The sequence below is a fragment of the Actinoplanes sp. NPDC020271 genome (assembly GCF_044388125.1).
Taxonomy (GTDB): Bacteria; Actinomycetota; Actinomycetes; order Mycobacteriales; family Micromonosporaceae; genus Actinoplanes.
This window is the reverse complement of record NZ_JBIRWQ010000005.1, coordinates 471,033-522,443: the sequence shown is the minus strand read 5'-3', so window position 1 is coordinate 522,443 and position 51,411 is coordinate 471,033. Positions and strand designations below refer to the sequence as shown.

The following is a 51,411-nucleotide window of genomic DNA, read 5'->3' as shown; positions in this document are numbered from 1 at the left end:
GTTGCCCGAGCCAGTCGTCAATCTTCACGTAGAGTGCTGTGAGAAGGGTGTTGATGTCTGTCGTCACAAACAGATCATCGACACCCTTCTCCTAGCCACATGGGCTGTGGGAGTTGCTAGTTGTCGCGTGTATAGGGCCGCGAAACCAACTGAGCATCAGTTAGGACTTACTCGTCTAGGTGACCTCGCCGCCTCGGACGCAATCACCGCCCCGGACGCACTCGCCGCACGGGAGGCACTCGCCGCACGGGAGGCACGCGCCGCACGGGAGGCACTCGCCGCACGGGAGGCACTCGCCGCCCGAGACGTGCTCGCCGCGCAGGAGGCACCCGCCGCGCGGGAGGTGCTGGCCGCGCGGGAGGCGCTGGCCGCGCGGGAGGCGCTGGCCGCGCGGGAGGCGCTGGCCGCGCGGGAGGCGCTGGCCGCGCGGGAGGCGCTGGCCGCGCGGGATGGGCTTACCCCGCGGGAGTCGGAGGTGCTGGTGCTCGTTGCCGACGGGGACTCGAACTCCGAGATCGCACGGCGGCTCGGAATCGCGGTGCACACGGTCGAACGGCACCTCGGCAACCTGTACCGCAAGATCGGGGCGCGCGGCCGGGCCGACGCGGTCGCCTACGCGATCCGCCGGATGACGGAGAACCGCCAGCCGGGATGACGGATTCCCTGGATGTGGCCGCGGCTGCGGCGGCGCAGCATGGTGGGCATGACGACTGCGGCACCTGACGACATCTCCTGGCGCTTCGCCCGCGCCACCGCGCCGGCCATCCGTGTGCTGGCCGGGCGGCGCTTCTCCCCGTGGGCGGTGGTCAAGCACCGCGGCCGGGTCAGCGGGCGCGATCTGACCGTGCCGGTGGCGGTCGTGGCCACACCCGACGGATTCGTGATCAACCTACCCTGGGGCGCACGGACGAACTGGGTACGCAACGTGCTCGCCGCAGACGGCTGCACGGTTCGCTGGAAGGCCGTCGACCACCGAATGGGCGAACCCAGGATCATCGACGAGGCGGCGGCGCGACCGTTCTACTCCCGCGTGACCTGGACGGTCGCGCGGCGACTGTTCCCCGCCGACGCCTGGCTCCTACTCCGTCACGTCTGAGCCCGGCCGACCGTTCCGCCGTCACGCTCCGCCCAGCCGCTTCGGGATGCGATCTTACGAGCAGCGTCGTACGCCCGCTCGCCGGCGACGCTGACCCCCGCGACGTGCACTCCGGTCACCGCGACGTGCGCCCGCTCTCCCGCGACGCCGACCCCGCGCGTGCGCCCGCTCTCCCGCGACGCCGACCCCGCGCGTGCGCCCGCTCTCCCGCGACGCCGACCCCGCGCGCGTGCACCCCGGCCACCGCGACGTGCGCCCCGGCCAACGCAGACGCTCGCATGATCTCCTGGCCGATGTTGTCGCCCCGATGACGCGAGCGCGCATGCCGTCGAGTGGCGCTGGCGAACCCGGCCACATCAAGATCTGCCACCGCCGTCCCACGATCCGTTGCCACTCTCGCCATCGGCGACTCCGCCGGCTGAGTCAACCGGCAAACGACACGTCGGTTTCGGGCAGTGTGCGAGGTCCCCACTCGCGAAGGCCTTGTTCTGTTCAGGAGTTCACGGCGACCAACCCCGTCTGGTAGGCAACGATGACCATCTGGGCCCGATCCCGGGCGGGAAGTTTCGCCAGGATCCGCCCGATGTGGGTCTTCACGGTGGCCGGGCTCAGCGCCAGGTGGTCGGCGATCTCGTCGTTCGACAGGCCGAGACCGACGAGTCTGAGCACTTCCCGCTCGCGCTCGGTCACGGAGTCGAGCGAGCCGGGGATGGGATTCTGCGGTTTCGGCTGCCGGGCGAACTCCGCGACGAGTTTGCGAGTCACCTTCGGCGACAGCAGCGCCTCGCCGGCCGCGACGACCCGGATTGCCTTGAGCAGCTCAGCGGCGGGACTGTCCTTCAGCAGGAAACCGCTCGCACCGGCCCGCAACGCGCCGTAGACATACTCGTCGTGGTCGAACGTCGTCAGGATCAACACGCGCACCTCGGCGAGGTCCGGATTGCGGCAGATCAGGCGGGTGGCCTCGATCCCGTCCAGCTCCGGCATCCGCACGTCCATGAGCACCACGTCGGGCTTCAGTTCGCCGGCCAGACGAACCGCCTCGACCCCGGTCGCCGCCTCCCCCACCGCGGTCAACTCCGGGCTTGAGTCGATCAGCAGCTTGAAGCTGTCCCGCACCAGTGCGACATCCTCGACGATCAGGACCCGGATCACCGGTCACCTCCCGCACCAGTACCGCCGACGGGCAGCGACGCCGTCACGGAGAACCCTCCACCGTCACGTGGCCCGGCGGTGAACGTCCCCCCGTGCAGCGACACCCGTTCCCGCATCCCGATCAACCCCTGCCCGCGCCCGCCGGCCGTCACCGGTCGTTGCCCGTCATCGCTGACCTCGACCCGCACGTCATCGGCGCCGACCACCACCGTGACGTGGCACCGGGCCGGAGCCGCGTGCTTGACCACGTTGGTCACCGCCTCTTGAACGATCCGATACACCGCCAGCTGTACCGACTCCGGAACGCCGTCCGTCGCCACGTCCTCCGGACGTTGCAGCGTGAGTGTCACCGGGGCATCGCCTGTGGACGCCGTCTCCACCAATTTCGGCAGGTCGCTCAAACCTGGCGTCGGCGCCAACGGCGTCTCCTCCCGCAGCATGTCCAGCACCTTACGAACCTCGTACATCGCGGCTCGCCCGGTTTTCTCGATGACCTGCAACGCGTTGCGCGCCTCGACTGGGTTCGACTCCGCGACGTGGTTGCCTATCGACGCCTTCACCACGATGAGCGTCATCGTGTGCGCGATGATGTCGTGCAGCTCCCGTGCGAGCCGGAGCCGTTCCTCCATCGCCGCCTCCCGCCGCACCTGCTCGTTGCGCAGCGCATTCTGTGTCCGCCGCTCGCCGACCGCGAACCCGAGGATCGCGGGCGGAGCAATCGTCAGAACACCGAAGAGCAGCGTCATGAGAGACGAGGGCGCGTCCGGCTGTGGATCACTGTGCTGGCCGAACAGCATCGGGCCGCTCAGACCGGCGGTGACCAGGAAGCAGCAGATCGCATCGATCACGAACGCGCTCGTGTCCCGAACCGCACCACCGAAGGTATAGAAGGCCAGGACGAGCGCGCAGGCCGGCCCGGGCGCCGCGAAGGAAGGAATGATTTCCAGCCCGAACGCCAGGGACGAAGCCACCGACACGGTGATCACCACCGGGACGGGCCGGCGCCGGCGGACCGCGACCGGGAGCCCGATCATCAGGGCGGTCACCGTAGACACCCAGGCCGGCTCGGACGGATGGCCTCCGGCCGGTGTCTCGATGGCGCCCGCGTAGCAGAGCAGCACGACAAGCCCGGCCGCCACCGCGTCGAGTCCATGAAGGACGACGGAGCGGCGTCTGGTGGGCCGGATCGCGGTCATGCGCAAGACGGTATCCGGTGCGGCGTCGCCGCGCGTCGGACCTCGAGCTGTCATACCCAGGGATGACGAAGAGCTGTTCGGAGGTACGGCGTACGACCCCGGGATGACGGAAAAAGTGTCCATCGTGCTCCGATGCGCAGGCCTGTCCCGGCACGGGATCGTTGCCGCCATGACGACGCCAACCGTTGTTCTCGCAGAGGTCCGAGCCACCTACGGCACCGGCGATCGACAGCTGGTCGCGCTCGACGACGTGTCAGTCGCCTTCGAGCGCGGCACCTTCACCGCGGTGATGGGCCCGTCCGGCTCCGGAAAGTCGACACTGCTTCATTGCGCGGCCGGGCTCGACCGGCCGGCCGGCGGTTCGATCGTCGTCGACGGTGTCGTGCTCGACGATCTCACCGAGGACCAGTTGACGCGGTTGCGCCGCGACCGGATCGGATTCGTGTTCCAAGCCTTCAACCTGGTTTCCGCGCTGACCGCGGAGCAGAATGTGGCGTTGCCATCCCGGCTCGCCGGCCGTCACGCACCGCGGGCGGACATCGTCGGCGCGCTCACCGCGGTCGGGCTGGCCGACCGGCTGCGGCACCGGCCGAGCGAGCTCTCGGGCGGCGAACAGCAGCGGGTGGCCGTGGCCAGGGCCGTGGTGAGCCGTCCCGCTGTGGTCTTCGCCGACGAGCCGACGGGCGCGCTGGACAGCGTGACCTCTCGGAACATCCTCGACCTGTTGCGAAGGTTGGTCGACGAGCATCGACAGACAGTCGTGATGGTGACCCACGATCCGGTCGCCGCCGCCCGAGCCGATCGGGTCGTGTTCCTCGCCGACGGGCGGGTTGCCGGCGATCTGCGGGGTCCGCTGGTGCCGGAGCAGATCGCGGCGCGCACCGCGCAACTGGTGGAGGGGTCGTGCTGAGGCTGCGCCGGCTGGCCGGCGCGCTGGTGTCCGTGACGATCGGGATAGCACTGGTCACGCTGGCCCTGCTGTTGCTGGTCGCGGGCCGGCCGGCGATCCCGGAGCGGCTGGCGCATGCCGCAGTGATCGTTCAGGCCCCGATGGCCCAGAGCCCCGCTGATCCGTTCCCGCCGGCCGTTCCATGGCCGGGCAACACAGCCGTCGAGATGAGCGAGCGGCTCGCCGGCTTGCCCGGTGTCGACGCTGTGATCGCCGACCGTTCCTTCTACTCTCAGGTGGTCGTCGACGGGAGGCCGTCCGAGACCACTCTGGAAGGCCATGGTTGGTCGTCGGCGCGTCTCGGCGATGCTCGGCTCGTGGCCGGTGAACAGCCCCGACGATCGGGCGAGGTGGTGCTCGACCAGGCGCTGGGCCTCCTGCCCGGAAGCAAGCTCACCTTGCTGACGGCGGCCGGCCCCATGCCGTACACCCTGGTGGGTTTGATCGATGCACCGCAGGTGCTGACGTCCGATGAGGAGGCCGCCCGGCTGGCACCCGGGGTGACCGCGATCGGCCTGCTCTTGGCCCCGGGCGCGGACCCCGGGTCGGTCGCGAAGGCCGCGCGTGACAGCGTCGGTGCCGGCGGGACCGTGCTGACCGGTGACGAGCGCGGCGCGCTGGAGCCACGGGAGGATGCACGGACCCGTTGGATCGGCATGCAGGTGCTCACCGGGGTGGCGGCGCTCGCCGGGTTCGTCACGGTGTTCGTGGTCGCGTCGACGTTCGCTTTCACCGTGACACAGCGGCGGCGCGAGCTGGGCCTGCTCCGGGCCGTCGGGGCGACGCCCCGGCAGGTGCGGCGGATGATGTACGGCGAGGCGCTGCTGGTCGGTGGTGTCGGGGCGGTTCTCGGCGCGGTGCTGGGCGCCGCGGCGGCCCCGGTGATGAGCCGGGTCCTCATCGACGCGGGATTCGAGCCGACGACGTATGACGTGCGGTACACGATGGTGCCGCTGCTCGGCGCCCTGCTGCTCGGGCCGCTGGTCGCGCTGGCCGGCGCGTGGAGCGCGGCACGCCGGGCCGCCCGGGTCCGGCCGTTGGAGGCGCTGCGCGAGGCCGCTGTCGAGCAGCGTTCGATGGGTCGCCTGCGCTGGATCATCGGCGCGTTGCTCGTGGCCGTCGGCGTCGCGCTGGCGATCGGCACGGCGACGTCGGACGATGCGCAGGACGGTGCGACGTATGCGCTTCTCGCGGCGATGGCGCTGGTCACCGGGATGGTCGCGCTCGCTCCCGCAGCGATTCCGCTACTCGTGGGGCTCTGGCGACTGCCCGCCCGGCGCGGCGGTGGAGCGATCGGGCTTCTGGTCCGGGAGAGCGCTTCGACCGCCGCTCGGCGAACCGCGTCCACGGCCGCTCCGGTGCTGTTGACCGTCGCGTTCGCGGTGATCATCGCGGGCATGGTGCGCACGTCAACGGCGGCGTATGCGGCCGGTCGGGCGGCGGACGTCGCGGCCGGCCGGGTGCTGGTTCCGGATCACACGCCCGGGTTGTCGGATGCCGCGGTCGCTGCCGCGGACGGAGCCGCGGTCCTGCCGGTCACGGTGTTCGGGCCGGACATGCGGGCCTTGAGTGGGCTCGGCATCGATCCGGTCGCGTTCGCACAGGCCGACCGGGGTGCGCGGGTGGTCGCGGGTGCACTCGACGGACTCCGTGACGCGGACACCGTGGTGGTCACGGAGTCGGCGCACCTGGTCGTCGGCTCGTTGACTCCGACAGTGTTCGCGGACGGGCAGCGGGCCGAGCTCCGGGTGGTCGCTGTGGTCGAGAACGGGTCGATTCGCGGTGACCTCCTGCTGCCCCGTGAGACCGCGCGCCGGCACGATCCGTCCGCGTTGACCTCGGCGGTGTATCTCGATCACGATGCTCCGGCCGGTGTCGGCGCACGGGTCATCGACACGACCACCTGGGCGGCCGAGGCCGACAGCGCCGAGGATCGACTGGTCTGGCTGTTCACCCTGATGCTGATCGCGGTGTCGGCGGGGTACGGCGCGATCGCGGTGGCCAACACGCTTCTGATGGCGGCCGGTGGGCGTGCCGCCGACCTGCGTGTGGTGCGGTTGGCCGGGGCTACCCGGCGACAGGTCCTGAGTTACGTCGCCGCTGAGTCTGCGCTGGTCGTGCTGATCGGTGCGGTGCTCGGCGGGCTGGTCGCCTTCGGTGCGCTGCTGGCCATCCGAGCAGGCCTCAGCCAGCAGATGGGCACTGCTGTTCCACTGGTGATGCCGTGGCCGGTCATCACCGGGGTGGTCGGACTGTGTCTGCTGCTCGCACTGGTCACCGGGGTGCTGCCCACGCGGCGGATGCTGCACGCACCCGCGCTTCGGCTGCGGGAGGCGGACATGTGACCGGGATCGAAGGCTCGACCCCACCCGGTGACGGGCACGGGTACAGGCGATGAGTGGCGGCAACGGCAACGGCAAGCAGATGACAAATCGGGGCCAAGTGTGAGAGGTAGCCTCTGCCCATGAGTGAAGCGGTGGAAGATGCGGCGGCGCTGGTCGAGGTGCGGGCGGGGATCCACGCCTGGGTTCAGCCGGACGGTTCGTGGTGGCTGAACAACGCGGGTGCGATCACCACCGCGTCGGGACAGCTCGTGGTGGATACGTGCGCTACCGCTACGCGGGCTCGTAGATTCCTGGATGCGCTGGGGGCAGCGACCGGGCAAGCACCGAAGCTCGCGGTGAACACGCATCAGCACGGGGACCACACGTACGGGAATAGCCTTCTTCCGGCCGAAACGGTGATCATCGGGCAGGAGAAGATGCGAGAGGGCCTGCGCGTCGACCCGATCATCGACGGGTGCCCGCCGTTCTGGAGCCCGGTGCCGGACTGGGGTGACGTCGAGCGCCGGCTGCCCGACGTGACCGTCGCCGAGGCGCTCACCGTGCACCTCGGCGAGCGGCGGGTCGAACTGCGGCACCCCGGCGGGCCGGCGCACACCACCGGTGACCTGGTCGCCTGGGTGCCGGACGAGCGGGTGCTGTTCACCGGTGACCTGGTCTTCGCCGGGCTCACGCCGCTGGTCTTCATGGGGTCGGTGGCCGGGGCGCTGGCCGCGGTGGACTGGCTGGCCGGGTTCCAGCCGGAGGTGGTGGTTCCGGGGCACGGGCCGATCCTGAACGGTGACGAGATCGCGCGGGTGCTCGACGAGCACCGGCGGTACTACCGGCTGGTGCTGCAGGCCGGCGCTGACGGGATCGAGCATGGGCTGTCGCCGTTGAACGCTGCGCGCGCGGTGGACCTGGGCGAGTTCGCCGGTTGGGCGGATGCCGAGCGGCTCGTGCTGAACCTTCACCGGTACTACGCCGATCACGACGGAAAGGAGTTGGACTTGATCGCTGCTTTCACCGACGCGGTCGCCTACAACGGTGGTCCACTCCCCACCCGGGTCTGACCCGGGCTCAGCGGTAGTGGGCCTGCCCGGCTGCAACGGCTGCCCTCAAACGCGCCCGCGAGGGAGACGGGCCGATCGACGGTCGGCGAGGCCTGGGACGACGCTTGTTGCTGTCGCACCCGAGCACGGCTCGGGCTCGGCAGCGGCAGCGGCAGCGGCAGCGGCAGCGAACCTACCGGCTCGGGGGGCTCGGTCAGTCGATGAAGTGGACCGGGTTCACCAGGTCGGCGTAGGCGAGGAGGGCGGCCATCGCTACCAGGACCAGGGCGGCGGCGGAGGTCAGCGGGATCGTCTTGGCTACGTCCACCGGGCGAGTCCAGGAGCGGCCGAACAGGCGGCCGAGGCGGCGCTTCGCGCCTTCCAGTAACGCGGCGGCGATGTGGCCACCGTCCAGAGGGAGTAGCGGGACGAGGTTGAAGACGCCCATGGCGATGTTGAACGAGCCGAGCAACTCCAACAGGAACAGCAGGCGGTCGGTGACCGGCAGGTCGGACGCGGCGACGTCGCCGCCGAGGCGGGTGGCGCCGACCACGCCGATCGGGCCGTCGACCTGGCGTGGGGCGTCACTGAACGCGGCCTGCCAGATGCCGGCCATTCGTTCCGGCAGGCGGACGACGCCGTAGGCGACCTCCCGGCTGGTGGTGACGACCACGCCGGCGACCTCGACCGGGTTCAGGTGTTCACGGGCGTAGGCGGGCTCGATGCCGAGGAAACCACTTTGCCCGTTCCGGCCCAGGGTCAACGCGACGTTCACGGTCACGCCGTCACGGACGATGGTGAGCGTCACCGGTCGGCCGGCGTCGGCGCGGATCATGGCGGTGAGGTCGTTCCACGAACTGACGGGTTCATTGCCGTACGCAATGATCTTGTCTCCGGGCCGGAGACCGGCCGTGACCGCCGGGCTGAGCTCGACCACCCGCTGGACGACCGGCTGGGCGGTGCTGATGCCGATACCGGTGAGCGCGATCGACAGGAAGACGAAGCCGAGCAGGATGTTCATCGCCGGGCCGCCGGTCATGATGATCACGCGTTGCCACCAGGGGCGCTGGTAGAACAAGCGACCGTGATCCTCCGGTCCGACCTCCTCCCAGGCGGCCTCGCGCGCGCCGGCGATCTGCGCACGCGCGCTGTCGACCAGGGAACGGAGCGGGCCGGTGGACCAGCGCCGGACCCGGCCGGGTGGGGTGCCGGGCTCGGGCGGCAGCATGCCGGTCATTCGGATGTAGCCGCCGAACGGCAGCCACTTGACGCCGAATTCGGTCTCGCCGCGCCGGGTCGACCAGGCGGTCGGTCCGATACCGACCATCCACTGGGTCACCTTCACGTTGAATCGGCGCGCCGGCAGATAGTGCCCGACCTCGTGCAGCGCGATCGAGAGCAGCAGGCCGAAGAGGAAGACCACGGCGCCCAGGAACCACGTCATGCGGAGACCATACGCGCATGGGGTGGTGGTTACGGGGTAGTCGGCGCGCATGAGCACCGAAGAGTTCGTCGATGCCACCACGACGGGGCGAGGCATCGCGCTGCCGGGGATCGTGCTGGGGGTGGGGCTCGGCGGGTTCGTCGACGGCATCCTGCTGCACCAGCTGCTGCAGTGGCATCACATGCTGACCAGCACCGACACTGATCGGATCGGCATCCGCTACTACTCGCCGGACACCGTCGACGGGCTGCGGATGAACACGCTGTGGGACGGGCTCTTCCACACGGTCACCTGGCTGGCGGTGCTGGTCGGGCTCGGGCTGCTGTATTCGAGGGTGACCGCGGACCGGCGACGGATGTGGGGGTCGCGGACGCTGTGGGGGTGGATGCTGGTCGGCTGGGGGCTGTTCAACCTGGTCGAAGGGCTTGTGGACCATCAGGTTCTGGGCATCCATCATGTCCGCAGCGGTCCGCATCAACTGTGGTGGGACCTGGGGTTTCTTGCACTCGGAGCGGTGCTCGTGGGCTGCGGTTGGCTTCTGCGGCGCGATCCGGTGGAGCTGCGGTGATTCGCGAACTGGCGGAAACGCGCGATGGGCGGGGCCCCGGTGATCCATGAGCATGTGGGGTTGCCGGACGGCGGGCTGGTGCTGTTCGGGGCGATTGTGCTGGCGATCGGCTACGACGTTCTGGCGGCGCGGGTCGGCGGCTGGCCGTGGTGGCGGACGATGCTGTTCCTCGGCGGGTGCACGCTGCTGGTCGCGGCTTTTCTGCCCGGCGGGGGCGGCTTCCGGGAGCACATGGCCCGGCACCTGGTGATCGGCATGGTCGCGCCGCTCGGGCTGGTGCTCGGCGCCCCGGTCACGCTGCTGCTGCGGGGCCTGCCGCGGGGTGGGGCCCGGAGGCTGGGGCGGCTGGTGCACGGGTTGCGGCCGGTCGCGCATCCGGTGGTTGCGCTCGGGCTGAACCTGGGTGGGATGGCGCTGCTGTATTTCACCCCGTTCTACGGGTGGGCGGCCGGGCATCCGGGGGTGCATCTCGCCGTGCAGGTGCATTTTCTGCTGGCCGGTTACCTGTTCACGTGGGTGGTGGCGGGCCCTGATCCGGCGCCGCGGCGGATCTCCGTTCCGGCGCGGCTGGTGGTGCTCGGGGTCGCGGTGGCGTTTCACGCGACCGTCTCGCAATTGATGTACGCGGGAGTCGGCGTCGACCTGCCCGTGCCGGTGACGGATCGGCAGGCGGGGGCGACGTTGATGTACTACGGCGGTGACATCGGGGAGCTGCTGGTGGCGGTTGCGCTGGTCAGCGGGTGGCGACCCCGGCGTGCTGCGCGGAAACGGGAACCGCGGATCGCGACTCACGGCGGCTGGGCGCAAGTGAGCACACGGCGAGCGATTGCCGCGGCCCAGGACGGGCGGCCCGAAGTGACCGTTGGCGTCACGGCGAGCGGCCCGAGGTGAGGGCGGGTCGCGGGGAGCGGGCCGGAGTGGACGTTGCGGTCATGGGGGCCAGGTCAGGACCAGCGCGGTCTGGAGGGCGGCGACCGCGGCCAGCACCAGCCACTCGCGGCGTACCAGGTGGGTGCGGATCGCGGTGAGGGCCACCGCCGTGAAGAACAGGTTGATCACCAGGGTGGAGCGGCTCGCCCCGACCGCGACGAGCAGGGCGACCACGGCGACCGGCAGCAGGTAGGCGGGTAACGCGCTGCGGCGGTGCCGGGCCACGGCCGCGGCACTCGCGGCGTACAGCAGGCAGTGGCTCAGCCCCGAGATCGCCGCGACGGCTCCGCGGACCGGATCAAAATCGGGCAATGGCGTGGTCGGCGACGGGAAACCGCCGCCGAATCGCCACCGCACGTAGAGCCAGCCGAGGTAGACGGCGACGCTCGGGAACGCGAGTACGGCCAGGATCGCGGTGGTGGCCCGGACCTGCCGCGCCCAGGTTCCGGCGAGGAACGGCACGGCCGCGGCGAGCGCCGCCATGTAGACGAGCGTCGCCAGATCGCAGACCGCGGCGCAGGCAAGGGTGATGCCGGCGACGAATCCGCCCAGCGTCTGGCCTTCGACGACGAATCGTAGGTAGCCGTCGAGGGCGACGACGACGAGCGCCATCCCGATCATCGACGGTAGATCGGTGGTGCCGACCGCGCAGATCGCGAGGCCGGGCGCGGCGACGATGAACGCCGCGACGAGCCGGGGAACGCCGTTGCGGTGCAGGCGCGCGGCGAGCACATGGCACCAGACGCCGCTCGCAAGCACGACCAGCACCGAGACGACCAGCGGGTCGACCCTGTCCAGAAGCGGACTGACGACGCCGTTGCGGCGGGCCTGGAAGATCAGCAGCAGGGGTAGCGGGAGGATCAGCAGCGTCCGCGGCCAGCGCCATCTATCCCTGCTGACCTGCGGTGACAGGCTCGGGGAGGGCAGCACGGCCGGGGGCGACGCTGAGGCCATGGGTGGTCTTCTCCCAATAGTGCGGCTTTGTGATCAACTGCCAGAGCGCCTTGTAGGCGGCGATCGCGTGCAACAGCCAGTAGACCGGATTCAGCAGCGACCAGAGCATCAAACCGTATCGTCGGCGGCGGAATGCGCCCATCATCGCGAGATAGACCATCGCGGTGTTGCCGACGAGCAGATTGAACACGCCGAACGCCATCACCCAGTCCGGAAAGAACTGCCCGATCGGCAATGCCGGGGCGATCAGCGAGATGAGGAAAATGACGTACAACGGTGGGGTCAGGAGAAAAGAAGCCGGCGTTCCGCCGATCAGCAGTACGAACGAGAGGCTCTGTTTGATCCCGGCACCGCGCACGATCGTGCCGGGCTGGCGCAGGTGCACGAGCAGCGTCTGCATATACCCTTTGATCCAGCGTGACCGTTGCCGGATCCAGTTGCCGACCGCCCGGTTCGCCTCCTCGTAGGTCGTGCTGTTGATCACGCCGACCCGATAGCCCAGCACCGAGGCGCGAATGCCCAGATCAGCGTCCTCGGTCACGTTGAACGGATCCCAGCCGCCGAGTGTCCGCAGCGCCTGCACGCGGAAGTGGTTGGAGGTGCCGCCGAGCGGGATCGGCAGGTTCAGATCGTCCAGCCCGGGCAGCATGTAATCGAACCAGAACGAGTATTCGAGGGTGAACATGCGGGTCAGCGCATTGTCCTCGACGTTCCAGTAATTGAGCGCGGCCTGGATGCACACCGTTTCCGGGCTGGAACGGCGGAACGCGACGACCGCTTTCTTCAACTGGTCCGGCTCGGGGCGGTCCTCGGCGTCGTAGATCACCACGTATTCGCCGCGAGCGAAGAAGAGTCCGACGTTGCACGCTTTCGGTTTCGTCTTCGGCAATCGATCGGGGACGATAACGAAACGTACCGTCGGAGGGGGCTTCGCGGCCCGGGCGGCGGCGATCGTCTCGACGTCGTCCTCCTCCATCAGCAGCAGGATCTCCAGCCGATCGCGCGGATAATCGAGGTCACCGAGGTTGTGCAGCAGGTCGCCGATCACGTTCGCCTCGCGGTAGACCGGGACGAGCACGGTGTAGACGGGCAGGTCGTGGTCCCCGAGCGCGGCCACCTCCTCCGCGGTGATCGCCTCCTCCTTGTCGTACTTCGCGCCGCGCAGGCAGACGACGAACTTGAACATCACACTGATCAGGAAGAACACACCGATGACCATGGACGCGCCGGTCAGCGTGGCCCGGGGGAAGAAAATCAGAGAACCGAGAAGAGCCGCCAGCAGTACGCCCAGCGACCAGGCCTGGTGCGCGTAGAGCACCTGGCGAGCGGACTGCGCCGCCGACCTTCGCCACAGGCCCATGGTCGCGTCGTCGACGAGCCTTTCCCGGTACGACCGGTGCACCGCCTGATCGATGTCCCAGTCCGTGGTGACGACCTGGGTGACCGTCCCGCCGACCGCGGCCTGGATCAGCTGGGCCCGGTCGTCCGAGGGTCGTTCCGCGGTCGCGACCAGTACCGACCCGTCGTCCTCGCGCCGCACCGGCACCCAGCCGGCTCGCACCAGGTCGGTCGGGTCGTGGGCGTCGAGCAGTTCCGGGTCGAGGTCGACGTGCGTGAGGTCGAGGAACGGCAGGCCCCACTGCTCGGCGAGCAGTTCGTAGAGGTCGAGGCGGCGGACCGCGCCGCTGGTGATCAGGATGGCGCCGAGCCGCGAACCGGTCGCTTCCTGCTCGCGCAGTGCGTTGTTCATCTGTTTCGGGGTGACCAGGCCACGAGCGACAAGCATGTCGCCGAGCGTGGCGGCCGGACCCTTCACGAAGACCCGATCGGCCGCCGGGCGCTGTCGCTTAGCCGAAACGCAAGACTCGCTCGGCTCGCGCGCTGACGCTCAGCCGAAACGGAAGACCTGCTCGGCCCGGATGCTGACGCTCACCCGAAACAGAAGAGCCGATCGGCCGCTGGGCGCTGACGCTCAGGCGAAACATACGATCGTGCGGTGGCGAAGCGAACCTACAACTCCCCGGTGCGGGCACGGTCGGCCCGGGAGACGCACGACGCCGTGCTGCAGGCCGCGCGCGAGTTGTTCGCCGAGCAGGGTTACGCCCGGACGACGATCGCGGCGGTCGCGGCGCGCGCCGGGGTGGCCGTCAACACTGTCTACACCAGCGTGGGTGGCAAGCCGGCGTTGATCGAGGAACTGACCCGCAGCAGCACCTCGGACGACCTGATCGAGCGTGCGGTCGCGGACATGCTGGCGATGACGGACGGACGGGCGATCCTGGGTCGGCTGGCCGAGACGACCGGGTCGACGATGCAGCGGCACGAGCAGTTGATCCGCGTCCTGCTCGACAACGCGGCCTCTGACCCGGCGGTGGCCGACGCGGCCGAGTTGTCGGTGCGCCGTTACCGCCACCGGCTGGAGCTGATCGCCGCGCATCTGGTCGAGCTCGAGGCTGTGCGGGAGGGTTCCGAGCGTACGGCGGAGATTCTCTGGTTCTTCTTCGGCACCTCTGCTTGGACGGTGTTGACGGAGGTCGGCTGGCCCCACGAGGAGGCCGCGGCCTGGCTGGCCACGCAGGCAGCGGCTGCCCTGCTCTGATCAGTTACGGACGGCTCGGACGTGGCTCGCATACTGTCTTGCGCCGAAGAGGCGCCACATCACGCGCGCCGGTGGGGGCATCACGCCGAGGAACCATGTCTGCTCACGGGGTGACGCGTCCTCGAGGACGGCCCCGGCGAGCAGCAGCTTTGCCTTGAGGCTGCTCGGGCCGTGGGCCATCGCGTGGTGTTGCGGGGCCAGCCACTCGGCGACGGTCAGGTGCTGATGGATCAGGGGCAGCACCTCGCTCTCCTCCAGCGCCAGGTGCTCGGTCAGGGCCTTCTCCAGAGTGTTCAGCTGCTGGACGAGGTCGGCTCGCTCGTCGGCGCGGGCGGTCGCGGCCCAGGCCGGCAGGGTCGACTCGAGGTCGGCGACCGAGGCCGCGATCACCATGTGCTGCGCCTCCATGGCGTCGATCAACTCGGTCTCCAGCGGCACCCGGGCGCGCAGCGCGGGCCAGAGCAGCTCGTCTTCGGCCTCGTGGTGCTCGCGCAGCATGCCGAGGATCAGGTCGAGGTGACCACCGACGAGCCCGGCTCGGGTCACGTCACCGACCGGGACCGCGGCGACCAGGGCCGGGAACAGCGCGAACTCGCGGGTCAATGCCCGGTGGACGACCTTCATCTGCTCGGTCTCGGGCTTGTCGACCGGCGCGGCCGGGTTGATCAGGTTGTGTTTCATCGCAGCTGGCCTCCTTTCAATGGATAGACCCTACTACCAATTCTTGAGGATTCCCAAGCCGCGGATCCGTGTGATGTTTCACCGCCTTGACGCTGGGTGATTCCTGGCCAATGCTGGATAAGTCCGATTCCCCCGGTATGCCTGGTGCGCGCAGCTCATCCCCCTCGCTGGCACCGCTAAGGAGTCCCCCAGATGACCTACGCCCTCGACGACGCCACCCTCAGCGAGCTCTGCGCCAAGGCGCTGGCCGGCCACGCGTCCGAGAACCGTTTCGTCGCCCTCGCCCTCTCCGCGCACGACCCGCTGGCCGACGTGGCCCGCACCGTCGAGCGCATGGTGTTCGAGGAGTCGTTCGGGCTGGACGAAGCGGCGATGGTCGCGGAATACACGACGTACGAGGAACAGAGCTACTTCTTCCTGATCCTCGACCGGGAGACCGGACTGCCGGCGGGCGCCGCACGCGCGATCGAGGGTGGCGGCAAGACCCTCGACGACGCGCCCGACCTGATCGGCGTCTCGCTGTCGGAGATCGTGGACACGCACGGCATGCACGACGGCGGCAAGATCTGGGACTACGCGACACTCGCGGTGCTCCCCCGCTACCGCGCCGACCGCAACGGCCTGACCGTCAGCGGCATGCTCTACCGGGCGTTCATCAACGCCGGCCACCGGTGGAACGTCCGCCACGTCGTCTGCATGCTCGACGCGGCCGCGTTCCGCAACCTCGTCGACATGCTCGGCGTGCGCTTCATCCCGATGGCCGGGTCGGAGCCCTTCGAGTACCTGGGGTCGGCGGCGAACCGGGCGCTGTACATTCCGTTCGAGGAGATCGCCCGGTCGATGGGCGACATGGCCGAATCGCTGCTGCAGCCCGAGGTGCCGGACGCCAACGGGCGTCGGCGGCCGGGGGCGCGGCGGCTCACCCAGCGGCTGGCCTCGCAGGTGTCGTCCGGGGACGACCTGGACCCGCACATCGACATGCCGGGCTTCGAGCGGCGGCGCCACCCGCGCGCTTGAGCGCTGGAAGAACTCCAGGCAGCCCGCGCGCGCCTGAGCACCTCGATTCTGGGCGGCGGCCGTTCGCGCGCCTGACCTTCTGACCTTCCGCTTCGGGAACGGCGTCCTCCTTCGAGGGCGCCGTTCCCGTTTTCCAGGGCTCGTCGTCGTCGTTCGGTACCGGCTTCGTGCCAGGACGTCCGTGTGGTGGTACCTCGGGAGCCGAGGCGCTCGTAGAGTGCGCCGAAAGTTGGCTCTATCAGGGAGGACACGTGCGGAGACGCCGTGGGTTCGTCATCGCTCTGCTCGCCTTGGTGATCCTTGCCGTCGGGGCGGGGCTGGCGCTGTCACGTCTGCGGGACGCCGAGGCCGGTCGTCCGGCCGGGGGCGGGGAGGTGTCGTCCAGAGTTTCCGCCGGGCCCGTGGAGTTCGAGAGTGTGTCGACGGCGCCTGCGGTGAAGGTGACCACGACCAGTCCTACTCACCGGACTACGAGCGCGGCTCCCGGTGGGCCGGCCATCTCCTTCTTCCGAGTGTCGGTGAAGCCGTCCTGCCCGTCCGGAACTGATCAGGTGCAGAACCCGGGGCAGGACGTGACTCTGGAGTGGAAGGTCACCGGGGCGGAGAAGGCGACGATCTCCTTGGACGGGCCGGGCATCTACGACACCTATGGCGCCGAGGACTCCGTGACGCTGAATTTTCCGTGCAGTGGAGATCCGGGTTCCTATCAGTCTCACAAGTATCTGCTGACGGCGATCGGCCCGGAGGGCACGAAGACCCGGACGCTCACCGTGAAGGCCGAGGTCAACGAGATCACGACGACCTGAGAACGGGTTCTCTGCTCTGACCGCGACCACCCACGGAGGCCGCCCTTGCGGACTGAGCGTTCTGGGCGCTCTGCGCCCTGCTCAGTCCGCAAGGGTCCCCGCGGGAGCGACGATCCGGACCACAGCGGAGATGGGCAAGGAAGGATTTGATTCTCGGGGTCTATTTGCGGGTGATGTCGCTCTGGGTGACCTTGCAGTTGGCGTTGTTCCAGCCCTCGCCGAGGTAGGTCGGCTCGCTGCCCTTGGCCACGCCCTTGTACTGTCCGCAGACCACCGCGCTGGAGCTGTTGGTGAGCGTGACGCGAGTGATCGTGGCGGTGTCACCCCAGTTGGTGTTGATGCCGGCGACCATGTCGATGTCGTTCAGCAGCACGTTGTCGATCTTCACGTTGCGCTGGTACGACGACGAGCAGTTGCCGCAGGCGCGGTAGAGTTTGCCGGAGCCGCTCAGGTAGAAGCCCGAGATGCTGACCGTGCCGTTGCCGTTGTGCTGGAACGTCTTGTCGCTGCCGGCTTTCGCGCCGCCGCCGATGACGTAACTGGTGCCGCCGCCGGTGCCCTTGAACGTGGCGGCGTCCTCACCGATGTCGTTCCACCAGACGTTCTTGATCGTGCAGGTGCCCTCGCAGTGCACGCCGTCGCCGGCCGGCGAGCCGATGATGACGTTCTGCAGAGTGCCGCCGTTGGCGATGCTGAACATCGGATCCTGGGATTCGCTCTGCGAGCCGTCGCCGATGCAACAGTACGTCTTCATGCCGCCGTCGAAGGTGCCGGAGACGGTGATCGTGCCGGAGACCGACACGTTGCCGGCCGAACTCGGCCACACGCCCGTCGGGGTTCCGGTGCCGCTGGTCGGGCTGGTGCTGGGCGTCGCTGTCGGGCTGGTGGTCGGGGTCGAACCGCCACCGTTGTACGTCTCGAACTCGGCGATCCGGGGTGCGGCCGACGCGGCGAGGATCTCGAAGGTCAGTTTCTTCAACGCGGTCGAGGCGAACGAGATGGTGCTCGGAGTACCGCTGCCGCTGGTCAGGACGGCGCCGCTGTCGGCGTTGAGCATCCGCCAGGAGCTGATCGCGCCGCCGCCGGAGGCCAGCTTGAGGACGGCCGAGGAGACCGTCGTGGCGCTGCTCCACTTGACCGAGACGTAGCCGGTGGCGCCGGCCGGCGACCAGTAGGTGCCGGGGTCGCCGTCCTTGACGTTGCCGTAACTGGTGCCGCTGGCCTTGCTGGAGCCGTCAGCCCCGGCGCTGAGGCTCAGGTTGTCGGCGGCCATGGCCTGCGGCGACGGCAGCGCCACCATGATCGCGGCACTCGCGATCATGGTGGCCGCGCCGGCCGTCCAGCGTAGGGCGACTGAGCGTTTCATCGATCTTCTCGCCTTCTTCGTGGGGATGGGCAAGCGCTTCCTGAGGGGGAAAGCGCTTTCCTGCGGACGATAGACGTCAATCGATGATCAGATCAAGGGACCGGCGAGATGAGCCGGCTGACCGCCGACGGGTCACTGTGGGTGAGCGACCCGGAGCCGGACAAGACCGACGAGCGGCTCGGTCGCGGTGAGGACCTCGACGATCTGATGACGGTCGCCCGGGTGCCCCGGAGCCTGCCAAGCCGAATCCGGGGACGGCACTGCGGGTGCCGGCGGTGACCGTGCACTTCGTCGACGCAGCGGGCCGGTCGGCCTCGGCCGGCGCCGTGCGGCCCTCGCCCCCGGCGGACGCGGTGCGCCGTCGGTTTGAGCTGCGCGCGGTGTCCGCCATCGGCCGGGTGCATCCGAGGATCGCCGACGTGCCGGCGGTGGCGGAACCGCGGGATCCGGCCGCGTTCGGGTGGGCGATCTCCGAGCAGTGGCAGGCTGCGGACACGTGCGCTCACTCCTGGCCCGACCCGCTCGCGGTCCGGACCGGGCGCACACTTCCGGCTGGCCTCGCCGTGCCCGTGACGTGCGATCACTTGTGGGCCGGCTCATCGGAGATCGGCGGCGAGGCTGAGACGTAGGTGCGCGTCGACCCAGGCGGTGACGGCTGCGCCGCCCGGGTCGGTGCCGAACCGGGCGGCGAGCGTGTCGACGGCCTCGGCCGCGCGGCTCATCCCGAGTGCTCGCAGACGAGCAGCGGTCTCCTTCAGGCGAGTCGTCATGGTGGCGGGCGCGTGCTGCAACCCCCGGTGCGCGAGCTCGGCCAGCAGCGACAGCGCGTCGTCGAGGGCGAGTCCGAGGGCGTCCGTCGGTGCCTGGGCCGAACCGTCCGGCGGGGTGGCCCGGCCGGCTGGGCTGAGATCGGGCACCACGACGGTGTCCCCGACCGCGAAGCCGATCGGATCGATGCTGACGCCACCGCCGCGACGACGGACGACACCGCTGACGTAACGGACCGGTCCGTGCAAGGCCTCGGCCATGGCGTCCAGGCGACCGGGCGCGCACGAGGCATGCACGGCCGAGATCACGGCGGTGGTCCCGGCGGCGTCCGCGATCACCGCGTCGAGACGCTGCGCGCCCGGTGCGTAGGTGACCGACAGGACCTCGGTCACCGGGACCACCCGGACGGTCTCCGCTTCTACGCGGGCCCGGATCGGACGTGGCGGCAACGCATCCAACTCGGCGGCGAGCCGGGCCAGGTCAGCGGCGATCAGGGTCCGTGGCAGGTCCTGCCACGATCCGCGGGCGGTCATCGCCTCGGTACGGCTGAGCCGGCGAGTGCCGAGGCGGACCGTGCGGCTGGCGCTGCGGGCGGCGGACTCGGTGACGACTGCGCCGCCGGCCAGGACACCGATGCTGGTCCCGGCCACGCGGCGGGCGGCGAGTTGCGGGCCGGTGTCCGGCGTCTCATACGTCCGGCGCAGCACCAGCACGGTCGCGCTGTCCGCGTGGGCGAGGAACACGTCGACCACCCGCTCGTCGCCGACCGCCGACACGCGGGCGCCGATGCCGTCGAGGCGGGCGCGGCGCAGCGGGGTCTCGGCGGCTTCGTCGGTGCCGAGCACCCGGGAACGCAGCGCGGATCCGCCGCCGGTCACCGCGCGACGGCGAGCCACCAGTTCGGCTATGTGATCGGCGAGGGCTTCCGGCCGATAGCGGGCGCTGCGCGTCCGGTACGCCTCCAGCTGCGCGACCAGGTCGTCCACGGCGAGCAGCGGCCACCGCATGCGGGCCGCTTCCAGTTCACGCCGGGCCACGGCGATGTCGGCGGTCAGTCCTGTGCCGAGGTGGATCGCGCCCTCGCGCAGCACCGTCTCGGCCAGGGTCAGCGCGCTGCCGAGGCCCGCTCCCCCGGTCGGTGAAGGGCCGCCGCCGGCCTGCACCTGCACGTCGAGTTCGCCGGCGGCCCAGTCGAGAGCGGCCTGCTCATCGGCGCCGGCAACGTGCTCGTCAGCGGCCCGCTCGCCGGCCGCCCGCTCGTCCGCGGCACGGAACGCCCAGACCGCCAGCGCCAACACCTCGTCGCGGACACCGGCCACGGCGTCGGTCCGGGCGAAGCCCAAGTCGTGCGGGACGAGGAACCGTACGGTCGCGGTCGGCAGCTCGACACTGGGCACCGGATCGCCGGGCCGCCCGCGGCGCACCCGGGCGACATATCCGGCGGCGAGGGCCCGCCGGGCGGCGGTCATCGCGCGCTCACCGATCCGCTCGGTCAGCTGCTCGTCGGTGAACTCCCCCGGCGACCAGGACGTCGGCGTCGCAGCACTGGCGGAGACCGGTAACCGCGGCGCCGAATCGACCGCGACGGCGGGCTGCGACGCCGACAAGCCGGCCGAGACCGCAGGCTCTGACGCGGACGAGCCGGCCAGGACAGGAGACTGCGATGCCGGGGAGGTGGCCGAGTCCGGTGACGGCGGGACCGACGAGTCGGCTGGAAGCCGCACACCTGGCCCGGCGGGCGGCACCGGCTCGGCGTCGGCTACCGGTGCCGCCACCGTCTGGTAGGCCAGCACCAAACCGACCAGGTGACGGCACACCCCCATCGCGCCGCAGCTGCACGAGCCTTTGTCGAGGCCGCCGACCGGCAATGTGGTCGTCACCCCGTCCGGAAAGGTGGCCCGGACCGTCCCGTCGCCGTCCCCGGTGAGCGCCGGTGCCGCGCGTTCCAACTCCCGCACCGCGCGTTTGACCAGGCCACGGTTGGTCAGCTCGGCCAGGGTGTCTGCCGTCAACGCCCGCAGATCAGCCCTCATCGCCCCACCTGCTCGGCCACGAACGCCGCCAGTTCCCCCGGGGTCATGGCGCCGACGGCCGCGCCCACGTCGGCGAGGCGCTGGGCGGTGTCACGGTCGTACGCGGGAACGGCTTGTGAATCCAAAGCCGCCAAGGCGAGCACTTTCGTGCCCTGGCCGACCAGCTCACGGACCGACCGGATCAGTCCCGCGGGTGAACCGCCCTCGTAGAAGTCGCTGATCAGCGCCACGATCGTGCGCCGCGGCTGTTCGATCAGCCCGGCGCCGTAGCGGACCGCCCGCCCGATGTCCGTGCCGCCGCCGAGCTGGACTTTCATCAGCAGCTCGACCGGGTCGTCGACGTCGCTGGTCAAGTCGACGACGTCGGTGTCGAACGCGACGAGGTGGGTTCGCACGCCGGGCAGCCCCCACAGGCAGGCGGCGGTGACCGCGGAGTGGATCACCGAGTCGACCATCGAGCCGGACTGGTCGACGAGGAGGATCACCTGCCACTGTTCGACGTGCCGGCGGGTGCGGGAGAAGAAGTGCGGCGTCTCGATGTAGAGGCGGCGTTCACCGGGCCGGTAGTGGCCGAGGTTGGCCCGCAGCGTGCGGGTCATGTCGAAGTCGCGGCCCTGTTTCCACCGGCTGGGCCGGCGTGCGCGGGTGCCGGTGAACGCGGCCCGCACCTCGGTGGCCATTTTCGCCATGAGGTCGCGGACGACCGCTTCGACGATGCGCCGGGCCAGGCGCAGCACATCCGGGTTCATCAGGTGCTTGGTCTGCAGGACGGCCCGCAGCAGCGCGGGGTTGGGTTCGATCGTCTCGAGGACCGCGGCGTCGGTGACGATGTCGGTGATCTCGTAGCGTTCGACGGCGTCGCGCTGGAGCCGTTCGATGGTCTCTTCCGGGAACAGGCGGTTGATGTCGTCGAGCCAGTCGACCGTGTTCAGCACGGACGCTCCGGAGCCGCCGCGCCGCACGTCGCGCCGGTCGTTCTCCTCGTCGCGGCCGTAGAGCCAGTCGAGCGCGGCGTCCCGGGCCGCCCCTTCGGCGCTCAGCGAGCAGACGGCGGCGGCCGGCTCACCGAGCACGAGCCGCCAGCGTTCCAGATCCGAATCGGTCACGTGAGGAGCCCTTCGCGGCGCAGGAGAGTGTCGACGCGCTCGTCGAGGTGCATGCCGGACGCCACCGCGGCCGGGTCGGGGACGCCGCGCAGCAGGGACCGGCCGTTGCCGGCGAGCCCCCGGCGGGCGAGCAGCCGCTCGGCGATGGTCTCGCGTTCGCGCGGTGGGAAGAACTCGAACGCCTGCCGCAGCGCGGGCAGCGCCACCAGGAAGTCGTCGATCGACATGGTCGAGAGCAGCTCGTCGAGCAGGCCGATGATCTCCTCGGTGTGCAGTACCTCCTCGCGGGCGAGCGCGAACAGCCCGGCGAGCCAGTCCCCGGCGGTGCGCGGCACGAACGCTCCACGGACCACCCGCGCGGGATCCGGCACGGCGTCGGCGGCCAAGGCCCAGCGCAGACCGAACGCGGCGCCGCGCACGTCGGGCGGGGCGGCGGTGTCGGCGGCGATCCGCGCGGCGACCTCCAGCGCGCCGGGAACGTCCAGGCCGAGGGCCGCACCGCTGTGGCGCAGGGCGTCGCGGCAGGCGGCGATCGCGGTGATCCGGCCCAGATCAGCGGGTGCCGCGTCGCCGCGCATACCTTCGGCGAGCCAGAGGATCCGGCGTACGCCCCCGAGGATGACCCGCCCCAGCATCGCGCTGCGCGCCGTGCCGAAGATCCGGTCGTGTCGCCACATGGTCACCACCACGGCCAGCATGCGGCCCAGCGCCCCGAGTTCCGGTGCGGTCCCGACGGTGGCGTCGATGTCGGCGAGCGCCTGGTCGGAGACGTCCCGGACGTCCGCGAGCGCGGCGTCGAACAGCACGCCGGCCAGAGTGTCGACGTCGCGGCCGGTGGCCCGTTCGGCGAGGACCGCGGCGCACGCGTCGGCGAGGGTCGCCCCGTACGCCCCCGCCTCGATCACGGCCGTGACCCGGCCCTGGTCCGGTCGCAGGGTCCACCGCTCGCCCAGCACCGGGTCGAGGCCGGTGCTGGGGCCGGACGTGCGGGTGAACCCGGGCACGCCCAGCACGCGGACGCGGTGCAGGACCCGGCTGCGGGCCCGGTCGCCGTCGAGCGTCAGGTCCAGGGTGAGCTCGGCCGGCCCGGTGAGACCGGCGCGTTCGAGTTCGGCGTCGAGGTCGTGCACGAGCGGCGGCGCGGGCGTACCGGGGTGCAGCCGGCCGACGCGGGTGCCGCTGAGCGCGGCGACCATCTCGACCACCACCGGGTGGGTGCCGGCTCGCAGTGTGCCCCGCGAGGACCACGGCAGGGGTACGTCGAGAGCCTCGCTGACCAGCGCCGACGCCAGTCCGTCGAGCACGTCGGCGCGGGCCGGGACGGCGTGGCCGCGTACCGTGGCAAGCCCTTGCGCCGTGGCCCGGGCCGCGATGAGATCGGCGGTGGACACCGGCTGCCGGCGTTTCCGCAGGCGCCCGGCGACCGCCTCGACGAGGTGCTGGGCCGCGTGCTGCGGGCCGGATTCCCACAGCTGCTGGTAGTACGCGGGTGACGGCATCCCCGACTGGTAGCCGTCGAACGCGTCGAGGCGGCGGAACGAGTACGGCACGAGGAAGCTGCCGCCGAGCGCGCCGTCCGGAAGCTGCGGCACCTCCGGCCACTGCGTGTCGCCGCCGGCGGCCAGCGCCGCGACCAGCGCCGGGCGGTGGAACCCGCCGGTCACCACGACGACCGGCCGATCCCCGGCGGCGGCCCGGGCGGCGAGCACCCACCGGGCCATGTACGCCTCGCGCGCTGTGTCCGACTCGCCGGACGCGGACTCACCGCGTACCAGATCGAAGTAGGTCTCGAGTCTTTCGGCGAGGCCCTCGTCGGGCGCGATCTCCACCAGGTGGTCCCAGAGCACGTCGACGTTGTCGACCTCGAAGGTGCGGCACAGCCGCTCCATCACCTCGGCGTAGCGCAACTCGGCGTCGGCGTAACGGTTGCTGCGCCCGGCGAACGCCGGATGCCAGGCCGGCAGGTCGATGAACCGCAGCTCGGCGCCCACATCCCGGCCGCGGGTGAGCGCCACCCACTCGGGCGAGTAGTCGCAGAACGGCGCCCATGACCCGTGGCGGCGCTCCTCGTCGCGGTAACTGGTGAACACCGCGATCGGCAGCTCGTGCCCGAGCAGCAGCTCACCGATCCGGTCGTTGAGGTCAGCCGGGCCTTCGACCAGTACGTACGCCGGGCGCAGCGCGTCGATCGTGGACGCGACGAGCCGCGCGCAGGCGGGACTGTGATGGCGAACCCCGAGGAACGTGACCGCCATGGCTCAGCCCGGCAGCAGGTGACGGGCCTGGTGCAGCGCCGTCCACTGGTCGCCGGTGCGCCAGGTGACCTGCTGGGACAGGTACCGCCGGAGCTTGGCCAGGTCGTCGGCGTTGTCCTTGGCGGCGGTGCCGGCGAGGCAGGCGACCACGTCCTCGGCGTTGCCCGGCTCGCCGCGCAGGAACCAGCCGCGCAGCCCGACGGCGTGCGCGACCGAGACCGCCTCGGCCGTGCTCATCACCGACGACAGTCGATCCATCGAGTCGCCGCGGGCGGTCTCTCCGTCACGCAACTCGCGGAACGTCGTGACCAGGACCTCCAACACGTCACGGCGTGGCTCGGCGGTGACCCCGGAGCGGCGCAGCAGCTTGGCCGCCTCGTCGGCGACCAGTGCCAGTTCCGTGCCGAAGTCGGCGATCGGGAAGACGGTCTCGAAGTTGAAGCGCCGCTTCAGCGCCGAGCTCATGTCGTTCACACCCCGGTCGCGGGTGTTCGCGGTGGCGATGATGTTGAAGCCGTCCCGGGCGAAGACCATCGCGTCCGGCCCGGTCAGCTCGGGGATCGCCAGGACCCGGTCGGAAAGCGGCGAGAGCAGGCAGTCCTGCACCTCGAGCGGGCAGCGGGTGATCTCCTCGAAGCGCACGGTGCGCCCCTCGGCCATGCCGCGCAGCAGCGGGGCCGGCACCAGCGACCGGGTGGACGGGCCGTCGGCGACCAGCAGCGCATAGTTCCACGAGTAGCGGATCTGGTCCTCGGTGGTGGCCGCGCCGCCCTGGATGGTCAGCGTCGACACTCCGCTGACGGCGGCCGCGAGCAGCTCGGAGAGCAGCGATTTCGCGGTGCCGGGCTCGCCGACCAGCATCAGCCCGCGGTTGGTGGCCAGGGTGATCAGCGCGCGGTCGATCAGCGACGGGTCACCGACGAACTTGCGGCTGACGGCGAGCTTGTCGTCGCCGACGACGAACCGGCGCGCGGCCTGCACGCTCAGCGCCCACCCCGGCGGTCGCGCGGCGGTGTCGGCGGCCCGCAGCCGGGCCAGTTCGTCGGCGTAGCGGACCTCGGCCGGTGGCCGCTGCACCTCGTCCGCGGGCGCGGTGACCTCGACTTCTTCGAACGTGCTCATGCGGTGATCTCCGTCAGGTCGCGGATGACTTCGGAAACGATGATCGCGTCGAGCTCGCCGAGCGCCGGCCCGTTCTGGCTTCGGTGGCCCCAGCGGCCGCCGGCACCGTTCCACAGGAAGACCTGCTCGAGCTTCTGCTCGGGGAAGATGTCCATCGCCCCGACCGCGATGCCCGGCTCCAGGTCGACGACGACCTGGAGCTTGTCGTCGACGGCCAGCTCGATGCAGCCCTGGACACCGGCGTCCTGCGGGGCCTCCCGCTGCCAGCCGCGCCGCTCCAGACCGATGACCTTGCCGGTCGGCACGGTGATGCCCTCGAACCGGGTGAGCCGGTTGGTCGCCGCCTCCTCGTCCGTCAGCGTGAACGTCTGCCGGCTGAGCTGCGGGAACGGCTGCAGGATCTCGTAGTCGGCGAACACCTGCACCCAGTCGGGCAGGGTGTCGCCGAGTTGCAGCGGATGCACCACGCCCACGGTGGCGTCGCCGGCCAGGGTGGCCTCGTCGTCGTCGACGGTGGCGAAACTACGGTCCTCGGCGACGCGCAGCGCACCGACCAGCGCCCCCGACTCGTCGTAGAGGCCCCAGACCAGGCGCCGGACGATGTGCCACAGCAGCGGGTGGCCGACGAACAGCCGGCGGAACTCCGTGCCGGTCCAGCGACGACCGGTGACCATCGCCCGTTCCAGACGGCGGATCTGGTCCGCGGCGATCGTGCGGACGTCCTTCTTCAGCGCGGTGAACGCCCGGTACGCCTCCGGCGCCAGCTCGCCGTCGTCGCGCACCCCCGGTTTCGGCAGGGCCTTGAGCCGTTGACCGGTGTCGTCGGCGACGAACGGCCGCAGCTGCTCGTCGAACCCGACGGTGAACTGGCGCGGCCCGTAATCCAGCCGCAAGCTGCCGTCGTCGTCCAGCCCGAGGCCGGGGACCAGCCGGTCGGCGAGCTGATCGGCGCTCAGCCCCAGCCCGGCGGCGACCTCGTCCATCTTCTGCTGCGCGGCCGCCTTCAGCCCCTTGAACTTGGCCCGCTGGGCGATGCCGTGCAGGTGCATCAGCGCGATGTCGGTGCCGATGGCCGCGAGCACGGTCAGCCCGGTGACCGCCTTGGCGTGGCCGCCCTCGCCCGGCCAGGCCAGCACGAGCGGGCTGAGCAGCCGCACGGTCTCGTCGTCGCCGACCAGCCCGAGCGTGTCGAGGACCCAGTTCTCCTTGCTCGGGGAGCCGGCCATCTGCCATCGCCGGAACATCGCCCAGCCGAACTCGGCCAGGCTGACCGGGTCACACGCGGCCTTGACGATCTCCACCCCCGCATACGGCGCGTCGAGCCGGGAGATCGCCAGCACCGTGATCAGGTTGGTGACCGCCTCGACCGGCAGCACCCCGGAACCGTCGCGCAGCTTCACCGGCGGCAGCAGGCCCGGCACCGCCCAGCCCGGCACGGCCGGCATCTTCGCGGGCAGCAGCATCAGCGGGTCGCTGTCCAGCAGCGTGCCGATCGCGGCCGCGGCCGGCGCGCCGAACTCCGCGGCGGCGGCCCGGACGGTCTCCGAGTGGCCGTTGTGGTGCAGCGCGAGCAGCGCGTTCTCGGCCTGCCGGCGCGGCACCCCGGGCTTGCCCAGCGCGGCCGGGACCAGCGCCCGCGCCGCCGCACCGGGGTGCCGCACCAGCCAGGCCAGGGCGGTCGAGCGCACGCTCTTGAGCCGGCCGAACCACTCGGCCATCAGCACGGCCACCTCGGCCGAGGAGAACGGCGCCAGGATCCCGGCGGTCTCGGCCGGGCTGCGCCGGGTCACGGTCAGCGCCAGCGGCAGCGCGTCGAGCCCGAACCGCGCGATGATCACGCGCATCCAGTCGCCGGCCAGCCAGGTGTCGCCCGGTTTCCACCGGGACAGCCGAGGCCGGGCGTAGTCGATCGGGGCCTCGGCGAAGAACGTCGGCCCGGCCAGCCAGCCGGGGTGGCTGCTCTGCACCTGCTCCCACGTGGTCTCCCACGATTCGGGGACCGTGCCGTGGGTCGACCGGGAGAAGCTGACGGCGGCCCACTTCTCGCGTTCCCCGTCGGCCCAGTCGATCGTCGCCGGTTCCCGGCACGCCAGATCAGCGAGCACCACTGGTTTCGCCGACTTCACCCGGCGGTGCCAAGGAGGATCGACAAGCAGCGGCGGTACGGCATCAAGCGGCGCCACCTGCAGCGCGGAAGCGTCCCCGACGACCGCCTCGACCCGTTTCGCCGCCTCCACCGACAGCTGTGGCAGCACCGCGTCGACGAGTTCCGGATGGGCCAGGACGTGCGCCCGCAGCAGGTCGGCGACCGTGCGCTTACCCGCGGACTCGGCCAGCAGCCGCAGCGCTCGGACCGGGAACCGCTGGGCCGCGCCGAGCAGGGCGGGCGCGACATACTTCTGCTCGACCCGGTCGATCAGCCCCTGCATGACGTCGTCGCCGGGCAGTTGCTCCAGCACGGAGAGCAGCCGCCGCCGGGCCTCCGCGTCGGCCATGTCCTGGCCCAGCAAGTGGAACAGCGCGGGCGCCGCCCCGGTGCCGATGCCGTCGACGATCGTGGTCAGCGCCGGCATCGACCGCATCACGGACCAGCCGTACGTGACCTTGAGCAGCGCGGCCAGCTCCTCCTCGGTGGCGGCCGCGGCGGTCAGGAAACTGGCCAGGTACTCGTCGCCGCCGGCGATCGCCTCGGCGATGTCCTGCGCGACCCACTCGCGCTGGGTGGGGGCGAGCACGGAGGTGGCCGCGCGGGCGTAGAGATGCCCGGCCCGGTACGGCGTCAGCGCCGCGACCACCTCGGCATAGTCCTCCTCGGAGAGGGCGGCGAGCGCCTGCCGGACCCGCAGCGCGACCTCCGTCGCCGCACTCGCGTAGTAACCCTGGGAGCGCACCTCGCCCGCGCGCATGTGCCGCACCCCGAACGTATCGGTGTACTGATGGCTGTACAGCGCGTGCGCCGGCCGGTTGTCGTCCGTGACCTTGAGACTCAACAGCTCGGTGGCCGCCTCGGCGGCGAACCGCGGGCCACGCTCGGCGACCCACACGTCGGCGAAGTTGGTCAACCTGTCCTGGATCTGCCAGTTCCCCAACTGGACCGCGGCGACGACGGCCGCGGCACCCAGCGGAGTGCCCTCCGGCCGGCCCTCCCGCCACGCGACGGCCTGAGCGGCGACCGCCACATCGGTGGTCGGCGCCTGCAGAACCCGGTCGACCTTGTCGGTCATCTCCTCGTCGACGACCGCGCGGGCGCCGGGCCTCGGCGTGAACGTCACCGTGCCGCTGCTGCCCTGACGGGCGTAGCGGTGCCGGAACCACGCCGACGGGAACACGAACGTATCCTCGTCCGGCGCCGCCGCGGGCTCGGCCGGCTCGGCGGGCGCCGGCGCGGCCGTGTGGGCGGGCGTGGGGGCGGGCGTGGGGGCGGGCGTGCCCTCGACGTACCCCTTCTTGGTCTTCTCGGCGATCAGCTTGGTCTCGTGGGCCGAGGCGGACGCGTCGTCACCGAAGGTCTTGACCTTGGTCTGGCCGGTGGTGCCGACCCGGCCGAACCGCACGGTGACCTCCGAGCCGTCCCGCCCGATCTCCCAGAACTTCGCCGAACCACCCTCGACGAACTCGAACCTGCGCATGCGCCAACCCTTTGTCCGGCAACACTGACTCCCCCGTTGCGACAAGGCCGTCGGCATCGGTGGCGCAGACGTTAGCCTCCCGGTACGACAAAACCGCATCGCCCGCCGGCCAGGCGATCACCGCCGGCGCGGGACGGGCCGGACGTACCTCTGGTCACGTGGGCGGGCCAGACGTCCGGGGAACCAGGCCGGTACCGGTCCGTCTCGCCCGCCGGGTCGCAACGGTCTGCCGCGCGGGCGCTGCCGCCAACGATGACGTGCCGGCGATGCGCCGCCAGGCCGACCGGGGTGGACAGTCGCCGAGCCCGGGCGCGCCGCGGGAGGCGAGCACCGGCCTCTCACCAGGGGACGGGGCCGTCGTCCTCGAAGAACTGGCCGCTGGGGCCACCGTCGGGAAGCGTCGCCAGCCGAATCGCCGTAGCCGCCCCTTGTTCCGCGGTCCGATACCCGCGATACCCGTTGAGGTCGGTCGCGCAGTACCCCGGGCAGGCCAGGTTGATCAGGATGTTCGTGTCGGCCAGCTCTTTCGCGTACTGCACGGTCACCGCGTTCAGGAACGTCTTCGACGGCGAGTACCCCGCCGCGATCGGCCCTGTCTCGCCCCCGGGCGTGGACTGCCGGGTCAGCGATCCCACACTGCTCGACATGTTCACGATCCGCGGCGACGACGACCGGCGCAGCAGCGGGAGCAGCGCGTTCGTCACCCGGATGACGCCGATGACGTTCGTCTCGACGACGGTGCGGATGATCGCCGGGTCGACGACCGTCGGTTCCTGCGGCTGGTCCCCGGTGATGCCGGCGTTGTTGACCAGTACGTCCAGCCGTCCGTAGCGTTCCTCGACGAGGGCCGCGGCGGCGGTGACGCTCGCGTCGTCGGTCACGTCCAGCGGCACGCCGAACGCGTCGACTCCGGCCGCCCGCAGTTTCGCGACCGCTTCGTCGCGGCGGGCGTCGTCGCGGGCGCCGACGCCGACGGTGAGTCCGCGCGCGCCGAGTCCGGCCGCGATCTCGTACCCGATGCCTTTGTTGGCGCCGGTGACCAGCGCAATTGTCCGTTCGCTCATGACATTGATCCTGTGCCCCGGGCCGCGGATCGGGCCAACACCGATCGGGTAAGCCGCCATACCCGGCGGGTATAGCCTGGCGGGCATGGAGACGCGGGAGTTGCGCTACTTCGTGGCGGTCGCCGAGGAGCAGACCTTCGTGCGGGCCGCGCACCGGCTGGGGATCGCTCAGCCGCCGCTGTCCCGGGCGATCAGCCGGTTGGAGCGGCGGCTCGGCGTGACGCTGCTGGAGCGGTCGAGCCGCGGGACGGCGCTGACCGGGGCCGGTGCGGTGCTGCTGCGGGAGGCGCGGGCGGCGCTGGACGCGGTCGAGGCGGCCGAGCGGCGGACGAAGCGGGCCGCGCAGGGGCAGGCCGGGCTGGTGCTGGTCACGAAGGCCGGCGCGTCGACGGAGGTGCTGGCGAAGTTGCTCGATGCCTACGAGGCGGAGCCCGACGCCGTACCGCTGGAAGTGGTCCTTTGCGGGATCGCCGAGCAGGAGCGGATGCTGCGCGACGGGCGGGCCGACGTGGCCCTGCTGCATCTGCCGTTCGACTCGACGGCCGGGTTCGACGTCGAGGAGCTGGGGACGGAACGCCAGGTGGCACTGCTGCCGGCCGGTCATCCGCTGACCATGCGCGCGCACGTGCGGCTCGACGAGGTGAGCGACCTGCCCGGTCTTCCGCTGCCGCGCTGGCCCCGGCGCGACGGCACCTACCCGGACGGGCCCGGCCCACAGGTGCGCGACAACATGCAGTTGCTGCAGCTGGTCGCCCTCGGCCGGGTGTGTCTGGTCGTCCCCGAGTCGGTCCGTCTGCACCTGCCGGAGGGCGTCACCGCGGTGCCGGTCGTCGACGCGCCCCCGGTCACGACGGTGATCGCCTGGCCCCCGCACAGCCGCTCACGCCCGCTCGCCGCCCTGGTCCGCACGGCCACGCGCCTCTGAGCAGACCTTGACACCGGCGAGCCGGCGAGGATGAGCGTGCGAGTCAGCCGCCAGACCGGAGCTACCGGCCGAATCGTCACGAATCTCTCATCGGCTAGGAGGACGGCTCCTTCAGCAGCCGGCGCACCTCACGTTCGTCACCCCGTTCCGGGGCTTCACCGTCCTCGTACTTCTCGATCAGGCGCGGATCGACATACGACGCGCGCGCCACCGCCGGGGTGTTGCCGAGCTGTTCGGCGACCTCCCGCATGGCGTGCGCGACGACCTTACGCCTCTTCGTCGCGGTCGGTTGCGGCCCGGCCTGGGCCAGCTCCGCGGCGGCCGTCACGGTGCCGTGCCACGTGCGGAAGTCCTTCGCGGTCATCGGGGCGCCGCTGATCTCGCGCAGGTAGTCGTTGACGGCGTCGGCACGGACCTCCTGCCAGCATTTCCCGGCCGGATTCCAGTGGGCGAAGAGCCGGTCGTGCCCACGGCGGCGGCGCTTCAATGCCCGGAGCACCTCGGCGACTTCACCGTCCTCGACCGTGCGCTCGTGCAGCACGCCCGATTTTCCGGGGAATTTCAGCATGAGGTGACCGCTGCGGGAGATGACGTGCTCGGGCCGCAGCGTCGACAACCCGTAGGACGGATCCTCGTCCCGGCTCGCGTAGGCATCCCCGCCGACCCGGAACATTCCCAGGTCCAGCAGCCGGACTATCGCCGCCAGCACCCGTTCCCGGGTCAGCCCGCGCCCGGTGGTCAGATCCTCGCACAACCGGTCACGCATCTTCGGGAGGCGACCGGCGATCTCCCGTACCCGATCGAATTTCGCCTCGTCACGGGCGGTGCGCCACTCGTCGTGATAGCGGTACTGCTTCCGCCCGGCCGCGTCAAAACCGGTCACCTGAATGTGCCCGCGCGGGTCCGGGCAGATCCACACGTCCTTCCACGCCGGCGGAATGACCAGCCCTTTGATCCGCTCGACGACCTCCGGATCCTTGACCGCCTCGCCGTCCGGCCCGAAGAACCGGAACCCGCTCCCCGACCGCCGCCGCGTGAACCCGGGCCTGGTCAGCACACTGCGCCGCAACCGCTTGGCCATCAGCCCTCCCCGAAGTCAAACCAGGATCAAGACCTTCATGTCCTATCTCCGCCGTGGTCCGGGCCGTCGCTCCCGCGGGGACCCTTCCGGGCCTCGCAGGGCCGCGGGCGGCCCAGAACGCGAGACCCGGAAGGGCGACGTCCGTGGGTGGTCCCGCCCAGAGCATCGAACCCGTCCACAGCCCTGGCCCCGTCGCATCCGCCGGTTGCCGGGCTGAGGCCGGCCGTGGAGTCGCGCCGGCCGGAGCCCGCTGGGTAGGCGGTTGGTCGCCGTTCCGGCCGCACCCCTGTTCCCGGCTGGTTCTCACCGTGATTGCCCGGCCCTCATGACCACGGTGAGAACCAACCTGGAGGGTGACCGGTCAGCTGATCGAGGCGGGGAAACGCTCCCAGACGCGGTGGTTGGCCATCAGCTGCTGGACCGTGGCGAGCACGCCCGTGGCCGAGGCGTCGGTGACCACGCCGGGCGTGTCGGCGAGACCGATGCGCTGCAGCAGTTCGGCGCCGGGGCCCCAGCCGCCGATCGCCTTGGCGTGCCGCCAGCACTCGTCGATCAGCAGGTTCACCCGGGGGTCGACAGCGGCCGCACGCGGCGCCCCGGCCTTCTCGTCGCGAGCCGGCACCGCGTCGGGAGCCGGCACCGGTGCCGCGGCCAGCAGCAGCGCGTCGAACTCGATCGAACGCGCGGTCGCGAACGTCCGCTGCACGGTCAGCGCGCCGACCTTGCCACCGTGCGGCGCGATGATCAGCGGAACCAGCCCGGCCCCGGCGATCGCCTCGCGCACCTCGGCCACCCCGTCGGCGTCGACGTCGTCGACGACGATCCCGATGATCCGCCCGTCGGCCGGCCACTGCTGCCCGACCTGGGACAGCGCCGGGCTCGGCGTGACCTCGGGCAGGTCGACGGTCGGCGCCGGCGCGGGCAGTCCCAGACCGGTCGCGACCTCGGCGCAGAGCACCGGGTCGATGTTGGCCAGGCACTGCAGCTGCCGTTCCTTGATCGCCTGCTCGAAGCACTTCCCGAGCTCGAACGTGTACGCCCGGATGATGTGCTCACGTTCCACCGGCGTCATGCTCTGCCAGAAAAGACGTACCTGGGAATAGTGGTCCTTGAACGAGACCGGCAGGTCGCGCACCTTCGGCGCCTCGGTCACCACGACCGGCACGTCGACGAACGCGTTCTCCGTCGTCGGGAACGGGTTCCCGGCGTCGAGCGAGTTCGGCTTGTACGGCGCGACGCCGCCGTGAACCGCGTGCTGGTGGAAGCCGTCGCGCAGCATGTCGTTGACCGGCGCGTGCGGACGGTTGATCGGGATCTGGTGGAAGTTCGGCCCGGCGAGCCGGGTCAGCTGCGTGTCCAGGTAGGAGAAGAGCCGGCCCTGCAGCAGCGGGTCGTTGGTCACGTCGATGCCGGGCACGAGGTTCCCCAGGTGGAACGCGACCTGTTCGACCTCGGCGTGGAAGTTGGTCGGCGTCCGGTTCAGCACCAGCTTGCCGACCGGCTGCACCGGCGCGAGCTCCTCCGGCACGATCTTCGTCGGGTCGAGCAGGTCGATCCCGGCGAACGTCTCCTCCGGGGTGTCGGGGAAGACCTGAAGACCCAATTCCCATTCCGGGTACGCCCCGGCCTCGATCGAGTCGTAGAGATCGCGCCGGTGGAAGTCGGGGTCGACACCGCTCGCGATCTGCGCCTCCTCCCACACCAGGGAGTGCACGCCCAGCTTCGGCTTCCAGTGGAACTTCACCAGCACGGTCTCACCGGCGTCGTTGACCAGGCGGAACGTGTGGACGCCGAAGCCCTCCATCATCCGGTACGAGCGGGCGATACCGCGGTCCGACATGTTCCACATCGTGTGGTGCTGCGCCTCGGTGTGCAGCGAGACGAAGTCCCAGAACGTGTCGTGGGCGCTCTGCGCCTGCGGGATCTCCCGGTCCGGGTGCCACTTGGCGGCGTGCACGATGTCCGGGAACTTGATCGCATCCTGGATGAAGAAGACCGGCATGTTGTTGCCGACCAGGTCGAACGTGCCCTCGTCGGTGTAGAACTTGGTCGCGAAGCCACGCGTGTCCCGCACCGTGTCGGCCGAGCCGCGCGAGCCGAGCACCGTCGAGAAGCGCACGAAGACGTCGGTCTCCTTGCCCTTGTGCTTGAGGAACCCGGCCTGGGTCAGGTTCGACGCGGTGCCGTAACTCGTGAAGACGCCGTGCGCACCGGCACCGCGGGCGTGGACCACGCGCTCCGGGATCCGCTCGTGGTCGAAGTGCGTGATCTTCTCGCGGAAGTGGTGGTCCTGCAGCAGGATCGGTCCGCGCGGGCCGGCCTTCAGCGAGTGATCGGTGTCGCGCAGCCGAGCTCCCTGCGCGGTGGTCAGGTACGGGCCCTGCTGAGCGAACGCCGTCGGCGGCGCACCGGTCTCCGCGCCCGTGGGCGTACGGGTGTCCGGCTGACCCTGCTCCTGGCTCGGCGGCAGCGGGCCGACCGGCGTGGTCGGCTCCTCCACGGTCGGGGTGCCGCTGCCGGGCTTACCCGGGACCTCGGGCTTCGGTTCACCGGTCACAGCCGAGACGGCATCCTTGATGACCTCGGCCGGGCTACGTGATTCCATCCGGACAAACTCCTCAATACGGTGTATTCGACCGGCTGACGGATACCCTCGCCCAGCACTGGCAAACTCATCAATCGCTCGTCGATCACCGGATGGCCGGCTGCCGCCATGAGCAACGTCCTGATCGTCGGCGGCACCGCCGGCCTCGGCCACGCCCTCGCTGTGGCCTGCCACCACCGCGGCGACCAGATGCTGACCTCGGGGCGGTCCGCCGCACGGGCTCGCGACGTCGGCTTCCCCGACGGGCTCCACGGCATCCTGACCGGCACTCCGGCCGCGTACGGCATCACCCTGCCCCTCGACGGTGCGCGCCGCCGAACTGACATAGAGTGCTCACGATTTCATCGTCGTCGAACCCTCGGGAGCACTCCGATGGCTCTGCTCAGCCTCGACCTCCGGCGGCCGGCGGGCGCGTTCCTCTACAACGCGACCACGCCGCGCATCACCATCGACGGTCACGAGGTAGCCGTGCACGGGTGGGGCGTGCAGCACTTCGACCTGATCCCGGGCGGTCCGCACAACATCAAGATCCATGTGCCGTACGTGCTCCCGCGCCGCGTCGGCCGGGCGGCGCTCGACTTCATGGTGCCGGAGCAAGGAGTGGCGCTGGAGTACATGGCGCCGGCATTCACCTTCGCCAAAGGCAACCTGGGCGCCCCGGGCGCCCAGAAGTCCTCCGGCTTCCGCGCGACGTGGGCGATCAACATTGCCGTGTTCGTGCTGGTGGTGGGCGCCTATGTGTACGCCCGGAGCCACGGGTGAAGCAGTTGGGGCGCGGCTTCAAGGCTTGAGCCCGCCGCGGTCTTGCGGCTGGGATCACGCGGCAGCGACGACGCGGGCCCGGATCGGCGCAACGTTCGCCGGCGGCGCAGGGCCCGGCGCGCAAGACCCGGCGGCGCGGGGTTCGGCGGTACGCGGGTTCGGTGATGCGCGGAGTGGCCGCCGCGCGGATGGTGTGGCTTGCGTTTCGGAAGGTAGGGCTAGCACCACCATCGATCGGGCAGCTTGCCCCATCGAGCGGCCCGCCCCCGGTCAATAGCGTCAAGGTATGACGACGACGCAGATCGATACCGGACTTGTCCCCGCGCCGGCCATGCGATTCGTGCCGCAACTGGGGGTGAACACCCGCTACGTGCTGAGTGGTTTTCCGCTGGCCCTGGCCTCGACCGTGGTCTGTGTGACGGCTTTTGCCACCGGTCTGGGGCTGTCCGTGGTCTGGCTGGGCGTACCGCTGCTGATTTTTGCTCTGGGAACGTCCCGGGGGTTCGCGGAGTCGGAGCGGGCGCGGATCGCGAAGGTGCTCGGGGAGCCGGTAGCGCAGCCGCACTACCGCACGACCGACTCCCCGAATGTCCTGACGCGCCTGGTGACCGTCCTCGGCGATCCGCGGTGCTGGCGGGATCTGGCGCACGCCGGGCTGCGCTGGATCCCGAACAGCATCTCGTTCTCGCTGACCACCACGTGGTGGGCGGGCATGATCGGCGGGGTCACCTGGGGTTTGTGGGGCTGGGCGCTGCCGAGCGACGACCGCGAGGTGCCGGAGCTGCTCGGGTTCGGTGACGCCTACTCCACGATCGTGATCTTCTACCTGGTGGTGGCCGTGTTCTTCGCCGCCACGCTGCCGACGGTCGCGCACGCCTCGGCGCGACTGGAGGCCCGGTTCGCCCGGAAGCTGCTCGGCTGAGGAGCGTGACCGCGCCTCAGACGAACGGCTTGAGCACGACCTTGATGCAGCCATCCTCCTTCTTCTTGAACATCTCGTAGGCACCGGGCGCCTCCTCCAGGGGTACCCGGTGCGTGACCAGGTCGTCCACCCCGAGCGGATCGTCGTCCCCGGTGAGCAGCGGCAGAATGTCGTCGACCCAGTGCTTCACGTGCGCCTGGCCCATCCGCAGCGTCACACCCTTGTCGAACAGGTCCATCATCGGCATCGGGTCGGCGTTGCCGCCGTACACGCCGATGATCGAGACCGTTCCGGCCCGGCGCACCGCTTCGAAGGCGGTCCGCAGCGCGGCCATCCGGTCGATGCCGGCGGTTTCGGTGACCTTGCGGCCGATCGCGTCCGGCAGCAGACCGGCCGTCTTGATCGCCGCGGACTGGAACGGCGAGCCGTGTGCCTCCATGCCGACCGCTTCGACGACCCGGTCGACGCCCCGCCCGTGGGTCTTGTCCAGGACTTCTTCGGCGTTGGCGACGACTTCGATGCCGTGCCGCCGGGCCATCGCCGCCCGCTCGGGCACGTCGTCGATGGCGAACACGCGGGTGGCGCCGAGGTGGCGGGCGATGCGGGCGCACATCTGCCCGATCGGCCCGAGCCCGGTGACCAGCACCGTCTCGCCCGGCGCGACGTCGGCCCACTTCACCGCCTGCCACGACGTGGTGAGCACGTCGGACAGGAACAGGTACCGCTCGTCGGGCCGGCCGTCGTCGGGCACCTTGATCGGCCCGAAGTGCGCCTGCGGGACCCGCAGGTACTCCGCCTGACCGCCCGGCACCTGACCGTAGAGCTTGGTGTAACCGAACAGCGACGCCCCTTTGCCCTGATCCTTGTTCTGCGTCGTCTCGCACTGGGCGTAGTAGCCGCGCGAGCACATCCAGCAGTGCCCGCAGGAGATGTTGAACGGGATCACCACCCGGTCACCCGGTTTGATGTGGGTGACCTCCGAACCCACCTCCTCGACGATGCCCATCGGCTCGTGGCCGAGCACGTCACCCTTGTCGAGGTACATGCCGAGAACGTCGTAGAGGTGCAGGTCGGATCCGCAGATGGCGGTGGACGTCATCCGTACGATCGCGTCTGTCGGGTCTTGAATTTTCGGGTCCGGAACCGTTTCTACGGACACCTTGCCGGTGCCTTGCCATGTCAGCGCTCGCATGACCTTTGCGTGCCCGTGAAATTCGTGATTAACCATCTCTTTCGCGGGCACCCGCAACACATGACGAATCCGAGTGCGAACCCCTTCGCCGTGGTCACCGGCGCATCCAGCGGCATCGGTTACGAGCTGGCCCGGCAACTCGCTGAGAACGGCTTCGACCTGCTGATCGTCGCCGAGGACGAGGGCATCGACGAGGCCGCGACCGGGTTGCGCCGCGACGGGCAGAATCAGATTTCCGCAGTACGGGCGGACCTCGCCCGCCGCGACGAGGTGGAACGTGTGTGGGCCGAGATCGCCGCGACCGGCCGTGACATCGACGCCCTGGCGCTGAACGCGGGCCGCGGCATCGGCGGTGACTTCGTCGGCGGCACCGACCTGGCCGACGAGCTGAACGTCATCGACGTGAACGTCAGCTCGACGGTCCACCTGGCCAAGCTGGCCCTGCCGGCCATGGTCGCGAACGGGCGCGGCCGGGTCCTGATCACGTCGTCGATCGCGTCGATGATGCCCGGCACCTACCAGGCCGTCTACAACGCGTCGAAGTCGTTCACGCAGTCATTCGCCGAGGCCCTGCGCGCCGAGCTCAAGGACACCGGCGTGACCGTGACCGCGCTGATGCCCGGCCCGACCGACACGAACTTCTTCCACCGGGCCGAGATGGACGACACCCCGGTCGGCGCCGGCAAGAAGGACGACCCGGCGCTCGTCGCCGAGCAGGGCATCCGCGCGCTGCTCGACGGTAAGGAGAAGGTCAACGCCGGCTCGGCCAAGACCAAGGTCCAGGCCGTGGCCAGCAAGGTCATGCCGGACAAGGTCAAGGCCGAGATGCACCGCAGGATGGCCGAGCCCGGCGCCGCCAAGGACTGACCGGCCGAGGGCTAGTCGGCCAGCTCCATGTGCAGGCGGATGCTGGTGCCGCCGGGGCGGGTGTAGATGCGGACGAGGTCGCACAACTGGTTCGCCAGCAGCAGGCCTCGCCCGCCCTCGCTGGTCGCCGACGGCGGGATCCGCCCGGCCAGGGGGTCGGCGACGAACCCCCGGTCGTCGACCTGGCAGACCAGCACCGGCGGCTCGGCCCAGATCGCGACGACCCCGCCGGCCGGGCTGTGCACGATCGTGTTCTCGGCGAGTTCGTTGACGGCGACGATCAGGTCCTCGGCGCTGATCTCGGACAGCCCGGCCCGGCCGGCGAACCGGCTGGTGAAACCGCGGACGGCGGCCAGGTCGGCGACGGTGGTGAAGGCGATCGTGGCCGCGGTGTCGGGCACCGGGGGCAGCGGCACGTCGAACCGGGCGGCCGGGGTGTAGAGCTCGTTCGCCCGGGACTCCCCGTCCATGATCACCACCGGGTGCGTACGGTACGTGTCCCGCACCCACGCCGCCGGAAGAGCGGCACTGTCGTACGGGCAGAGCACCGCCCCGGTGACCACCGAGCTGACCAGTGCGTCGTGCTGCATGCAGGCGGTCTGCTCGATCGGGCTCCGCCCGGACCACAGCGCTTCCTGGATCACCGCGATCCGCCGGCCGGGGTGCGCGGCGGCGAACGGGAGCAGCGTGCCGGGGATGATCCGCCCGGGGTTGCGCCCGGCGACCGTCATGTCGACGTAGCGAACGGCGTCACCGAGGTCAGACAGCGCGTCCTGCAGCGCGGCGAGGTTCTTGTCGGGCACCGCGGCCAGCACCGGCTCGCCGGCCGCGACCGCCGCCCGCGCGAAGGCGGTGACGCCTCGCAGATAGTCCTCGACGTCCCGGTAGAGCATCGCTGGATGGTCCGTCACGCGCGGGACTCCACCGTGAGAACAGCGCCGGTCTCCACCGTGAGACCGGGAAGGTCATCCGCCCCGTGGAACGCCAGCAACCGGCGCAACCCGGGCGAGCAGCCGACCAAGCGGGTGCGGCGCCCGGCCACGGCCGCCGGGTGCAGCAGGGTCCGTGCGGCCGAGGCATCCGCGAAACGCAGACGGGACACGTCGATCACCAGAGTCTCGTCGCATGGCAGATCATCGGCCAGATTCTCCACCACCGCGCGCAGCGCCGCGCGACTGGTCGCATCGGTCTCGCCCTGCACCCGCAGCCCGGCCGGATCCTCGGTGCGGATCATCCGTAACCGCGGCGTGGGGTGCGCGCAGGCGAACCCGCGCAGCTGCGCGGCCGTGAACAGCCGCCGGTCGTAGAAGCAGACGGCCATCGAGTAACCACCGGCGAAGACCCGGTTGACCTGCGCCTCATACCACGGCAGGCGCTCGGCGCCGGGCACCGGCCGCGCCGCCCAGGACATGTCCCCGGCGACGCGCAGCCCGTCGTGCCCGGACGCCCGCGCGTCGGCGCACGCCTGCTCCCAGCCGGCGATCGTCGCCTCCGGATCGAAGCGACCGGAGGCCAGGTAGGACCGCTCGGGCGGGGTGACCTGCAGCTGACCCGCGGCGAGCGCGGCGGCCCACTCCGGGTCGAGCAGCTCGGCCGGGTCGCCGTAGTAGAGGATGCGGTGGTTGTCGCGCAGACCGTCACGGACGTAACCGGCGAGGGCCGCGGCTTTCTCCTCGTCACTGCCGACGATCACGCACAGGTGATCGCCGAGCTGCAGATCCGGGGTCGTGCGGGTCATCACGTCCCCCTCCCGATCGCCGCTGTCGAGGTGAAGACTAGCCCCGCCCGGTCAGGACAGCGACAGGTGCCAGGCAGCGCAGCAGTGATCGGGCCGCGGCGACGACCAGCCGCCGGTCGTGGGTGAGCGCGAAGTCGAACCGGCGGTCGCCGTCCGGACCGTCGTCGCCCAGGTCGCGGGCGACGAGAGCGGCCGCCCGGTGCGGGCCGACCACGATCACGTTCCATTCGCCGTGCATGCTGTCGGCGCCGTCGAGGTGGGCGCCCCGCACGCCCGGGGCCGGTTCGTCGCTGAGCCCGGCGCCGACCGCGGCGACGAACGGGCTGTGCGCCGCGATCCGGGTGAGCCGGGCCGCGGTCGCCGGGGTGAAGTGGCACGCGTCCGGGAAGCAGGCGAGCAGCACCGGTGGTTCCGGCCCGTCACCGGCGAGCGCTTCGAGATGCCGGCTCATGGACGTCAACTGCGCTTTCGACGTACGCGTGACCGGCCGTTCCGCCGCGATCACCTGGAACGGCGTCCGCGTGTCCCCGGTCGTCCCGGGCACGAACGGCAGCGGGATCGCGAACGGCAGGTCGGCCGGCAGGTCCGCGGGCGGGCCGAACCAGAAGCCCTGTCCCACGGTCGCGCCCATGCTGCGCGCCACGTCCACCTGCTCGGCCGTCTCGATGCCCTCGGCCAGCACGATCGCGCCACTGGACTCGGCGTACGCGGCGACCGCGGCGACCACCCGGGCGGTCTCCGGGTCGTCCGGCGACCGGAGCAGCTGCATGTCGAGCTTCACCACGTCCGGGTGCACGAACGGCATCAGCGCGAGGGACATCGGGTCGGCCCCGACGTCGTCGAGCGCGACCCCCCAGCCGCTCTCCCGGCAGCTCGCGGTCGCCGCGAGCAGCGCCGCCGGGTCGTGGGCGATCACCCGCTCGGTCATCTCGGTGATCACCCGCAGCCGGTGCCGGGCCTGCCGCACGACCGGCAGGAGGTCGGGTGGGCAGGCGGCCCGCCAGGCGGTCGGTTCCATGTTGACGAACAGGTTGAGCTCGGGCCCGAACCCGGCGGCCAGTGCCGCCCGGTACGCCGCGGCCCGGCACACCCAGTCGAGCTCGTCTTGCCGCCCGGCCGCCCGGGCCGCCGCGAACAGTGCCGACGGCGTCTCCAGCGGGGTGCCGGCCGGGCCCCGGCTCAGCGCCTCGAACCCGAGAACACGGCCGAAGGTCAGGTCGACCAGGGGCTGGAAGAGGGGCGTGACCAGGCGCCGGTCGAGCACTTCGCGGATGTCGGGCACGTCGGCAACCATCGTCCGGCGACGGCCGGACTTTAGTGAGTGTCGGGACCCAGGTGCGTACGCAGTTTGGTCAGTGCCTGGGCGAGCAGCCGCGACACGTGCATCTGCGACACCCCGACCTGCTCCCCGATCTGGCTCTGGGTCAGGTTGCCGTAGAAGCGCAGCGTAACGATCTTGCGCTCCCGCTCGGTCAGGGTCGCCAGTGCCGGGCCGAGTGCCAGGTGCACCTCGGCCTCCTCGTACCCGGGGTCGCGGGCGCCGAGCGTGTCGCCGAGCTCCGTGTCGCCGTCGGCCGCGATCGGCGTGGAGAGCGAAGCCGGCCGGTACGCGTACGCACCCTCCAGCCCCTCGATGACCTCTTCCTCGCTGATCTTCAGGTGATCGGCGATGTCGGCGACGGTCGGGTTCCGGTTCAGCGTCTGGATCAGCTCGCTGCGGGCCCGGTTGATCGCCATGTTGAGTTCCTGCAGGCGGCGCGGCACGCGGATGTTCCACATCCGGTCCCGGAAGTGCCGGCGCAGCTCACCGAGAATGGTCGGGATCGCGTAGCCGGTGAACTCGGCCCCGCGGTCCGGCTCGAACCCGTCGATCGCCTTGATCAGCCCGATCGTGGCGACCTGGACCAGGTCCTCCATCTCGACGCCGCGGCTGGAATACCGCTTGGCCAGGCGCTTGGCCATCGGCAGCCACGCGGTGATCGCCTCCTGGCGCTTCCAGGCCCAGGCGGCGTCGTCACGCGGGGTTCCCACCAGCGCAGTGGCGAGATCGGTCTCATTGTCGGTCGTGGTGTTGACCATGACTGTCTCCCCTTCACCGGGCAGGGAGGTCACTCACGGTCAGCGTGCAAGCAACCCTCCCCGATGCCCTGATGCGCATCCGGACGATTTCTCGGCACACTGTTTGACCGATGCAGGAACCCTAGCCGTAGGTATCGGTTATTGCCAGCCGAAAGTACTAATCGCCGCTGGTGGCGTGCCCATATCACCGTCAAGTGTGAGCGGGGACAAGTTTGGCCCGGAACGTTTCAGGGCAAGGGCGCGGCACACCGCGACGCCGCGACAGGGAGAAGACATGGAATTCGGCTGCACGATCGAGCGGCACGACGATCGGGTCGTCATCGTGCCCGAGGGCGACATCGACGCGGACAGCGCCGGCGCCCTGCGCCAGGTTCTGCGCCAGGCCGTCGAGACGCCCGGCTTCACCGTCCTCGAGGTCGACCTGACTCGCGTCTCGTTCCTCGACTCCACCGGCCTGGGCGTCTTCGTCGCCGCCCGCAAGGCCGCCCACTCACGGGGCCAGACGTTCCGCCTCACCAACCCGGGCGCCATGGTCCGCATGCTCCTTCAGGTCACCAACCTCGAGGAGACGCTCACCGGCGAGCCCGCCACCAACCTCTGACCCCTTTTCCCGTACGTCGTGAGCCCCGCCCGCGGCACTCCCCGGCCACGGGCGGGGCTCACGGCGTACGCGCCATGGGGTTGATCCTGAGTCAGGAGCGGGGGTGGAAGGGCAGCACCGTGGCCAGGGGTGGGGGGACGGCGGCGGCGGTCTGGAAGAAGTCGCTGATCGTGCGGACGGTGGTGACGAAGGAGATCCAGTCCATCGGCTTGGCGACGAACGCGCTGGCGTGCTCGCGGTAACTCGCCGCAACGTCCTCCGGCGCCACCGACGTCGACAGCACCACCACCGGGATGGCGCGCAGCTCGTCGTCGTTCTTGATCGCGGTGAGCACCTGGTGGCCGTCCATCCGGGGCAGGTTGAGGTCGAGCAGCACCAGGTCGGGGCGGCTGGCCCGCGCGAAGAAGCCGCGCCGCCGCAGGAAGTCGAGCGCCTGCGGCCCGTCGGTCACCCGGGTCACGATCGGCGGCACGGCCGCGGTCTCCAGCGCCTCCTCGACCATGAGGAAGTCCGCCTCGTCGTCGTCGACGAGCAGTACGTGAAGAGCCCGATCGGTGCTCACGGTGGCCCCTATACCCACTGGATCTGTTTTGTCACGCCCCGGCACGGTTACCTGGCATGCATGAGAATCTCGCACGCCGCCCAGGCCGCGCTAGGCGGTTTCCTGGCCTTCGCCGGCACCTCCCACCTGACCGTCGCCCGTCAGGAGTTCCAGGCGCAGGTGCCGTCCTGGCTGCCGCTCGACCCGGACCTGGTGGTCCTGGCGTCCGGCGTGGCCGAGATCAGCCTCGGGGCGGCCCTGCTCGGCGTCTGGAAGCAGCCGGCCCGGGGTCTCGTCGGCGCGGCCGCGGCCGCGTTCTTCGTGGCCGTCTTCCCCGGCAACATCGCGCAGTTCGCCGAGCACAAGGACGGTTTCGGCCTGGACACCGACACCAAGCGGGCGGTCCGGCTGGCGTTCCAGCCGCTGCTGGTGGCCTGGGCGCTGGGCGCGACCGGCGCGGCCGGCACGCTGCGCGCACTGCGTCGCCGGGAGCCGACCGGCCGCTGAACGCCCGGCGAACGGTAGCGGGCATCGGGATTCCGGAACCGGAAGCTATTGACCGAACTCTATCCCGGCGTGAAGATCACTGCGAGCCGCCAGCCCCATGGCGTGACGACACGAAGGATCGACGACCGATGAGTCGCTACCGTCCTGCTGCCCGGGTCGGGGTCGCGTCCGGCCTCACCGCACTTCTCCTGCTGGCGTGGGCCGCCCCGGCCTTCGCCGACCCGCCGCACAACCTGCCGCAGAACGCCGGCGGGTACGAGCAGTCCTTCGCCCCTGCCTACGACTACGACACCGACGGCTGTTACGCCACCCCGGCGATCAGCCCCGACGGCACGATCGCGCCCGGTCTCAAGACCACCGGCGCGGTCAACGGCAGTTGCCGCGACCGGTCCGACCTCGACAACTCCCAGACGTACGCCCGATCGAAGTGCGACAACGGCTGGTGCGCGATCGTCTACGCCAGCTATTTCGAGAAGGACCAGGCGGTCGCCGGCAGCGGACTCGGCGGCCACCGGCACGACTGGGAGCACGTGATCTCCTGGGTGAACCAGGCGTCGAACCAGGTGGAGTACGTGACGACCACCCAGCACAGTTCGCAGGTCACCTACACCCGGTCGCAGGTGCGGTTCGACGGCAGCCACCCGAAGGTCGTCTACCACAAGGACGGCCTGTCGACGCACTTCTTCCGGCTCGCCAACGGCAATGACGAGCCGCCGGAGAACCACTACCACGACTGGCGCTACCCGCCGCTGGTCGACTGGAACGGCTATCCGAGCGTCGACCTGCGGGACAAGCTGATGGCGGCGGACTTCGGGTCGGCCACTATCAAGATCAAGGACGGTTCGTTCGAGTACCTGCTGAACGCCGGCAAGCCGTCCGGGATCCCCTTCGACCCGTACGCGTAGGCCGTACGCGGGCGGTGCGAGGTCTCGGCCGGCCCGCGCCGTTGTCATGGAGGTCGAATGACAACGGCGCGGGCCGGCCGGCCGGGGTCTCGCGCCGCGCTGCAAGCCGGACCGCGGCGAGCGGCCGGGCGGGGCTCAGGTATCGAGCGTGGCTCGCAGGGTCGCGAACGTGGACTCGACGATGGCGTCGAGCTTGCGGTCGTCGCCGGCCTCGAGCCACGCGGCGACCGACACGTACATCAGAGTCACCGCGGTCTCCGCCAGCAGAGCGGCCCGGGTCGCGTCGAGGCCCCGGGCCCGGAAGCCGTCGCCGATCGCGGCGGCCAGCGCGGCCCGTTTCTGCAGCCCGCGCTCGCGCAGGCCGGCGTCGGTGGCGACGATCGCGCGCCACTGCCGGATCTCCTCCTTACGACCCTCGAACTGAGCTCGGGCGACGGCACGCAGGCCGTCCAGGACGAGCGCGGCCGGGCCGATGCCGGCGGGCGCCTCGGCGATGAGCCGCTCGGCGTACGCCGGCAGCTCGGCCTCGCCGGCGAAGAGCACCTCGCGTTTGTCGGCGAAGTGCCGGAAGAACGTCCGTGTCGTCAGCCCGGCCCGCGCGGTGATCGCCGGGACCGTGGTCGCGGCGAAGCCCTGCTCGGCGAAGAGTTCGAGGGCCGCCTGCCGCAGCCGTTCCCGCGCGTCGGGTTGCCATCGAGCCATAGCGGAATCCTAGCGTGATGACATGTCGTGTCATCATCCGTATGCTGATGACACGGCGTGTCGTCAGCGGGATGCTCGCCGCACCAGGGCGGAGCTGTGCCATGACAGATGTGTGGATCCTCGGCGGGACCGGTCGCAGCGCGCGGGCCATCGCCACCGGACTGCAAGACCGGGGCATCCGGCCGGTCATGGTCGGACGCGACGCCGCACGACTCGCGGCGACGGCGGACGACCTGCCGACGATGGTGGCCCGATCGGTGGACGAGACGGCGGACGCGATCCGGCGCAACCGGCCCGCCGTGGTGGTGAACACGATCGGACCGTTCGTGGAGACCGCCGCGCCCCTGCTGGACGCGTGCCTGCCGTCCAGCCACTACCTCGACCTGGCCAACGACCTCGCCGCGGTGTCGGCGACCCTCGGCCGCGGCGCCGATTTCGTGGCCGCCGGGCGGACCGCCGTCACCGGCGCCGGGTTCGGCGTGACGGCCACCGAGAGCATCGTGGTGAAACTGTGCGAGGGGCAGCCGGCCCCCCGGCGGGTCCGGGTCGACATGATCCCGTCGCTGGCCGTCGAGGCCGGCGCCGTCGGCGACGCGCTCGCCGGCACGATCGTCGAGGGCCTGCCCGGGGTCGAGGGCGGCGGCCGGTTCCAGGGCCGGCGCTACCGGGACGGCCGGCTCGTCCCCGCCTCGCTCGGTGGCGAACCGGTCCGGCTCACCCTGCCCGACGGTGCGACCGTCACCACGGCGAGCATGCCCCTCGGGGAACTCATGGCCGCCCAGCGGGCCAGTGGCGCCGCCGACGTGGTCGCCGCGTCCAGTGAGGCGCCGGCGTCACCGCTCGTCCGCATGGTCCTGCCGGCCGCGACCGCCCTGCTGAACCTCGGGGCGGTCCGCGCCTTCGCGCGGCGGAGGCTGGCCGCGGTGCGGTTCAAGGCGGCGCCTCCGCCGCGCGAGCACTCGTGGGGTCACGCGGTCGTCGAGTGGGCCGACGGCCGCGCGCGCGAGGGCTGGCTACGCGTCGGGGAGGCTCAGGCGTGGACGGGCACGGTGCCGGCCGAGGTGGTCCGCCGGTTGCTCGACGGGAAGGGCGAGCCCGGCGCGTACACCCCGGCCGCGCTCTTCGGCCCGGCCCTGGCCGAGTCCTGCGGCGGCGAGTACCTGATCGCCGGCGACAGGAGCACCGCCCGGTCGTGAACGCGCCGCTCACTGCACTTACCCCGGCCGGCGTGCAGTGAGCCGTCGCGCCTGGCTGCTGCCCCGGCTCGCCACGATCGCCACCGGCGGGTCAGCCCGGCCGCTCGATCGTGGCGCCGGGACGCAGTTCGCCGGTGGCACCATAGGTCGCGCACGTGTCCAGGCGCCGTTTAAATCGGTCACGTGCCCCGGCCGTACGTGCAAAGATCCTTGCGATTTCACGGGAGGAACCAGACGTGCGGCAGATCAACGAACGACTGATGAACTGGGCGAGCATCATCGGGGACGAGACCCTCGAGCAGGCCGAGAAGGCCTCGCGGCTGCCCTTCATCCACCCGCACATCGCGCTGATGCCGGACGCGCACCTCGGCAAGGGGGCGACGGTCGGCTCGGTCATCCCGACGCTGGGCGCGCTCATCCCGGCGGCGGTCGGCGTCGACATCGGCTGCGGCATGGCCGCCGTCCGCACCCAGTACAAGGTGGAGGACCTGCGGCCCGACCGCAGCGGGCTGCGCACCTCGATCGAACGGGCGATCCCGCTGTCAGCCGGCGGCTACAACCGCGAGCTGACCGATTCCGCCCAGCGCCGCGTCGCCCGGCTGGAAGCCGCCGCCGACTTCGACCCGGCCGAGTATGCGAAGAACTGGAAACTCCAGCTCGGGTCCCTGGGCAGCGGCAACCACTTCATCGAGGTGTGCGCCGACGAGCACGGCGCGATCTGGCTGTTCCTGCACTCCGGCTCCCGCGGCGTCGGCAACCGCATCGCGAGCCACCACATCCAGGTCGCGCGCACGCTGCAGGAGAAACGCGGCGTCGAACTGCCCGACCGGGACCTGGCCTACCTGGAGGAAGGCACCGACGAGTTCGACGCCTACCTGCGCGAGCTGCGCTGGGCCCAGGACTTCGCGCTCACCAACCGCGACGAGATGATGGACCGCGTCGTCGCCTGCTTCGCCGAGTTCGCCGGCGGCCCGGTCCACGAGGTCGAACGCGTCCAGTGCCACCACAATTACACCGAGCAGGAAACCCACTACGGCAAGCAGGTCTGGTTGTCCCGCAAGGGCGCGATCAACGCGGCGGCCGGTGTGCCCGGGCTCATCCCCGGCTCGATGGGCGACGCGTCCTACGTGGTCGTCGGCAAGGGCAACGCGGCGTCACTGAACTCGTCACCGCACGGGGCCGGCCGGGCCTACTCGCGCTCGAAGGCCCGCAAGACGTTCACCCGCGAACAGCTGCGGGAGGCGATGAAGGGCATCGAGTACCGGGACACGGACGCCTTCCTGGACGAGATCCCGCAGGCCTACAAGCCGATCGATGTGGTGATGCGGGACGCCGAGGACCTGGTCACGATCCGCCACACGTTGCGCCAGCTGGTCAACGTCAAGGGCGACTGACCGCGGCCCGGGCCCGCGCCGCGGGCTCGTCCCGGCCCCCGCGCGCCGCCGGCCCCCGGCCGGCTCTCAAGGGCGTCACGAAGACCGGACAACACCCACGAGAGCCGGCCGGAACCTCGCGCCGAGGTCGCCGCCATCCTGCGCGGCAGGTTCGGAGCGACCCTGGCGCGCCCGATCGTCCACAACGATCGCGCCCGCACGGAGCTGGGCCGGGAGCCCCGCCCCGTGGAGGCGACGATCGTGGAGACCGCGACGAGCCTGCGCGACCTGGGTCCGCTGGGTCAGAGCGCCGGGTAGTCGGTGTAACCGGTGTGGTCGCCGCCGTACGCCTTGGACATGTCCGGCGTGTTGAACGGCCCACCGGCCGCGAGCCGCGCCGGCAGGTCCGGGTTGGCCAGGAACAGCGCGCCGTAGGAGACGAGGTCAGCGGTGCCGTCCTCGATCAGGGCGAGCGCCTCCGGGCCGGTCGGGTTCGGGTACGTGCCCGGGTTCAGCACGAACGTGCCCGGCCACTGGGCGCGCAGTTTCGTGGTCAGCTCGCGCCCGGACGTCTCGGCGACGTGCAGGTAGGCGATGTTCAGCGGGGCGATCCGGGCGAGCAGCTCGGTGTAGAGCTCCTCGATGTTCTCCTCGGCGATGTCGTTGTAGACGTTTCCGGGCGAGATCCGCAGGCCGACGCGGTTCGCGCCGATGGCCTCGACGAGGGCGGCGGTCACCTCGTACGCGAATCGGGTCTTGCCTTTGATGTCCTTGCCCCAGTCGTCGGTGCGCTGGTTGGCGTTGCTGGAGAGGAACTGGTGGACGAGGTAGCCGTTGGCGCCGTGGATCTCGACGCCGTCGAAGCCGGCCGCGACGGCGTTGCGCCCGGCCTCGGCGAAGTCGGCGACGATCTGGGTGATCTCGGCCTCGGTCAGCTCCTTCGGGGCGACCATGTCCTGCGGGCCGGTGCCGGTGACGATCTGGCCGGCGGGCGCCACCGCGGACGGCGCGACCGGGTGCAGGTCGCCGGGGAGCACGTCCGGGTGCCCGATCCGGCCGGTGTGCATGAGCTGGGCGAAGATCACGCCGCCCTTCGCGTGGACCGCGTCGGTGACCTTGCGCCAGCCTTCGATCTGCTCGTCGGAGTGCAGGCCGGGCGTGAACACGTAGCCCTGGCCGCCGACCGACGGCTGGGTGCCCTCGGTGATGATCAACCCGGCGCCGGCCCGCTGCGCGTAGTACTCCGCGTTCAGCTCGGTCGGGCTCAGGCCCGGGCCGTGTGCGCGGTTGCGGGTCATCGGCGCCATCGCGATGCGGTTGCTGAGCTTGGTGCCGGCGAGGTCGTACGCATCGAACGCGGTGGCCATGTCATATCCTTCATCCCGTGAACGGTTCATGCCGTGAACGAAGTTAGTTCATGGCGTGAACGTCCGCAAGTAGGATGGCGCTCCGCATCGCCAGTGGGAGGAGAATGGGCTGGTGACATCGCAACCAGGATTCGGCGACACGCTGCTGGGGCTGGCCGCCCTCATCCAGCGCCGCCACATCCAGATCTGCGCCGAGCACGACCTCACCCCCGCGCAGTCCCAGCTGCTGTGCACCCTCCGCGAAGGCCCGCGCCGGATGGCCGACCTCGCCGCGATCCTCGGCATGGCCAAGCCCGCCCTGAGCCAGCTGGTCGACCGCATCGAGACGCGCGGCCTGGTCCGCCGCACCGCCTCCGAGCCGGACCGGCGGGTGGTCACGCTCGAGGCGACACCCGAGGGAATCAAAATCGGCCGAGCGGTGTACGAGGATGTCGACGCCCGCCTGCCCGATGTGCTCGTCGCCTTGGCGCCGGAGGATCAGCAGCGCTTCGCGGAACTGGTCTCCGCGATCCCGCACATTCGCTGCCCGAGCACGTGACCTGAGATGCGCCTCTCCAAGCGCGTGGCTCGAGGCGGGCCGTCACAAGCGCGTGGCTCGAGGCGGGCCTTCTGGAAGAGCGCGACGTGACCTGCGCCTTCGGAAGAGCGCGACGTGACCTGCGCCTTCGGAAGAGCGCGACGTGACCTGCGCCTTCGGAAGAGCGCGACGTGACCTGCGCGGCGTGGGGCGAGCTAACATCGCGTGATGTCTCGGCGGGGGCGCTTCGCGCGCATGGTGATCGGTCTCGGGGTGGCGCTCGCCGCGGGCGCGGCGCTGCTCTTCGGGTCGCCGGCACAGTCGGGCGAGCCGCAGCCGCTCCCCCTCGCCGCCACCTGGCCGAACGCGGCCCGTGGCAGCGTCCCGTCGAAGCTTCCGGACGGCAGTGAGTATTCGCCCGCCCTGTTCCTCGACGCGAAGACCTCGATCGGCACAGCACAGAGCGCCGATTCGACGACGCTGCGCCTGGTGGTGCGCGACGGCGACGGCAAGCTGCTGGAGCTGCGGAAGGTCCCGGCCGAGCACCACGCCCCGTTCGCGGCGCTGACCAGCAGCGGGGACACGCTCTTCTGGGTGGAGAGCGTCTCCGGCAAGCAGCAGCTCTGGTCCGCGGACCGGCGCGACCCGAAGACCGCGCGGATGCTGACCGCCGACGTGGGGGCGATGCAGTTCTACGACTCCGAGCACGACCTGCTCGTCGCCGACGGCCGAGTGCGCTGGGTGTCGAGCGGCACCGGGGACGAGACCGAGTTCCGGTCGGTGGCGCTGACCGGCGGCGCGGTCACCGTCACGAAGCAGAAGGGCACGTGGGGGCTGGCCGCGTGGCCGTGGGCCGCCGACGGCCAGCACTCCGCGCGCGGCGCGACCACCCTGCTCAACCTGCAGACGAACGCGACCGTCCGCACACCGTCGGCCGACCGGACCGTGACCGCGTGCAGCGCCGTCTGGTGTCAGATCGTGTCGATCAACCAGGACGGATATTCGCGGATCGACCTCGCCCACCCGGACGGTTCGGCCCGCCGCAAGGTGATCGAGGGCAACGTCGCCACCGCGATCACGGACGTGGCCGTGCTCGACCGGTTCGAGGTGATCGCGAAGACCACTACGCAGTCCGACCTGACCGGGAACCAGCAGCTGCTCGTCCACGACCTGAGCAACCGTCACCTGGTCCTGGTCAGCCCCGACGCGGGGAACATCTCCTACCGGGCCGGCGTCCTGTGGTGGTCCACCGGCGACCAGTCATCGTTCGTGCGCAACAGCCTGGACCTCCGCACGATCCCGTGACGCGCCCCCGGGCGCGGGCCGGCGGGCACGGGCCGGCGGGCACGGGCCGGCGGGCACGGGCCGGCGGGCACGGGCCGGCGGGCACGGGCCGGCGGGCACGGGCCGGCGAGCACGG

45 protein-coding genes are annotated in these 51,411 nt (G+C 70.9%); 22 read left to right on the top strand and 23 right to left on the bottom strand.

The genetic code is table 11. The features are described from left to right. The first annotated feature begins 127 nt into the window (after positions 1 to 127). Both ACH442_RS15180 and ACH442_RS15175 read left to right on the top strand, forming a co-directional pair. Positions 128 to 655 (top strand): LuxR C-terminal-related transcriptional regulator, encoded by a 528-nt coding sequence (locus ACH442_RS15180; RefSeq protein WP_396338591.1) that lies wholly within the window; start codon positions 128 to 130, stop codon positions 653 to 655. Positions 656 to 703: 48 nt separating this feature from the next. Beyond that, positions 704 to 1,096 carry a hypothetical protein gene (locus tag ACH442_RS15175; RefSeq protein ID WP_396338590.1) on the top strand — a complete coding sequence of 131 codons (393 nt, stop codon included), beginning with the start codon at positions 704 to 706 and terminating at the stop codon, positions 1,094 to 1,096. A gap of 492 nt (positions 1,097 to 1,588) precedes the next feature. Here the strand turns inward: ACH442_RS15175 and ACH442_RS15170 are convergent, their stop codons facing one another. After that, entirely contained in the window at positions 1,589 to 2,251 is a 663-nt protein-coding gene (locus ACH442_RS15170) for a response regulator (protein ID WP_396338589.1), read from the bottom strand. After that, positions 2,248 to 3,447, bottom strand: a complete 1,200-nt coding sequence (locus ACH442_RS15165; RefSeq protein WP_396338588.1) for a sensor histidine kinase — start codon at positions 3,445 to 3,447, stop codon at positions 2,248 to 2,250. The genes ACH442_RS15170 and ACH442_RS15165 overlap by 4 nt, the downstream gene beginning before the upstream one ends. Before the next feature lie 169 nt (positions 3,448 to 3,616). On the opposite strand from ACH442_RS15165, the gene ACH442_RS15160 reads away from it, so the two are divergent. The 3 genes from ACH442_RS15160 to ACH442_RS15150 all read left to right on the top strand — a co-directional run bounded on the left by ACH442_RS15160 (position 3,617) and on the right by ACH442_RS15150 (position 7,790). Next, entirely contained in the window at positions 3,617 to 4,357 is a 741-nt protein-coding gene (locus ACH442_RS15160; RefSeq protein ID WP_396338587.1) for an ABC transporter ATP-binding protein, read from the top strand. After that, complete coding sequence (locus tag ACH442_RS15155; protein WP_396338586.1) at positions 4,351 to 6,741, top strand: FtsX-like permease family protein; 2,391 nt, start codon at positions 4,351 to 4,353, stop codon at positions 6,739 to 6,741. The genes ACH442_RS15160 and ACH442_RS15155 overlap by 7 nt, the downstream gene beginning before the upstream one ends. A 119-nt stretch (positions 6,742 to 6,860) precedes the next feature. Further along, positions 6,861 to 7,790, top strand: coding sequence for an MBL fold metallo-hydrolase (locus ACH442_RS15150; RefSeq protein WP_396338585.1), 930 nt, complete (start codon positions 6,861 to 6,863; stop codon positions 7,788 to 7,790). A gap of 193 nt (positions 7,791 to 7,983) precedes the next feature. On the opposite strand, the gene ACH442_RS15145 is transcribed toward ACH442_RS15150, so the two are convergent. Then, positions 7,984 to 9,213 (bottom strand): M50 family metallopeptidase, encoded by a 1,230-nt coding sequence (locus tag ACH442_RS15145; protein WP_396338584.1) that lies wholly within the window; start codon positions 9,211 to 9,213, stop codon positions 7,984 to 7,986. A gap of 49 nt (positions 9,214 to 9,262) precedes the next feature. On the opposite strand from ACH442_RS15145, the gene ACH442_RS15140 reads away from it, so the two are divergent. Next, on the top strand, positions 9,263 to 9,781 hold the full coding sequence (locus ACH442_RS15140) for a DUF2243 domain-containing protein (RefSeq protein WP_396338583.1): 519 nt from the start codon (positions 9,263 to 9,265) through the stop codon (positions 9,779 to 9,781). A gap of 39 nt (positions 9,782 to 9,820) precedes the next feature. After that, positions 9,821 to 10,672: a cytochrome c oxidase assembly protein gene (locus ACH442_RS15135; protein WP_396338582.1), complete on the top strand. Its 852-nt coding sequence runs from the start codon at positions 9,821 to 9,823 to the stop codon at positions 10,670 to 10,672. 39 nt (positions 10,673 to 10,711) lie between these two features. Here ACH442_RS15135 and ACH442_RS15130 read toward each other — a convergent pair whose 3' ends face one another. Together ACH442_RS15130 and ACH442_RS15125 are read right to left on the bottom strand one after the other, a co-directional pair. Beyond that, complete coding sequence (locus ACH442_RS15130) at positions 10,712 to 11,665, bottom strand: hypothetical protein (protein ID WP_396338581.1); 954 nt, start codon at positions 11,663 to 11,665, stop codon at positions 10,712 to 10,714. Beyond that, complete coding sequence (locus ACH442_RS15125; RefSeq protein ID WP_396338580.1) at positions 11,598 to 13,451, bottom strand: glycosyltransferase family 2 protein; 1,854 nt, start codon at positions 13,449 to 13,451, stop codon at positions 11,598 to 11,600. The genes ACH442_RS15130 and ACH442_RS15125 overlap by 68 nt, the downstream gene beginning before the upstream one ends. Before the next feature lie 210 nt (positions 13,452 to 13,661). On the opposite strand from ACH442_RS15125, the gene ACH442_RS15120 reads away from it, so the two are divergent. After that, positions 13,662 to 14,264, top strand: coding sequence for a TetR/AcrR family transcriptional regulator (locus tag ACH442_RS15120; protein WP_396338579.1), 603 nt, complete (start codon positions 13,662 to 13,664; stop codon positions 14,262 to 14,264). On the opposite strand, the gene ACH442_RS15115 is transcribed toward ACH442_RS15120, so the two are convergent. Continuing rightward, positions 14,265 to 14,945, bottom strand: a complete 681-nt coding sequence (locus ACH442_RS15115; RefSeq protein ID WP_396338578.1) for a hemerythrin domain-containing protein — start codon at positions 14,943 to 14,945, stop codon at positions 14,265 to 14,267. A 192-nt stretch (positions 14,946 to 15,137) separates the two neighbouring features. Here ACH442_RS15115 and ACH442_RS15110 point away from each other — a divergent pair, with 192 nt between their 5' ends. Further along, a complete protein-coding gene (locus ACH442_RS15110) occupies positions 15,138 to 15,962 on the top strand; it encodes a hypothetical protein (RefSeq protein WP_396338577.1) in 825 nt (274 codons plus the stop codon). Positions 15,963 to 16,213: 251 nt separating this feature from the next. Beyond that, positions 16,214 to 16,768: a hypothetical protein gene (locus ACH442_RS15105; RefSeq protein WP_396338576.1), complete on the top strand. Its 555-nt coding sequence runs from the start codon at positions 16,214 to 16,216 to the stop codon at positions 16,766 to 16,768. A gap of 160 nt (positions 16,769 to 16,928) precedes the next feature. Here the strand turns inward: ACH442_RS15105 and ACH442_RS15100 are convergent, their stop codons facing one another. After that, complete coding sequence (locus ACH442_RS15100; RefSeq protein WP_396338575.1) at positions 16,929 to 18,134, bottom strand: pectate lyase; 1,206 nt, start codon at positions 18,132 to 18,134, stop codon at positions 16,929 to 16,931. A gap of 108 nt (positions 18,135 to 18,242) precedes the next feature. Between ACH442_RS15100 and ACH442_RS15095 the strand changes: the two genes are divergently transcribed. Continuing rightward, positions 18,243 to 18,413 (top strand): hypothetical protein, encoded by a 171-nt coding sequence (locus tag ACH442_RS15095; protein WP_396338574.1) that lies wholly within the window; start codon positions 18,243 to 18,245, stop codon positions 18,411 to 18,413. A 317-nt stretch (positions 18,414 to 18,730) separates the two neighbouring features. On the opposite strand, the gene ACH442_RS15090 is transcribed toward ACH442_RS15095, so the two are convergent. From ACH442_RS15090 to ACH442_RS15065, 6 genes are all read right to left on the bottom strand, one after another. Continuing rightward, positions 18,731 to 20,935 (bottom strand): hypothetical protein, encoded by a 2,205-nt coding sequence (locus ACH442_RS15090; protein WP_396338573.1) that lies wholly within the window; start codon positions 20,933 to 20,935, stop codon positions 18,731 to 18,733. Then, on the bottom strand, positions 20,932 to 22,041 hold the full coding sequence (locus ACH442_RS15085) for a VWA domain-containing protein (protein ID WP_396338572.1): 1,110 nt from the start codon (positions 22,039 to 22,041) through the stop codon (positions 20,932 to 20,934). Before ACH442_RS15085 ends, ACH442_RS15090 begins: the two co-directional genes overlap by 4 nt. Next, entirely contained in the window at positions 22,038 to 24,296 is a 2,259-nt protein-coding gene (locus tag ACH442_RS15080; RefSeq protein ID WP_396338571.1) for a DUF5682 family protein, read from the bottom strand. The genes ACH442_RS15085 and ACH442_RS15080 overlap by 4 nt, the downstream gene beginning before the upstream one ends. Positions 24,297 to 24,299: 3 nt before the next feature. Beyond that, a complete protein-coding gene (locus ACH442_RS15075; protein WP_396338570.1) occupies positions 24,300 to 25,418 on the bottom strand; it encodes an AAA family ATPase in 1,119 nt (372 codons plus the stop codon). After that, a complete protein-coding gene (locus ACH442_RS15070) occupies positions 25,415 to 29,047 on the bottom strand; it encodes a DUF4132 domain-containing protein (protein WP_396338569.1) in 3,633 nt (1,210 codons plus the stop codon). The genes ACH442_RS15075 and ACH442_RS15070 overlap by 4 nt, the downstream gene beginning before the upstream one ends. Positions 29,048 to 29,385: 338 nt before the next feature. Then, complete coding sequence (locus ACH442_RS15065) at positions 29,386 to 30,111, bottom strand: SDR family oxidoreductase (RefSeq protein WP_396338568.1); 726 nt, start codon at positions 30,109 to 30,111, stop codon at positions 29,386 to 29,388. A gap of 85 nt (positions 30,112 to 30,196) precedes the next feature. On the opposite strand from ACH442_RS15065, the gene ACH442_RS15060 reads away from it, so the two are divergent. Further along, positions 30,197 to 31,036, top strand: a complete 840-nt coding sequence (locus ACH442_RS15060) for a LysR family transcriptional regulator (RefSeq protein WP_396338567.1) — start codon at positions 30,197 to 30,199, stop codon at positions 31,034 to 31,036. 94 nt (positions 31,037 to 31,130) lie between these two features. Here ACH442_RS15060 and ACH442_RS15055 read toward each other — a convergent pair whose 3' ends face one another. After that, positions 31,131 to 32,117: a DNA topoisomerase IB gene (locus ACH442_RS15055; protein ID WP_396338566.1), complete on the bottom strand. Its 987-nt coding sequence runs from the start codon at positions 32,115 to 32,117 to the stop codon at positions 31,131 to 31,133. 361 nt (positions 32,118 to 32,478) lie between these two features. Then, positions 32,479 to 34,722, bottom strand: a complete 2,244-nt coding sequence (locus ACH442_RS15050) for a catalase (protein WP_396338565.1) — start codon at positions 34,720 to 34,722, stop codon at positions 32,479 to 32,481. Between the two features lie 108 nt (positions 34,723 to 34,830). On the opposite strand from ACH442_RS15050, the gene ACH442_RS15045 reads away from it, so the two are divergent. Further along, positions 34,831 to 35,484, top strand: coding sequence for a hypothetical protein (locus tag ACH442_RS15045; protein ID WP_396338564.1), 654 nt, complete (start codon positions 34,831 to 34,833; stop codon positions 35,482 to 35,484). Positions 35,485 to 35,770: 286 nt separating this feature from the next. Further along, the gene (locus ACH442_RS15040; protein ID WP_396338563.1) at positions 35,771 to 36,406 is read left to right on the top strand and encodes a sensor domain-containing protein; all 636 of its coding nucleotides are present in this window, start codon (positions 35,771 to 35,773) and stop codon (positions 36,404 to 36,406) included. A gap of 16 nt (positions 36,407 to 36,422) precedes the next feature. Here ACH442_RS15040 and ACH442_RS15035 read toward each other — a convergent pair whose 3' ends face one another. Then, a complete protein-coding gene (locus ACH442_RS15035; protein WP_396338562.1) occupies positions 36,423 to 37,598 on the bottom strand; it encodes a zinc-dependent alcohol dehydrogenase in 1,176 nt (391 codons plus the stop codon). A gap of 60 nt (positions 37,599 to 37,658) precedes the next feature. Here ACH442_RS15035 and ACH442_RS15030 point away from each other — a divergent pair, with 60 nt between their 5' ends. Next, a complete protein-coding gene (locus tag ACH442_RS15030) occupies positions 37,659 to 38,465 on the top strand; it encodes an SDR family NAD(P)-dependent oxidoreductase (RefSeq protein ID WP_396338561.1) in 807 nt (268 codons plus the stop codon). A gap of 11 nt (positions 38,466 to 38,476) precedes the next feature. On the opposite strand, the gene ACH442_RS15025 is transcribed toward ACH442_RS15030, so the two are convergent. The 4 genes from ACH442_RS15025 to ACH442_RS15010 are packed head-to-tail and all read right to left on the bottom strand — an operon-like array spanning position 38,477 to position 42,282. Then, complete coding sequence (locus ACH442_RS15025; protein ID WP_396338560.1) at positions 38,477 to 39,376, bottom strand: anti-sigma factor RsbA family regulatory protein; 900 nt, start codon at positions 39,374 to 39,376, stop codon at positions 38,477 to 38,479. Next, positions 39,373 to 40,203, bottom strand: a complete 831-nt coding sequence (locus tag ACH442_RS15020) for an MEDS domain-containing protein (protein ID WP_396338559.1) — start codon at positions 40,201 to 40,203, stop codon at positions 39,373 to 39,375. Before ACH442_RS15020 ends, ACH442_RS15025 begins: the two co-directional genes overlap by 4 nt. Positions 40,204 to 40,240: 37 nt before the next feature. Next, the gene (locus ACH442_RS15015; RefSeq protein WP_396338558.1) at positions 40,241 to 41,485 is read right to left on the bottom strand and encodes an EAL domain-containing protein; all 1,245 of its coding nucleotides are present in this window, start codon (positions 41,483 to 41,485) and stop codon (positions 40,241 to 40,243) included. Positions 41,486 to 41,517: 32 nt separating this feature from the next. Beyond that, entirely contained in the window at positions 41,518 to 42,282 is a 765-nt protein-coding gene (locus ACH442_RS15010) for a SigB/SigF/SigG family RNA polymerase sigma factor (RefSeq protein ID WP_396338557.1), read from the bottom strand. Between the two features lie 274 nt (positions 42,283 to 42,556). Here ACH442_RS15010 and ACH442_RS15005 point away from each other — a divergent pair, with 274 nt between their 5' ends. Beyond that, positions 42,557 to 42,883: an STAS domain-containing protein gene (locus ACH442_RS15005; protein WP_396338556.1), complete on the top strand. Its 327-nt coding sequence runs from the start codon at positions 42,557 to 42,559 to the stop codon at positions 42,881 to 42,883. A gap of 91 nt (positions 42,884 to 42,974) precedes the next feature. Here ACH442_RS15005 and ACH442_RS15000 read toward each other — a convergent pair whose 3' ends face one another. After that, positions 42,975 to 43,445: a response regulator gene (locus tag ACH442_RS15000; RefSeq protein ID WP_396338555.1), complete on the bottom strand. Its 471-nt coding sequence runs from the start codon at positions 43,443 to 43,445 to the stop codon at positions 42,975 to 42,977. Between the two features lie 60 nt (positions 43,446 to 43,505). Between ACH442_RS15000 and ACH442_RS14995 the strand changes: the two genes are divergently transcribed. Both ACH442_RS14995 and ACH442_RS14990 read left to right on the top strand, forming a co-directional pair. Continuing rightward, on the top strand, positions 43,506 to 43,931 hold the full coding sequence (locus tag ACH442_RS14995; RefSeq protein ID WP_396338554.1) for a hypothetical protein: 426 nt from the start codon (positions 43,506 to 43,508) through the stop codon (positions 43,929 to 43,931). A gap of 128 nt (positions 43,932 to 44,059) precedes the next feature. Next, a complete protein-coding gene (locus ACH442_RS14990) occupies positions 44,060 to 44,836 on the top strand; it encodes an NPP1 family protein (RefSeq protein WP_396338553.1) in 777 nt (258 codons plus the stop codon). Positions 44,837 to 44,971: 135 nt separating this feature from the next. Here ACH442_RS14990 and ACH442_RS14985 read toward each other — a convergent pair whose 3' ends face one another. After that, complete coding sequence (locus tag ACH442_RS14985; protein ID WP_396338552.1) at positions 44,972 to 45,538, bottom strand: TetR/AcrR family transcriptional regulator; 567 nt, start codon at positions 45,536 to 45,538, stop codon at positions 44,972 to 44,974. A 101-nt stretch (positions 45,539 to 45,639) separates the two neighbouring features. Between ACH442_RS14985 and ACH442_RS14980 the strand changes: the two genes are divergently transcribed. Both ACH442_RS14980 and ACH442_RS14975 read left to right on the top strand, forming a co-directional pair. Next, positions 45,640 to 46,734 (top strand): hypothetical protein, encoded by a 1,095-nt coding sequence (locus ACH442_RS14980; RefSeq protein WP_396338551.1) that lies wholly within the window; start codon positions 45,640 to 45,642, stop codon positions 46,732 to 46,734. 236 nt (positions 46,735 to 46,970) lie between these two features. Next, complete coding sequence (locus ACH442_RS14975) at positions 46,971 to 48,128, top strand: RtcB family protein (protein ID WP_396338550.1); 1,158 nt, start codon at positions 46,971 to 46,973, stop codon at positions 48,126 to 48,128. Positions 48,129 to 48,409: 281 nt separating this feature from the next. Here the strand turns inward: ACH442_RS14975 and ACH442_RS14970 are convergent, their stop codons facing one another. Then, positions 48,410 to 49,474, bottom strand: a complete 1,065-nt coding sequence (locus ACH442_RS14970; RefSeq protein WP_396338549.1) for an alkene reductase — start codon at positions 49,472 to 49,474, stop codon at positions 48,410 to 48,412. Between the two features lie 112 nt (positions 49,475 to 49,586). Between ACH442_RS14970 and ACH442_RS14965 the strand changes: the two genes are divergently transcribed. Both ACH442_RS14965 and ACH442_RS14960 read left to right on the top strand, forming a co-directional pair. Further along, complete coding sequence (locus ACH442_RS14965; protein ID WP_396338548.1) at positions 49,587 to 50,012, top strand: MarR family winged helix-turn-helix transcriptional regulator; 426 nt, start codon at positions 49,587 to 49,589, stop codon at positions 50,010 to 50,012. Between the two features lie 207 nt (positions 50,013 to 50,219). Continuing rightward, on the top strand, positions 50,220 to 51,296 hold the full coding sequence (locus ACH442_RS14960; protein ID WP_396338547.1) for a hypothetical protein: 1,077 nt from the start codon (positions 50,220 to 50,222) through the stop codon (positions 51,294 to 51,296). Positions 51,297 to 51,411: the final 115 nt, after the last annotated feature.

Excerpts from the sequence above, each read along its gene's own strand:
- ACH442_RS15175 (WP_396338590.1), top strand. The coding sequence starts at position 704 with ATGACGACTGCGGCACCTGACGACATCTCCTGGCGCTTCGCCCGCGCC.
- ACH442_RS15035 (WP_396338562.1), bottom strand. The coding sequence starts at position 37,598 with ATGCGAGCGCTGACATGGCAAGGCACCGGCAAGGTGTCCGTAGAAACG.
- ACH442_RS15050 (WP_396338565.1), bottom strand. The coding sequence starts at position 34,722 with ATGGAATCACGTAGCCCGGCCGAGGTCATCAAGGATGCCGTCTCGGCT.
- ACH442_RS15110 (WP_396338577.1), top strand. The coding sequence starts at position 15,138 with ATGACCTACGCCCTCGACGACGCCACCCTCAGCGAGCTCTGCGCCAAG.
- ACH442_RS15045 (WP_396338564.1), top strand. The coding sequence starts at position 34,831 with ATGAGCAACGTCCTGATCGTCGGCGGCACCGCCGGCCTCGGCCACGCC.
- ACH442_RS15140 (WP_396338583.1), top strand. The coding sequence starts at position 9,263 with ATGAGCACCGAAGAGTTCGTCGATGCCACCACGACGGGGCGAGGCATC.
- ACH442_RS15160 (WP_396338587.1), top strand. The coding sequence starts at position 3,617 with ATGACGACGCCAACCGTTGTTCTCGCAGAGGTCCGAGCCACCTACGGC.
- ACH442_RS15065 (WP_396338568.1), bottom strand. The coding sequence starts at position 30,111 with ATGAGCGAACGGACAATTGCGCTGGTCACCGGCGCCAACAAAGGCATC.
- ACH442_RS15125 (WP_396338580.1), bottom strand. The coding sequence starts at position 13,451 with ATGCTTGTCGCTCGTGGCCTGGTCACCCCGAAACAGATGAACAACGCA.
- ACH442_RS15150 (WP_396338585.1), top strand. The coding sequence starts at position 6,861 with ATGAGTGAAGCGGTGGAAGATGCGGCGGCGCTGGTCGAGGTGCGGGCG.
- ACH442_RS14995 (WP_396338554.1), top strand. The coding sequence starts at position 43,506 with ATGAGAATCTCGCACGCCGCCCAGGCCGCGCTAGGCGGTTTCCTGGCC.
- ACH442_RS15095 (WP_396338574.1), top strand. The coding sequence starts at position 18,243 with ATGAGCCGGCTGACCGCCGACGGGTCACTGTGGGTGAGCGACCCGGAG.
- ACH442_RS15040 (WP_396338563.1), top strand. The coding sequence starts at position 35,771 with ATGACGACGACGCAGATCGATACCGGACTTGTCCCCGCGCCGGCCATG.
- ACH442_RS15080 (WP_396338571.1), bottom strand. The coding sequence starts at position 24,296 with ATGGCGGTCACGTTCCTCGGGGTTCGCCATCACAGTCCCGCCTGCGCG.
- ACH442_RS15075 (WP_396338570.1), bottom strand. The coding sequence starts at position 25,418 with ATGAGCACGTTCGAAGAAGTCGAGGTCACCGCGCCCGCGGACGAGGTG.
- ACH442_RS15005 (WP_396338556.1), top strand. The coding sequence starts at position 42,557 with ATGGAATTCGGCTGCACGATCGAGCGGCACGACGATCGGGTCGTCATC.
- ACH442_RS15130 (WP_396338581.1), bottom strand. The coding sequence starts at position 11,665 with ATGGCCTCAGCGTCGCCCCCGGCCGTGCTGCCCTCCCCGAGCCTGTCA.
- ACH442_RS15060 (WP_396338567.1), top strand. The coding sequence starts at position 30,197 with ATGGAGACGCGGGAGTTGCGCTACTTCGTGGCGGTCGCCGAGGAGCAG.
- ACH442_RS14990 (WP_396338553.1), top strand. The coding sequence starts at position 44,060 with ATGAGTCGCTACCGTCCTGCTGCCCGGGTCGGGGTCGCGTCCGGCCTC.
- ACH442_RS14980 (WP_396338551.1), top strand. The coding sequence starts at position 45,640 with ATGACAGATGTGTGGATCCTCGGCGGGACCGGTCGCAGCGCGCGGGCC.
- ACH442_RS15145 (WP_396338584.1), bottom strand. The coding sequence starts at position 9,213 with ATGACGTGGTTCCTGGGCGCCGTGGTCTTCCTCTTCGGCCTGCTGCTC.
- ACH442_RS15030 (WP_396338561.1), top strand. The coding sequence starts at position 37,659 with ATGACGAATCCGAGTGCGAACCCCTTCGCCGTGGTCACCGGCGCATCC.
- ACH442_RS15055 (WP_396338566.1), bottom strand. The coding sequence starts at position 32,117 with ATGGCCAAGCGGTTGCGGCGCAGTGTGCTGACCAGGCCCGGGTTCACG.
- ACH442_RS15020 (WP_396338559.1), bottom strand. The coding sequence starts at position 40,203 with ATGACCCGCACGACCCCGGATCTGCAGCTCGGCGATCACCTGTGCGTG.
- ACH442_RS15115 (WP_396338578.1), bottom strand. The coding sequence starts at position 14,945 with ATGAAACACAACCTGATCAACCCGGCCGCGCCGGTCGACAAGCCCGAG.
- ACH442_RS15010 (WP_396338557.1), bottom strand. The coding sequence starts at position 42,282 with ATGGTCAACACCACGACCGACAATGAGACCGATCTCGCCACTGCGCTG.
- ACH442_RS15100 (WP_396338575.1), bottom strand. The coding sequence starts at position 18,134 with ATGAAACGCTCAGTCGCCCTACGCTGGACGGCCGGCGCGGCCACCATG.
- ACH442_RS14960 (WP_396338547.1), top strand. The coding sequence starts at position 50,220 with ATGTCTCGGCGGGGGCGCTTCGCGCGCATGGTGATCGGTCTCGGGGTG.
- ACH442_RS14985 (WP_396338552.1), bottom strand. The coding sequence starts at position 45,538 with ATGGCTCGATGGCAACCCGACGCGCGGGAACGGCTGCGGCAGGCGGCC.
- ACH442_RS15070 (WP_396338569.1), bottom strand. The coding sequence starts at position 29,047 with ATGCGCAGGTTCGAGTTCGTCGAGGGTGGTTCGGCGAAGTTCTGGGAG.
- ACH442_RS15165 (WP_396338588.1), bottom strand. The coding sequence starts at position 3,447 with ATGACCGCGATCCGGCCCACCAGACGCCGCTCCGTCGTCCTTCATGGA.
- ACH442_RS15090 (WP_396338573.1), bottom strand. The coding sequence starts at position 20,935 with ATGAGGGCTGATCTGCGGGCGTTGACGGCAGACACCCTGGCCGAGCTG.
- ACH442_RS14970 (WP_396338549.1), bottom strand. The coding sequence starts at position 49,474 with ATGGCCACCGCGTTCGATGCGTACGACCTCGCCGGCACCAAGCTCAGC.